The sequence below is a fragment of the Saccharopolyspora cebuensis genome (genome assembly GCF_039542665.1).
Classification (GTDB): domain Bacteria; phylum Actinomycetota; class Actinomycetes; order Mycobacteriales; family Pseudonocardiaceae; genus Saccharopolyspora; species Saccharopolyspora cebuensis.
On record NZ_BAABII010000002.1, the window covers coordinates 114,014 to 168,845 of the forward strand.

The 54,832-nt window shown below is 72.0% G+C and carries 57 protein-coding genes and 1 tRNA gene (2 of these 58 cut by a window edge); 33 read left to right on the forward strand and 25 right to left on the reverse strand.

The genetic code is table 11. The features are described 5' to 3' along the window. Positions 1 to 703 carry the 3' portion of a DMT family transporter gene (locus ABD976_RS01755; protein ID WP_345355971.1) on the forward strand. 227 nt of this gene lie to the left of the window's left edge, so only the last 703 of its 930 coding nucleotides appear in the window; its start codon lies beyond the left edge, outside the window; the stop codon is at positions 701 to 703. A 43-nt stretch (positions 704 to 746) separates the two neighbouring features. Here the strand turns inward: ABD976_RS01755 and ABD976_RS01760 are convergent, their stop codons facing one another. After that, a complete protein-coding gene (locus ABD976_RS01760; protein ID WP_345355973.1) occupies positions 747 to 2,231 on the reverse strand; it encodes a S10 family peptidase in 1,485 nt (494 codons plus the stop codon). Between the two features lie 101 nt (positions 2,232 to 2,332). On the opposite strand from ABD976_RS01760, the gene ABD976_RS01765 reads away from it, so the two are divergent. From ABD976_RS01765 to ABD976_RS01780, 4 genes are all read left to right on the forward strand, one after another. Next, positions 2,333 to 3,049 carry a uracil-DNA glycosylase gene (locus ABD976_RS01765; protein ID WP_345356477.1) on the forward strand — a complete coding sequence of 239 codons (717 nt, stop codon included), beginning with the start codon at positions 2,333 to 2,335 and terminating at the stop codon, positions 3,047 to 3,049. 126 nt (positions 3,050 to 3,175) lie between these two features. After that, positions 3,176 to 4,225 (forward strand): hypothetical protein, encoded by a 1,050-nt coding sequence (locus ABD976_RS01770; protein ID WP_345355975.1) that lies wholly within the window; start codon positions 3,176 to 3,178, stop codon positions 4,223 to 4,225. Beyond that, entirely contained in the window at positions 4,222 to 5,049 is an 828-nt protein-coding gene (locus ABD976_RS01775; protein WP_345355977.1) for a hypothetical protein, read from the forward strand. The genes ABD976_RS01770 and ABD976_RS01775 overlap by 4 nt, the downstream gene beginning before the upstream one ends. A gap of 147 nt (positions 5,050 to 5,196) precedes the next feature. Then, the gene (locus ABD976_RS01780) at positions 5,197 to 5,982 is read left to right on the forward strand and encodes an alpha/beta fold hydrolase (RefSeq protein WP_345355979.1); all 786 of its coding nucleotides are present in this window, start codon (positions 5,197 to 5,199) and stop codon (positions 5,980 to 5,982) included. A 19-nt stretch (positions 5,983 to 6,001) separates the two neighbouring features. Here ABD976_RS01780 and ABD976_RS01785 read toward each other — a convergent pair whose 3' ends face one another. Both ABD976_RS01785 and ABD976_RS01790 read right to left on the reverse strand, forming a co-directional pair. After that, positions 6,002 to 6,403 carry a type II toxin-antitoxin system VapC family toxin gene (locus ABD976_RS01785; RefSeq protein ID WP_345355981.1) on the reverse strand — a complete coding sequence of 134 codons (402 nt, stop codon included), beginning with the start codon at positions 6,401 to 6,403 and terminating at the stop codon, positions 6,002 to 6,004. Further along, complete coding sequence (locus tag ABD976_RS01790; protein ID WP_345355983.1) at positions 6,403 to 6,657, reverse strand: FitA-like ribbon-helix-helix domain-containing protein; 255 nt, start codon at positions 6,655 to 6,657, stop codon at positions 6,403 to 6,405. The genes ABD976_RS01785 and ABD976_RS01790 overlap by 1 nt, the downstream gene beginning before the upstream one ends. A gap of 169 nt (positions 6,658 to 6,826) precedes the next feature. On the opposite strand from ABD976_RS01790, the gene ABD976_RS01795 reads away from it, so the two are divergent. The 3 genes from ABD976_RS01795 to ABD976_RS01805 all read left to right on the forward strand — a co-directional run bounded on the left by ABD976_RS01795 (position 6,827) and on the right by ABD976_RS01805 (position 8,084). After that, positions 6,827 to 7,417: a dihydrofolate reductase family protein gene (locus ABD976_RS01795; protein ID WP_345355985.1), complete on the forward strand. Its 591-nt coding sequence runs from the start codon at positions 6,827 to 6,829 to the stop codon at positions 7,415 to 7,417. 74 nt (positions 7,418 to 7,491) lie between these two features. Beyond that, a complete protein-coding gene (locus tag ABD976_RS01800) occupies positions 7,492 to 7,773 on the forward strand; it encodes a type II toxin-antitoxin system RelE/ParE family toxin (RefSeq protein ID WP_345355987.1) in 282 nt (93 codons plus the stop codon). An 11-nt stretch (positions 7,774 to 7,784) separates the two neighbouring features. Then, a complete protein-coding gene (locus ABD976_RS01805; RefSeq protein ID WP_345355989.1) occupies positions 7,785 to 8,084 on the forward strand; it encodes a HigA family addiction module antitoxin in 300 nt (99 codons plus the stop codon). Positions 8,085 to 8,137: 53 nt separating this feature from the next. On the opposite strand, the gene ABD976_RS01810 is transcribed toward ABD976_RS01805, so the two are convergent. Beyond that, positions 8,138 to 8,383, reverse strand: a complete 246-nt coding sequence (locus ABD976_RS01810; protein WP_345355991.1) for a FitA-like ribbon-helix-helix domain-containing protein — start codon at positions 8,381 to 8,383, stop codon at positions 8,138 to 8,140. Positions 8,384 to 8,504: 121 nt separating this feature from the next. Between ABD976_RS01810 and ABD976_RS01815 the strand changes: the two genes are divergently transcribed. From ABD976_RS01815 to ABD976_RS01825, 3 genes are all read left to right on the forward strand, one after another. Continuing rightward, positions 8,505 to 9,269: a GNAT family N-acetyltransferase gene (locus ABD976_RS01815; RefSeq protein ID WP_345355993.1), complete on the forward strand. Its 765-nt coding sequence runs from the start codon at positions 8,505 to 8,507 to the stop codon at positions 9,267 to 9,269. 108 nt (positions 9,270 to 9,377) lie between these two features. Then, positions 9,378 to 9,662, forward strand: coding sequence for a FitA-like ribbon-helix-helix domain-containing protein (locus ABD976_RS01820; protein WP_345355996.1), 285 nt, complete (start codon positions 9,378 to 9,380; stop codon positions 9,660 to 9,662). Next, on the forward strand, positions 9,659 to 10,063 hold the full coding sequence (locus ABD976_RS01825; protein WP_345355999.1) for a type II toxin-antitoxin system VapC family toxin: 405 nt from the start codon (positions 9,659 to 9,661) through the stop codon (positions 10,061 to 10,063). Before ABD976_RS01820 ends, ABD976_RS01825 begins: the two co-directional genes overlap by 4 nt. Before the next feature lie 41 nt (positions 10,064 to 10,104). Here ABD976_RS01825 and ABD976_RS01830 read toward each other — a convergent pair whose 3' ends face one another. Beyond that, positions 10,105 to 10,986 (reverse strand): ArsR/SmtB family transcription factor, encoded by an 882-nt coding sequence (locus ABD976_RS01830; protein ID WP_486374959.1) that lies wholly within the window; start codon positions 10,984 to 10,986, stop codon positions 10,105 to 10,107. Between the two features lie 110 nt (positions 10,987 to 11,096). Here ABD976_RS01830 and ABD976_RS01835 point away from each other — a divergent pair, with 110 nt between their 5' ends. The 6 genes from ABD976_RS01835 (at position 11,097) to ABD976_RS01860 (ending at position 15,759) form a co-directional block, all read left to right on the forward strand. Further along, entirely contained in the window at positions 11,097 to 11,513 is a 417-nt protein-coding gene (locus ABD976_RS01835) for a prevent-host-death protein (RefSeq protein WP_345356005.1), read from the forward strand. Further along, positions 11,510 to 11,935: a cytotoxic translational repressor of toxin-antitoxin stability system gene (locus ABD976_RS01840; protein WP_345356008.1), complete on the forward strand. Its 426-nt coding sequence runs from the start codon at positions 11,510 to 11,512 to the stop codon at positions 11,933 to 11,935. The genes ABD976_RS01835 and ABD976_RS01840 overlap by 4 nt, the downstream gene beginning before the upstream one ends. Before the next feature lie 65 nt (positions 11,936 to 12,000). Continuing rightward, a complete protein-coding gene (locus tag ABD976_RS01845; protein ID WP_345356011.1) occupies positions 12,001 to 12,591 on the forward strand; it encodes a DUF4937 domain-containing protein in 591 nt (196 codons plus the stop codon). Positions 12,592 to 12,869: 278 nt separating this feature from the next. Further along, positions 12,870 to 14,192: an NAD(P)/FAD-dependent oxidoreductase gene (locus ABD976_RS01850; protein ID WP_345356014.1), complete on the forward strand. Its 1,323-nt coding sequence runs from the start codon at positions 12,870 to 12,872 to the stop codon at positions 14,190 to 14,192. Positions 14,193 to 14,500: 308 nt separating this feature from the next. Beyond that, on the forward strand, positions 14,501 to 15,580 hold the full coding sequence (locus ABD976_RS01855) for an ATP-grasp domain-containing protein (protein ID WP_345356017.1): 1,080 nt from the start codon (positions 14,501 to 14,503) through the stop codon (positions 15,578 to 15,580). A gap of 102 nt (positions 15,581 to 15,682) precedes the next feature. Then, positions 15,683 to 15,759 (forward strand) — tRNA-Leu (locus tag ABD976_RS01860). 190 nt (positions 15,760 to 15,949) lie between these two features. On the opposite strand, the gene ABD976_RS01865 is transcribed toward ABD976_RS01860, so the two are convergent. From ABD976_RS01865 to ABD976_RS01880, 4 genes are all read right to left on the reverse strand, one after another. After that, positions 15,950 to 16,438 (reverse strand): hypothetical protein, encoded by a 489-nt coding sequence (locus ABD976_RS01865; RefSeq protein WP_345356020.1) that lies wholly within the window; start codon positions 16,436 to 16,438, stop codon positions 15,950 to 15,952. Between the two features lie 292 nt (positions 16,439 to 16,730). After that, a complete protein-coding gene (locus ABD976_RS01870) occupies positions 16,731 to 17,948 on the reverse strand; it encodes an MFS transporter (protein ID WP_345356023.1) in 1,218 nt (405 codons plus the stop codon). Between the two features lie 315 nt (positions 17,949 to 18,263). Further along, complete coding sequence (locus ABD976_RS01875) at positions 18,264 to 19,358, reverse strand: metallophosphoesterase family protein (protein ID WP_345356026.1); 1,095 nt, start codon at positions 19,356 to 19,358, stop codon at positions 18,264 to 18,266. Positions 19,359 to 19,525: 167 nt separating this feature from the next. After that, positions 19,526 to 20,365, reverse strand: a complete 840-nt coding sequence (locus tag ABD976_RS01880) for a metal-dependent hydrolase (RefSeq protein ID WP_345356029.1) — start codon at positions 20,363 to 20,365, stop codon at positions 19,526 to 19,528. A 155-nt stretch (positions 20,366 to 20,520) separates the two neighbouring features. On the opposite strand from ABD976_RS01880, the gene ABD976_RS01885 reads away from it, so the two are divergent. The 3 genes from ABD976_RS01885 to yidC all read left to right on the forward strand — a co-directional run bounded on the left by ABD976_RS01885 (position 20,521) and on the right by yidC (position 23,761). Continuing rightward, a complete protein-coding gene (locus tag ABD976_RS01885) occupies positions 20,521 to 21,303 on the forward strand; it encodes an SAM-dependent methyltransferase (protein WP_345356032.1) in 783 nt (260 codons plus the stop codon). 476 nt (positions 21,304 to 21,779) lie between these two features. Continuing rightward, positions 21,780 to 22,523, forward strand: coding sequence for a hypothetical protein (locus ABD976_RS01890; protein WP_345356035.1), 744 nt, complete (start codon positions 21,780 to 21,782; stop codon positions 22,521 to 22,523). 188 nt (positions 22,524 to 22,711) lie between these two features. Continuing rightward, a complete protein-coding gene (gene yidC, locus ABD976_RS01895) occupies positions 22,712 to 23,761 on the forward strand; it encodes a membrane protein insertase YidC (protein WP_345356038.1) in 1,050 nt (349 codons plus the stop codon). 51 nt (positions 23,762 to 23,812) lie between these two features. On the opposite strand, the gene ABD976_RS01900 is transcribed toward yidC, so the two are convergent. Next, positions 23,813 to 24,463: a class F sortase gene (locus ABD976_RS01900; protein WP_345356041.1), complete on the reverse strand. Its 651-nt coding sequence runs from the start codon at positions 24,461 to 24,463 to the stop codon at positions 23,813 to 23,815. After that, complete coding sequence (locus tag ABD976_RS01905) at positions 24,460 to 25,848, reverse strand: MSCRAMM family protein (protein ID WP_345356044.1); 1,389 nt, start codon at positions 25,846 to 25,848, stop codon at positions 24,460 to 24,462. Before ABD976_RS01905 ends, ABD976_RS01900 begins: the two co-directional genes overlap by 4 nt. Before the next feature lie 435 nt (positions 25,849 to 26,283). Here ABD976_RS01905 and ABD976_RS01910 point away from each other — a divergent pair, with 435 nt between their 5' ends. Then, the gene (locus ABD976_RS01910) at positions 26,284 to 27,087 is read left to right on the forward strand and encodes a Bax inhibitor-1/YccA family protein (protein ID WP_345356047.1); all 804 of its coding nucleotides are present in this window, start codon (positions 26,284 to 26,286) and stop codon (positions 27,085 to 27,087) included. A 582-nt stretch (positions 27,088 to 27,669) separates the two neighbouring features. Here ABD976_RS01910 and ABD976_RS01915 read toward each other — a convergent pair. Both ABD976_RS01915 and ABD976_RS01920 read right to left on the reverse strand, forming a co-directional pair. Further along, entirely contained in the window at positions 27,670 to 28,890 is a 1,221-nt protein-coding gene (locus tag ABD976_RS01915; protein WP_345356050.1) for an acetyl-CoA C-acetyltransferase, read from the reverse strand. 115 nt (positions 28,891 to 29,005) lie between these two features. Further along, complete coding sequence (locus tag ABD976_RS01920) at positions 29,006 to 29,932, reverse strand: SGNH/GDSL hydrolase family protein (protein WP_345356053.1); 927 nt, start codon at positions 29,930 to 29,932, stop codon at positions 29,006 to 29,008. 252 nt (positions 29,933 to 30,184) lie between these two features. On the opposite strand from ABD976_RS01920, the gene ABD976_RS01925 reads away from it, so the two are divergent. The 3 genes from ABD976_RS01925 to ABD976_RS01935 all read left to right on the forward strand — a co-directional run bounded on the left by ABD976_RS01925 (position 30,185) and on the right by ABD976_RS01935 (position 34,168). Further along, the gene (locus tag ABD976_RS01925) at positions 30,185 to 31,552 is read left to right on the forward strand and encodes a cystathionine beta-synthase (protein ID WP_345356056.1); all 1,368 of its coding nucleotides are present in this window, start codon (positions 30,185 to 30,187) and stop codon (positions 31,550 to 31,552) included. A 101-nt stretch (positions 31,553 to 31,653) separates the two neighbouring features. Next, positions 31,654 to 32,931, forward strand: a complete 1,278-nt coding sequence (locus ABD976_RS01930) for a hypothetical protein (protein WP_345356059.1) — start codon at positions 31,654 to 31,656, stop codon at positions 32,929 to 32,931. Positions 32,932 to 33,028: 97 nt separating this feature from the next. Then, on the forward strand, positions 33,029 to 34,168 hold the full coding sequence (locus tag ABD976_RS01935) for a cystathionine gamma-synthase (RefSeq protein WP_345356062.1): 1,140 nt from the start codon (positions 33,029 to 33,031) through the stop codon (positions 34,166 to 34,168). 79 nt (positions 34,169 to 34,247) lie between these two features. Here the strand turns inward: ABD976_RS01935 and ABD976_RS01940 are convergent, their stop codons facing one another. Further along, positions 34,248 to 34,499: a hypothetical protein gene (locus ABD976_RS01940; RefSeq protein ID WP_345356065.1), complete on the reverse strand. Its 252-nt coding sequence runs from the start codon at positions 34,497 to 34,499 to the stop codon at positions 34,248 to 34,250. A 114-nt stretch (positions 34,500 to 34,613) separates the two neighbouring features. Here ABD976_RS01940 and ilvA point away from each other — a divergent pair, with 114 nt between their 5' ends. Beyond that, positions 34,614 to 35,825 (forward strand): threonine ammonia-lyase, encoded by a 1,212-nt coding sequence (ilvA, locus tag ABD976_RS01945; protein ID WP_345356068.1) that lies wholly within the window; start codon positions 34,614 to 34,616, stop codon positions 35,823 to 35,825. A gap of 222 nt (positions 35,826 to 36,047) precedes the next feature. On the opposite strand, the gene hppD is transcribed toward ilvA, so the two are convergent. Beyond that, positions 36,048 to 37,193, reverse strand: coding sequence for a 4-hydroxyphenylpyruvate dioxygenase (hppD, locus tag ABD976_RS01950; RefSeq protein ID WP_345356480.1), 1,146 nt, complete (start codon positions 37,191 to 37,193; stop codon positions 36,048 to 36,050). Between the two features lie 197 nt (positions 37,194 to 37,390). Here hppD and ABD976_RS01955 point away from each other — a divergent pair, with 197 nt between their 5' ends. After that, entirely contained in the window at positions 37,391 to 37,879 is a 489-nt protein-coding gene (locus tag ABD976_RS01955; protein WP_369774540.1) for an Lrp/AsnC family transcriptional regulator, read from the forward strand. A gap of 337 nt (positions 37,880 to 38,216) precedes the next feature. Here ABD976_RS01955 and greA read toward each other — a convergent pair whose 3' ends face one another. Both greA and ABD976_RS01965 read right to left on the reverse strand, forming a co-directional pair. Then, on the reverse strand, positions 38,217 to 38,705 hold the full coding sequence (greA, locus tag ABD976_RS01960; RefSeq protein ID WP_345356074.1) for a transcription elongation factor GreA: 489 nt from the start codon (positions 38,703 to 38,705) through the stop codon (positions 38,217 to 38,219). Positions 38,706 to 38,889: 184 nt separating this feature from the next. Next, on the reverse strand, positions 38,890 to 39,330 hold the full coding sequence (locus ABD976_RS01965; RefSeq protein WP_345356077.1) for a DUF4307 domain-containing protein: 441 nt from the start codon (positions 39,328 to 39,330) through the stop codon (positions 38,890 to 38,892). 238 nt (positions 39,331 to 39,568) lie between these two features. On the opposite strand from ABD976_RS01965, the gene mca reads away from it, so the two are divergent. Both mca and ABD976_RS01975 read left to right on the forward strand, forming a co-directional pair. Further along, positions 39,569 to 40,450: a mycothiol conjugate amidase Mca gene (gene mca / locus ABD976_RS01970; protein ID WP_345356080.1), complete on the forward strand. Its 882-nt coding sequence runs from the start codon at positions 39,569 to 39,571 to the stop codon at positions 40,448 to 40,450. Beyond that, positions 40,447 to 40,788 carry a hypothetical protein gene (locus ABD976_RS01975; RefSeq protein ID WP_345356083.1) on the forward strand — a complete coding sequence of 114 codons (342 nt, stop codon included), beginning with the start codon at positions 40,447 to 40,449 and terminating at the stop codon, positions 40,786 to 40,788. Before mca ends, ABD976_RS01975 begins: the two co-directional genes overlap by 4 nt. Positions 40,789 to 40,843: 55 nt before the next feature. Here ABD976_RS01975 and map read toward each other — a convergent pair whose 3' ends face one another. Continuing rightward, positions 40,844 to 41,662, reverse strand: a complete 819-nt coding sequence (gene map, locus ABD976_RS01980) for a type I methionyl aminopeptidase (protein ID WP_345356086.1) — start codon at positions 41,660 to 41,662, stop codon at positions 40,844 to 40,846. Between the two features lie 86 nt (positions 41,663 to 41,748). Here map and ABD976_RS01985 point away from each other — a divergent pair, with 86 nt between their 5' ends. Both ABD976_RS01985 and ABD976_RS01990 read left to right on the forward strand, forming a co-directional pair. Next, entirely contained in the window at positions 41,749 to 42,018 is a 270-nt protein-coding gene (locus tag ABD976_RS01985; protein ID WP_345356089.1) for a helix-turn-helix transcriptional regulator, read from the forward strand. 70 nt (positions 42,019 to 42,088) lie between these two features. Further along, positions 42,089 to 44,131 carry a thioredoxin domain-containing protein gene (locus ABD976_RS01990; protein WP_345356092.1) on the forward strand — a complete coding sequence of 681 codons (2,043 nt, stop codon included), beginning with the start codon at positions 42,089 to 42,091 and terminating at the stop codon, positions 44,129 to 44,131. A gap of 309 nt (positions 44,132 to 44,440) precedes the next feature. Here ABD976_RS01990 and trhA read toward each other — a convergent pair whose 3' ends face one another. After that, positions 44,441 to 45,118 (reverse strand): PAQR family membrane homeostasis protein TrhA, encoded by a 678-nt coding sequence (gene trhA, locus ABD976_RS01995; protein WP_369774539.1) that lies wholly within the window; start codon positions 45,116 to 45,118, stop codon positions 44,441 to 44,443. 109 nt (positions 45,119 to 45,227) lie between these two features. Here trhA and ABD976_RS02000 point away from each other — a divergent pair, with 109 nt between their 5' ends. Next, a complete protein-coding gene (locus ABD976_RS02000; protein ID WP_345356095.1) occupies positions 45,228 to 46,004 on the forward strand; it encodes an isoprenyl transferase in 777 nt (258 codons plus the stop codon). A 61-nt stretch (positions 46,005 to 46,065) separates the two neighbouring features. Here the strand turns inward: ABD976_RS02000 and ABD976_RS02005 are convergent, their stop codons facing one another. Together ABD976_RS02005 and ABD976_RS02010 are read right to left on the reverse strand one after the other, a co-directional pair. Beyond that, positions 46,066 to 46,314, reverse strand: coding sequence for a hypothetical protein (locus ABD976_RS02005; RefSeq protein ID WP_345356097.1), 249 nt, complete (start codon positions 46,312 to 46,314; stop codon positions 46,066 to 46,068). Between the two features lie 320 nt (positions 46,315 to 46,634). Beyond that, on the reverse strand, positions 46,635 to 46,883 hold the full coding sequence (locus ABD976_RS02010) for a hypothetical protein (RefSeq protein ID WP_345356100.1): 249 nt from the start codon (positions 46,881 to 46,883) through the stop codon (positions 46,635 to 46,637). A 773-nt stretch (positions 46,884 to 47,656) separates the two neighbouring features. Between ABD976_RS02010 and phoH2 the strand changes: the two genes are divergently transcribed. Then, positions 47,657 to 49,024 (forward strand): RNA 5'-3' helicase PhoH2, encoded by a 1,368-nt coding sequence (gene phoH2, locus ABD976_RS02015; RefSeq protein ID WP_345356102.1) that lies wholly within the window; start codon positions 47,657 to 47,659, stop codon positions 49,022 to 49,024. A 362-nt stretch (positions 49,025 to 49,386) separates the two neighbouring features. Here the strand turns inward: phoH2 and ABD976_RS02020 are convergent, their stop codons facing one another. The 3 genes from ABD976_RS02020 to ABD976_RS02030 all read right to left on the reverse strand — a co-directional run bounded on the left by ABD976_RS02020 (position 49,387) and on the right by ABD976_RS02030 (position 52,849). After that, positions 49,387 to 50,826, reverse strand: a complete 1,440-nt coding sequence (locus ABD976_RS02020; RefSeq protein ID WP_345356104.1) for a GuaB1 family IMP dehydrogenase-related protein — start codon at positions 50,824 to 50,826, stop codon at positions 49,387 to 49,389. 76 nt (positions 50,827 to 50,902) lie between these two features. Then, on the reverse strand, positions 50,903 to 51,322 hold the full coding sequence (locus ABD976_RS02025; RefSeq protein WP_345356106.1) for a DUF4288 domain-containing protein: 420 nt from the start codon (positions 51,320 to 51,322) through the stop codon (positions 50,903 to 50,905). 12 nt (positions 51,323 to 51,334) lie between these two features. Beyond that, on the reverse strand, positions 51,335 to 52,849 hold the full coding sequence (locus ABD976_RS02030; protein WP_345356109.1) for an ATP-dependent DNA ligase: 1,515 nt from the start codon (positions 52,847 to 52,849) through the stop codon (positions 51,335 to 51,337). A 61-nt stretch (positions 52,850 to 52,910) separates the two neighbouring features. Here ABD976_RS02030 and ABD976_RS02035 point away from each other — a divergent pair, with 61 nt between their 5' ends. Next, the gene (locus ABD976_RS02035) at positions 52,911 to 53,363 is read left to right on the forward strand and encodes a DUF4442 domain-containing protein (protein WP_345356112.1); all 453 of its coding nucleotides are present in this window, start codon (positions 52,911 to 52,913) and stop codon (positions 53,361 to 53,363) included. A 109-nt stretch (positions 53,364 to 53,472) separates the two neighbouring features. On the opposite strand, the gene ABD976_RS02040 is transcribed toward ABD976_RS02035, so the two are convergent. Beyond that, positions 53,473 to 54,832 carry the 3' portion of a class II fumarate hydratase gene (locus tag ABD976_RS02040; RefSeq protein ID WP_345356115.1) on the reverse strand. It continues 35 nt past the right edge of the window, so the window shows 1,360 of its 1,395 coding nt (coding positions 36-1,395); the start codon falls outside the window, past its right edge — the gene reads right to left on this strand; the stop codon is at positions 53,473 to 53,475.

Here is a 54,832-nt window from a genome sequence, read left to right on the forward strand (position 1 = left end):
GGTCGTCTCGGTGCTGCTGTGCGTCGTGCCCTTCACGCTGTTCGCCTGGGCGGAGCAGGACATCCCCTCGGGCCTGGCCAGCATGTACAACGCGGGCACACCGCTGTTCGCGATGGCCTTCGCCGCGCTGGTGGTGGCCGGCGAGCGGATCACCCGGGACCGGTTCACCGGCCTGTGCCTCGGTTTCGCGGGCGTGGTCGTGATCATCGGCCCGTGGCGCGGGCTGGGCGCGCAGCACGACCTGCTCGCCCAGGCGGCGTGCGTGGGGGCCACCGCGTGCTACGGCCTCGCGTTCGCCTACCTGCGCCGCTTCGTCACCGGCCGCGGGATCCCCGCGACCAGCGTCGCGTTCGTCCAGGTGCTCACCGGGGCGCTGATCATGGTGCTCGCGGCGCCGTGGGTGGCGGACCAGCCGGTCGACCGGCTCAGCGCTCCCGTGGTCCTGAGCATGGTCGCGCTGGGCGCGTTCGGCACCGGCATGGCCTACGTCTGGAACACCGCCGTCGTGACGGCGTGGGGCGCGGCCAACGGTGCGGCGGTCACCTACCTGACCCCGGTCGTCGGTGTGCTGCTGGGCGTGGTGCTCCTCGGTGAGCCGCTGGTCTGGAACCAGCCGGTCGGCGCGGCGCTGGTGGTCCTCGGGATCGTGGCGGCGCACGGCCGCCTGACCCCGCGCTCCGCCGCCGAGCCGGCGGCCCGCTAGGCGCGGACGGGCGGAACCCGCGCGGGGGTTCCGCCCGCCGCGGTCAGTACGTCGGCCGGGTGCCGGTGATGAACTCCGCGAGGTCGGCGGACTGGGCGAGCCGGGACGGCTCGTGGACGTACATCATGTGCCCGGCGTCGTAGTACCGGACGTCGATGTTGTCCCGGAGCTGCTCCGGGATCCGGAGCTGGGACAGCACGTGCTCGGCGGCGAAGTACGGCGTGGCGCCGTCGGTGTAGCCGCACCCGACGTGGATCCGCAGGTGCGGGTTGGTGCGCATCGCGGCGCTGAGCCTGCCCACCGCCGAGACCCGGGTGCCCTCGAACTCCTTGTACGACCACGGGTGCACCCGGCTGGTCAGCAGCTCGTAGGGCAGGTCGCTGGCGTAGTCCAGCTCCTCGCGCAGGTAGTGGTTGATCGCGCTGGAGTAGGCGCCCCGGATGCCGGAGATGCTGGGGTCGTCGGTGAACTTCTCGCCGACCGCGTCCGGCTCCCAGCCGAGGAACCGGCCGTCCATCCGGCCCACCGTGCGGCGCTGGTCGCGCAGCAGCTCGGTGAAGTACCGGAGGTGCTCGATGCGCAGGTCCGCCCGGTCCACGTAGTCCTCGGACAGGCCGGTCAGCGCGGCGGTGCGGCGCACCACCTCGGCGCGCTCCGCGGAGCTGAGCCGGGCGCCGCGCGCCAGCGCGCGCGGGTAGTCGTCGGAGGCGAACTCCTCGGCCTCGTCCAGCACCTCGCGCAGCGGCCGGTCGCCGTGCTTGCCGTGGTGGTGCGCGATGGCGGCGTAGGTCGGCAGGTACATCGCGTACGGGACGTCGTTGCCCTCGCTGAAGAACACCGTGCCCAGGTCCAGCACCGAGGAGATCAGCAGCAGCCCGTTGAGGTAGAGCCCGTACCGGCCCTGCAGGTGCTCGGCCAGCGCCGCCGCCCGCAGCGTGCCGTAGGACTCCCCGGCCAGGTACTTCGGCGACAGCCAGCGCCCGTTGCGGGTGGTCCACAACCGGATCACCTCGGCGACGGACTCGACGTCGCCCTGGAACCCGTGGAACTCACCGGGCGTGCCGCCCTCGACCGCGCGGGAGTAGCCGGTGGAGACCGGGTCGATGAACACCAGGTCGCTGTGCTCCAGCAGCGTCTCGGCGTTGTCCACCACGCCGTACGGCGGCGCGGCGAGGTCGCCCGCGTCGCCGGAGACCACCCGCCGCGGTCCCAGCACGCCCAGGTGCAGCCAGACGCTCGCCGACCCCGGCCCGCCGTTGAAGGCGAAGGTGACCGGTCGGCCGCCCGATTCGCCGTCGGCGACGTAGGAGGTCAGGAACACCTCGGCGGTGGGCTTGTGGCCCTCGAACTTGCCGTCGGTGTAGACCTCCTCGCGCAGCACGATCCGGCCGGTGGTCGCGGTGTAGGAGAGCTCGCCACCGCGGGCGGCGATCGTGTGGTGGGTGCTGACGAAGTCGTCCACCGGCTCGGCCGGTGCGGCGGACGACTCCTGCTGGGCCTCTTCGGTCTTGTCTGCACTGGCTGCCATGGCCACACAGTACTGCCGCCCCGGTGGATCTCTGCCAGGTTGGAGGGGTGAGCGATGAGGTTTCCCGATTGGTGCACGACCCGGTCAGCGATCCCGCGGCGATCGCCCCGGAGCAGTCCTCGATCGCCGACCTCGACGAGGTGGTGGTGCGCTGCACGGCCTGCCCCCGCCTGGTCCGGTGGCGGGAGGAGGTGGCCCGCACCAAGCGCGCCGCCTTCCGCGACCAGGAGTACTGGGGGAGACCGGTGCCCGGGTTCGGCCCGGTCGACGCCCGGATCGCGATCGTCGGGCTGGCCCCCGCCGCGCACGGCGCCAACCGCACCGGCCGGATGTTCACCGGTGACCGCTCCGGCGAGGTCCTCTACCGCGCGCTCCACGACGTCGGGCTGGCCACCAGCCCGGTCGCCGAGCACATCGGCGACGACCTGGAGCTGCGCGACGTGCGGATCACCGCCCCGGTCCGCTGCGCCCCGCCGCAGAACAAGCCCACGCCGGCCGAGCGCGACACCTGCCGCCACTGGCTCACCGCCGAGCTGGACCTCATGCGGCCCACCCTGCGGACGATCGTCGTGCTCGGCGCCTTCGGCTGGCAGGCGCTGCTGCCGGTGCTGGCGGCCTCGGTGTGGGACGTCCCCCGGCCCCGGCCGAAGTTCGGGCACGAGGCGCACGTCCCGCTGCCCGCCGAGGACGGCGGCGCGGACCTGCACCTGCTCGGCTGCTACCACGTCAGCCAGCAGAACACCTTCACCGGCAGGCTCACCCCGGCGATGCTGCGCGGCGTCCTGGAACGCGCGAAGGAGCTGGCGGACGTCGCTTGATCAGGTTCACCCCAGCACTCCTTCGGGCGCTGGAGCTTGCGACCGGATGTTCCGCAAAATAGTTTGTTCCGCGTGTCGCGGAACGCTAGATTCTCTGGAACGTCCGGGCGTGAGCTGCTCGAGGAGTTGGAGCAGGCGATCAGCCAGGCCCTTCCCCGGGCATGGGGCCTGACGATCGAGCCCGAGGCGAGGCGCGGCGATCTTCGGTTCGACGCCGTGTTCCGGATCGATGCTCCGGATGGCGGTCGCGCGACCGTGGTCGCCGAGGTCAAGTCCTCAGCCGAGCCGCGAGCCGTGCTGGCTTCGCTTGGGCGAATGCGGCACATCAGGTCCGCCGCCTCCGCGGATGCGATCGTTCTCGCCGCCCCGTTCGTTTCTCCGTTGACCCGTGACCATCTTGCCCAGGCAGGAATCGGGTGGTTCGACCGGACGGGCAACATGATGTTGGCCTTGGACCGGCCGAGCGTGCTCATCCGGCGCTACGGAGCTGACCGCAACCCGTTCTCGAACCCGGCGGACCGTCGGCTGAAGTCCCTGCGCGGTCCCGGAGCTGCTCGGGTCGTGCGCAGCCTGTTGGAGATCGAGCTGCCCGTCGGGGTGCGGGACTTGGCGATGCGAGCCGAGGTCGGTGCCGCGACCAGCGCCCGAGTCGTGGATCTCCTGGACAGGGAGGGACTGGTTGAACGCAGTACCGGAAAGTTGATCGCCGAGGTGAGAAGGCGGCCTCTCACGTACCGGTGGACAGCCGACTACGGGCTCACGAGCTCGAACGACGTTGAACCGATGATGGATCCACGGGGCTTGGATCATGCTCTCGACCGGCTGAGGTCCGGTGACGATCAGTACCTCGTGACCGGTTCCGCCGCCGCACGTGCCTGCCTACCTGCCGACGTCCTGCCGGTCGCCCCGTTGACCACCCTGGTCATCTATGCCGAACGGCCAAGGCGGATCGCGCGGGACATCGGTCTGAGAACGCCGAGTCGTGGGGCGAATGTCCTGCTCGTGCGGCCATTCGACGATGTGCTCACGAAGGGAGCGTTCGTCGAGGGCGGCATCAGGTATGCGGCCGCGCCGCAAGCGGTCGCAGATCTGTTGACCGGCCCGGGGCGGTCAACGGAGGAAGCCGAGCAGTTGATGGATCTCATGGCGGAGCAGGACCCGAGGTGGGCCGCGTGACCGATCTGACGATTCCGCACGAGTACGTCGTCGCACGATCGGTGTTGCTCGATGCTTTGACAGCCCTGCGGGCACATCTCGACGCGATGGTGCTCGTGGGTGCCCAAGCCGTGTACTCGCACACCGGTGACGCGGACATGGTGACCGCGCCGACGACGACCGATGCGGATGTCGCGCTCGCGCCGGATCGCCTTGCCGACGAACCGCTGCTCGAAGAAGCGTTGCGCCTCGCTGGTTTCGTGAGCGGGACCAACCCTGGAACGTGGCGCGGGCAGGGTGCCGTCGCCATCGACCTCATGGTGCCGGCGGCCGTCAGCGGTCCAAGGCGCAGCAGAGGTGCCCGCTTGCCGGTGCACGGAAAGTGGGTGGCCCGGAGAACGCTCGGCCTCGAACCAGCCCTCGTCGACAACGAAACGCGGGAGATTCAATCGTTCTCGCCCGGCGACAGCCGTCGTGCGCGGCTGCGTGTCGCTGGTCCTGCTGCTCTCCTCGTGGCGAAGACCATCAAGATCGAGGAACGACGTGCCGACCACGATTCGCGACGTCTTCAGCCGAAGGATGGTTTGGACGTGTTGCGCCTACTTCGCGTCATCGACATGGGAGAAGTCGCACGGCGTCTGCATCTGCTCGCGATGGACGATGTGGCGGGTGAAGTGACGCGTTCCGCGCTCGTAGCGCTCCGCGAACACGGTGCTCGAGCCGATGGCCCGATAGCGACTCTTGCTGCCAGCGCCGTGACTGGAACCGAAGATCCTGACGTCACGATCGAGTCGACGGTGCTGCTCGTCGAAGAACTCCTGCAAGCCTGCGACGATCAGCGCTGATGCGCGGCAGGCTTCACCCCGGCGATGCTGCGCGGCGTCCTGGAACGCGCGAAGGAGCTGGCGGACGGGTGACGAGCCGTCGTGGCGGAATACTCCCGCGCCGAGGCGGGTTGGCCTGGGGCAGAGCCGATCGCCGGAGGGAACCCCATGAACGAGCTGCGCTTCGACCGCCCCGACGGCATCGAGCTGGTCGCCAGGACACGCCCCGGGGAGGGCACGCCGCTGGTGTTGGTGCACGGCGCCCTCGCCGACGCCGACGCCTGGCAGCAGGTGGTCGACGCGATCGAGCTGCCCAATCCGGTGGTCGTGGTCAACCGCCGCGGTCGCGCGCCGAGCGGTCCCTTCGGCGACGGGTACTCGCTGCGCACCGAGATCGACGATCTCCACCACGTGCTCGACTCGCTCGGTGAACCCGTCGTGCTGTTCGGGCACAGCTACGGCGGTCTCATCGCGCAGGAAGCGGCCACGGAACGTACCGATGTGCGCGCCCTGGTGCTCTACGAACCCGTCGTCCGTCCGTTCGGCCCCGAATCCATGGCGCCGATGCGGGAAGCCGTGCGCCGCGGGGACCTCGACGCGGCGCTGGAGATCGTGAACGTGGACATCGCCCGGGTGCCCGCGGCCGAGGTCGCCGAGCTCCGCGCCTCGGAGCTGTGGGCCGTGCTCCGCCCGCTGGCCGCCGCCGCGGCCGAGGAGCTCGCGGTGATCAACGATCACGAGCCCGGCTTCGAGAGGTACGCCGCCCTCGACGTCGCGATCACGCTCATCCTCGGTGACCGCAATGAGGGCGTCCCCCCTTACGGCACGGTGTTCGACTCCGTGGCGGCGGCGATGCCCCGCGCGAAGGTCGTTCGCCTGGTCGACCAGGGTCACCTCGCGCACGTCGAGGGACCCGAGGGCCTCGCCGCGGAGATCAGCGCCGCGGTCCGGTGAACCCGTCGGCGATGCTGCGCTACGCGTCGAAGATCGGCCGGACCTCGCAGCGGACCCCGCGCACGCGTGCCAGCCTGCGATCCCCCGTCAACAGCGGGCATCCCAACATCTCCGCTGCCGCCACGTAGGCAGCGTCGTACGCCGACACGTTGCCCCGCAGCTCCCAGATCCGGGGAACGAGTCGCGCGGGGTCGATCTTGTCCACCGCCACGTCGACCAAGGCGGCTACGGCGTCTTCGGCTCGTTCGAGCGCGATCTTCCGGCCCAGCAGCCGACCGCGGACCACGGACATGACCTCGACGAAGATGTGGTCGGGCGCGGCCCATCGGTCATCGGCGGCAAGTCCGGCACGGGCCCGGTCTCCCGCTGGGCCGTCGTCGAGCAAGGCGTCGGCCAGCACCGAGGCGTCCACCACCAGCACTAGCGGTCCCCGAGTTCCTGATCGCGCCCTTCCCGGAGAGCCCTGAGCTCATCGGCCGTGCTGCCCGCCACGACCCTGCTCCCGTCGGAGCGCCCGGCGAACCGGGACAGGACGGCGTGGTTCTCCGACCGCCGGGCTTCGGCCTCGACCAGCGACAACAAGTACGCCTGGAGTGACTGCCCTCGTGCGCGCGCTCTGTCGACCAACGTGTCCCGCACTTCTTCGGGCACGTCGCGAATCTGCAAGGCGACCATGTGAATGCATTTTACATGCGTCGGATGGTGATCACCAGCGGACCGCTCCGCGCGCGTCAACCAGCACCAGGCGGCTCACCGGGATCGGCCGGGCGAGCTCAGGGCGATGAGTTCCCCGCTCCGCGGGGGTCCACAACTCGCCCCCTGAGGAGAAGGAGAAGAGAACGTCATGACCGCCACCTTCACCGCCGACCTGTTCTCCACCGTTGACGGCTTCGGCGCTCCGAAACCCGGCACCTGGGGCGGCTACTGGGACAAGCAATCCGCCGAGCTCCTCGACCACCGCCTCGCGCTGTGCGGCGAGGAGCAGCGGATGGTGTTCGGCGCCAACACCTACCGGTTGTTCGTGCGGTTCGTGCAGCTGCTGGGCGCGAGCCCGGAGGCCGACAAGGTGGGCGACCCCTGGGTCACCCGGATGTTGGGTCTGCCGACGACCGTGGTGTCGACCACGCTGCGAGAACCTCTGGACTGGCACGATGCGACGTTGGTGCGGGGCGACGCGGTGGACGTCGTCGCCCGGCTCAAGGAGGAGTCCGAGGTGCCGTTGCGCTCGCACGGCAGCGTGTCGATGAACCGGGCGCTGCTGGCCGCCGGCCTGGTCGACCGCGTCCAGCTGACGATCTTCCCCGTGATCACCGGTCGGACCGGAGCGCACCCGCTCTTCTCCGACGCGGCCGATTTCGATCTCGAGCTGCTCGAAAGCCGCACCTTCGATGGCGGGATCCAAGAGCTCACCTACCGGCCCACCCTGCACGGCTGAGCACGCGCAACCGCACGCGTCAACCAGCGCCGACGGCATAACGCTTGCCGTTATTAACGTGCTACGTTAAACTCATGCTGCGATCCTTCGCCGACAAGGAAGCCGAGCGCGTGTGGCACCGCCGTCGTTCGCGGGTCCTCGACCCGAACGTCCAGCGGGTCGCGCTGCGCAAGCTGGCCATCCTCGATGCGGCGGAGACCGTGGAGGACTTGCGGCTTCCTCCGGGCAATCGGCTGGAGAAGCTGGGTGGAGATCGGGCCGGTCAGTACAGCATCCGGATCAACCAGCAGTGGCGCCTCTGCTTCGAGTGGACGCCGGCCGGTCCGGAGAACGTCGAGATCGTGGACCACCACTGAAGGGAACGAGGATGTCTGACGAGTTCGTCATGCCTCCGGTTCACCCGGGGGAGGTCCTGGCCGAGGAATACCTCGAACCGCTCGGTGTCACCCAGCACCGGCTGGCCGTCGCGATCGGGGTCCCGCCTCGTCGCATCAACGAGATCGTGCACGGCAAGCGCGGGATCTCGGCTGACACCGCATTGCGGCTGGCGCGCTTCTTCGGCACGTCCGAACGGTTCTGGCTCAACCTGCAGTCCCGATACGACCTGGAGCGGGAGAAGGACCGCCTGGCGGCCACGCTGGCTCGCATCCAGCCGCTCTCGGCCTGACGTCGCCCACGCCACCACCCCGGGGTCCGGCGATCGACGTTGAACGGGACCGATCACGTGTCGAATTCCGCTGCACGGGGACGATCGCCGCGGGCGGGGAGTCCGAGCTCGGGTTCGCCGAGGCCCGCGGACCGGGCGCGGAGGCGACTGCCCAGGCCGCCGCTGGGCGGCTGCGGCGCTACCGCGGCTCGCAGGATCTCCCGGACCTCGGCCTCCATGGAGCGCCCGTGCTGCGCCGCCTGGATGCGGAGCCGCGCGTGCGTCTCGTCGTCCAGCCCGCGAATCGTCAAGCTCGACATGACCCCCGCGCAGGTGCGTGGCAGCGATGCTGGCACGTGAGCGGCACCGTGCCACCTCCACCGGCCAGCCGACCCGGCGATGCTGCGCGGCGGGTCGGCGCGATGTGGTAACCCTCTGCCGGTGATCTCCGCGCGCGAACTCGACGACTGCATGAACCGGAGCTGGCGGGCCCGGTCCGAGGTGGCCGTCGACGGGTGGCTCGTCCGGCGGTCCAGCGGGGTGACCCAGCGGGCGAACTCCGTCCTCCCGGTCTCCGCTCCGGCCGACCTGGCGGCCGCGATCACCAGGGTGGAGGAGCTGTACCAGGACGAGGGCCTGCCGCCCTGCTTCCAGATCAGTCCGGCCGCGCGGCCCGCGGAACTCGATCAGGTCCTGGCCGACCGGGGTTACGAACTGCGCGGCGACACGGAGGTCCGGGTCGCCGCGGTCGAGGACGTGCTGCGCCGGTTGCCGCCTGCCCGCGGGCCTGTCGACGTCCACGACGCGCCAGGTCCCGACTGGATGGGCTTGTGGTGGGCGGTGGACGGTCGCGGTGGTGCCGATGCCCGGGCAGTCGCCCGGGACATCCTCGGCGGTGGGCCCGCGTTGTACGCGTTGCGGCGCGACGCGGCCGGGCCCGCTGCCGTGGGTCGCGTCTCGCTGGTGGGCCGGTGGGCGGGCGTCTACTGCATGGCGGTCCGCGCCGATGCCCGTCGTCGTGGCCACGCGACGGAGGTGCTCCGCGCGTTGCTCGTGGGCGCCGCCGATCGGGGAGCGCGGCACACCTGGTTGCAGGTCGTCGCCGACAACGCCGCCGCTCGGGCCCTCTACGAGCGCGTCGGTTTCGCGGACTTCTCCCGCTACCACTACCGGGTCCACCCCGCGCCCAGGACGAGCCGGGGCTGAGGTGCGCAGGCCGGTCGCTCGGACGGCGGACCGCTCGCGCCGACCGCCTTCCGCGAGGCGAGGGAACGCGACTTGACCGTGCATTCAGTTTGACTGCAAAATGCAGTCATGGCGGTGTTGACGATTCGGGACGTGCCGGATGACGTCAAGGACGCGCTCGCGCGGGACGCGCGCGAGCGCGGGCAGTCCCTGCAGGCCTTCCTGCTGGGCGTCTTGCGGCGGCAGGCGGCGTTCAGCCGCAACCGGCAGCTCCTCTCCGAGATCGAAAGCGATCTCGCGGAGGGTGGTGGCGCCGACGCCGATGCACCGGACGCCGCGGCGCTCCTGGAGCAAGCGCGGCCCGATGATCCGGGTGGTGGCGCCGGACGGTTCGGAGCGGGTGGCGTGGCGTGATCGTCGTCGACGCTTCGGTGCTGGCGAACGTGTCGCTCTACGCGGACGAGCGCGGGCGCCGGGCGAGGGCGGTGCTGGGCAGGGATGTCGAGTGGGCCGCCCCGGAGCACTGGAAGGCGGAGGTGTTCTCGGTCGTCCGCGGGCTCGCGCTCGGCAGCAAGATCAAGCAGGAGCAAGCCGTCCGAGCGGTCGAACGCCTCCCGCTGCTCGGCGTCGAGCACGTCCCGCTCGACGAGCTGCTAGCCCGGATGTGGCAGCTCCGCGCCGGGATCAGCGGGTACGACGCCGCCTACGTGGCGCTCGCGGAGGCGCGCGGCATCCCGCTCGTGACCTCCGACGCGCGGCTCGCGCGGGCGGCGACGAACCATTGCCGGGTGGAGCTCGTTTCTCCCGGGGCCTGACGGTCGGACGGTCCCGCGACCCCGCCCGACCGTCGCGCGGGTCAGCTCCGCCACGGCTCCTCCGGGAGCAGCGGCAGCGTGTCGCCGGTCTCCAGCAGGGTCTTCAGGTCGGAGAGCAGGTGCGGCCAGCCGGTGCTGACCATCTGCCGCATGGTGCTGCCCTCGGGGAAGTCGTCGTGGGTCACGGTGAGCTTGACCATCTCGCCCAGCGGTTCGATCTCGAAGGTGACCTTGGACCGGCTCTCGGCGGCGAGCGTGGCGAGGAGCTCCTCGTCGATCCCGACGGAGGCGGCCCACTCCGGCGTCGGCGTGTGCCAGGTGTAGGAGAGCAGGCGGTGCGGCTCGGCCGCCAGCACGACCTGCTCCGGGTCGACGGTGCGGCTTCCGCCTTCCTCCCAGGTCATCGGCGACCCCGGGCGCCAGTCGGTCTCGAAGGTGACGCCCCAGTACCGGCGGGTGAACGCCGGGTCGGTGAGGGCCTGCCACAGCTGCTCCGGGGTGGTCTTGATGAAGGTGGTGTACACGTAAGCGGGGGCGCCCATCGGTGCCGACTCCAATGCTCGTCTGAGGTCGGCGAGCGCCTCCGCCCGCCGCCGGTCGTACTGCTGCATCCAGCGATCGGCGATCGCGTGGATCGGCACGGCGTTGAGGTAGTGCAGCTTCTCCCGGCCACGGCGGACCGTGGTGACCAGGTTGGCCTCCTCCAGCACCGCGAGGTGCTTGCTGACCGACTGCCGGGCCATGTCCAGGCCCGCGCACAGTTCGCGCAAGCTCTGCCCGTTGCGGGAGTTGAGACTGTCGAGCAGCCGACGCCGGTTCGGGTCGGCCAACGCCCTGAAGACCTCCTCCATGGTCCCTACGCTGACGATCGGGTTATGCAGCCGTGCGGCTGCATGAAACGATAGGCAGCCGCGAGGGTGCATGTCAATCGCCGCGCCCACCGCCTTCCCGCGGTGCCCCGTCGAGTACGTGACGTACTTGACGTACTTCCTCGACCTGCGCACACTGGAGGCGACGATCGAGGGGGTCCGCGATGTCCGCCGTTCACTTCGACAGCTACACCGACGCACGGGCGCACCTGAAGGACCTGCTGGACGCCGCCGAGCGGGGACAGGTCGCGACGGTCCGCCGCGACTCGGCACGGACGGCCGTGGTCGATGTGGAGCGGTTGCGGTACTTCCTCGGATCGCTGGTGCCGTCGCGCGCGCAGGCGGTTCCGGAGGAGGGCGGCTGGTCCGTGTTCATCCCCGGTCTGCCGGTGGCGGCCGACGGAGCGACCTTCTCCGAGGCGATCACCGAGATGGTGCAAGCCCTGCGCGAGTACGCCGAGGACTGGCAGGAGCGCCTGCTGGACGCGCCGAACCACCGCGAGCACTGGGGGCTGGTCCAGTTGATCGGCCTCAGCGATGACGATCAGCTCGCGGACTGGCTCGTCGGGTCGGTGCGATGACGTGGCCGCAGCCGACGCGCCGGGACCACGAGACCTTCTGCCGGGTCGAGCAGTGGCGTCGGGTGCGCGACGCGCGCGGGCGAACGGGGACGCACCACGTCACCTACGAGCTCGCCCTCCCGGACGGGCGGACCTTGCGCGCCCGCATCTCGCACCCGGTGGATCGGAGCGGGTACGGCCCGAGCATGTGGCGCCACGTCCTGCGCGATCAGCTCCACGTCGAGGAGGGTGAGTTCTGGGCCTGCGTGCGGGACGGTGTCGTGCCGGACCGCGGGGTGCCCGCACCGCCGAGGACCGCGGTGCCCGCCGACCTCGTGCACCTGCTGATCTCCCGGGTCGGTCTCGACGAGGCCGAGGTGGCCGGCATGACCAAGGACGAAGCGGCCGCTCGGATGCAGCGCTACTGGACCGGAGGCGGCTGAGAGCGCGTTCCGCGCAGCGGAAGCCGAAATCCGGGTCGCGGGTCCGGGCTCGCTACCGTGATCCGGTGCTGGTGGAGTGGGAGCGCTGCGCGGTCGCCGATCGGGCGGGGTTCGACCACGGCCAGCGGTCCTGGGGCGGGCTGCGGGACCTGCCGGGCTTCCTCGGCCGGTTCGGCGGGTGGAGCGGTCGCGGTACCGCGCACGTCTTCTCCTTCTGGGCCGACCGGCTCGCGCACGACCGGTTCTCGGCGGGCTTCCGCGAGGTGTTCGCCGCCGGGCAGGAACGCGGCCGGCTCCTGCTGTTCGAGCGGCGCGCCGACATCGGGAGCCCGCTGCCGGACACCTCCGGTGCCGGTGCGGCGCACCTGCGGCACCGCCGGGTGGTGCCGGAGCGGGCCGAACGCGCCGCGGCGGTGCTGGATGCGGTGTGGGTGCCGGGCACCGCGGTGGCGCCGGGACTGCTCGGTGGTGTCGTCGCGCGGCGCCCTGCCGAGTTCCTGGTGCTGACCCGGTGGAGCTCCGCGCTCGCGCACGCCCGCTACCGCGCGGAACGCTTCCCGGTGTTGCTCGGGCAGGCGGGCGACGACCCGGCCGAGGAGGAGGCCGACCTGGTCGACGTCGAACCGGGCTGGGAGGTCGCGCCACCCCGGTCGTGATCGGCGGAGGTCGAGGTCACAACGAAGATCGCAACTGGGACGGGCGCGACTTGACGCTATTCGATAGTGTGGCGGCACCAGCCACCCGTGACACCGTCGGCGACATCATCGGCGACGCCGTCCAGCCGTCATTCGCCACGGGCCGCCGTGCGCGACGCGTACGCAGTGCGTTCGACCGCGCACACCGCGTCGACCGTGATCGACGCCACCCGCGACTGGCGTCACATTAAGGGGGGTCGCCGCAGCGCGCGCTCGGTCGGTGGTGCGACCATGAAGTCATGGCTGGTAAATCCGATCCCACGCGGATTCTCATCCTCGGCGGCGGTTACGTCGGCATGTACACGGCACTGCAGCTCCAGAAGAAGCTGGGTCGCCGTGAAGCCTCCGTCACGGTCGTCGATCCTCAGCCGCACATGACCTACCAGCCCTTCCTCCCGGAAGCGGCAGCGGGTTCGATCGAACCGCGCCACGTGGTAGCGCCACTGCGACGAGTGTTGAAGCGGTGCCATGTGATCACCGCTGCCGTCACGGAGATCAATCATAGCGACAAGACCGTCACGGTCGAGCACCCGCAGACCGGGGCCGAGACGCTGGAGTACGACGCGCTGGTCGTCGCCCTCGGCTCGGTGTCGCGGCTGCTGCCGATCCCCGGCCTGGCTGACCAGGGCATCGGGCTCAAGACCGTCGGCGAGGCCATCTACCTGCGCAACCACGTGCTGGCCAAGATGGACGCCGCGGCCAACACCAACGACGAGGAGCTGCGCAAGCGGCTGCTGACGTTCACCTTCGTCGGCGGCGGCTTCGCCGGTGTCGAGGCGTTGGCCGAGCTGGAGGACATGGCCCGCTACTCCACGCGCTACTACGACAACATCAGCCCGGACGACATGTCCTGGGTGCTCGTCGAAGCGGCCGGCCGGGTGATGCCCGAGGTCAGCGAGAAGATGGGCGTCTACGTCGTCAAGGCGCTGGAAGAGCGCGGCATCAAGGTGTACCTCAACACCTTCCTGAAGTCGGTGGAGAACGGGCACGCCGTGCTCTCCGACGGCACCGAGTTCGACTCCGACACCCTGGTGTGGAACGCGGGCGTCAAGGCCAACCCGGTGCTCAAGAGCAGCGACCTGCCGCTCGACGAGCGCGGCCGGGTCCGGTCCACCGCGCACCTCCAGGTGGAAGGGCTGCCGCAGGTGTGGGCGGCCGGTGACTGCGCCGCGGTCCCGGACCTGTCCAAGGCCGAGGACGACCCCACCGCCACCTGCGCCCCGTCGGCGCAGCACGCGGTGCGCCAGGCCGACCAGCTCGCCAAGAACCTGCTCGCCACGCTCCGCGGCAAGCAGACCAAGGAGTACCGGCACGCCTACGCCGGCTCGGTCGCCGGGATGGGCCTGTACAAGGGCGTCGCCGACGTCTACGGGTTCAAGGCGAAGGGTTTCGTCGCCTGGTTCATGCACCGCGGCTACCACGTGAGCCGGATGCCCACCTTCAACCGCAAGATGCGCATCGTCATCGACTGGACGCTGGCGTTCCTGTTCAAGCGGGAGGCGGTGTCGATGGGGCAGATCCACAACCCGCGCGACGCCTTCGAACGGGCCGCCGCGAGCTGACCCGCGCTGCGCAACGAAGCCGCGTGCCCGGTGGGCACGCGGCCTTCTTGTCCGAACGGTTTCCGCGATGCTCCATGCAGGCGACATCGCGGGCCGCTATTCTTGACATTCCGTAGTGGGTGAACGAAGACTGTTCTTGGTGATCACTCGGAAGGTGTAGTCGTGCGTGGGGGAGTGGTGGAACCCTTGACGTTGAAGGAGCTGGTCGCACTGCTCCGCAGCGGAGAGGTCGTGGACGGACCGCTCGCCGACTTCGCCGCCGACTACGGGGAAGCCGCCCGCCACGTGCACAAGAAGGACGACTGAGGATGGCCGCGGCCGGCAGCGCGGGATCCGCGGTGGGACCGGTGCCGCTGCTGCTGCAGGGCCAGGACTACGCCTACCGGTCCGCCACCACCGGCCTGGACTTCCAGGAGCGGATGTTCGCCGCCGACCTCGTCGCCGACGCGCCCGGTGATCCGGTGCCCTGCGTCCTGGTGCTGGCCCGCGCGGCCGACATGGAGATGAACGCGCTGTCCCTGGCGCTGGCCGAGCACGACGTGCGGATGGTGCGCATCGACGCGGACCGCTGCTTGGACCTCGCGCTCACCGTCTACCACGACGCCCCGCTGCTGGAGCTCGGTCGCTGGTTGCTGCGCCCGGTCCTGGTGTGGGAGCGGCACTTCGACCTCACCGCGCTGCCGGTCGACCCGACCACCGCGCACGGCTCCTACGTCCGCGAGCAGTGGGCGGCGGTGTCCGGCTGGCTGACCTCGCGCGCGGACTGGGAGCACATCAACCCGGCGCGCGGGCTGGACCGGATGACGCAGCTCCGGGACGCCCGGGCGTTCGGCCTGCCGGTGCCCCGCAGCGTGGTCACCACGATGCCCGGCCGGTCCCGCCCCGGCGGCGGCCGGTGCGTGGTCAAGACCGCGGGACGGCACCTGCTGGAGCCGCGCCCGGGTGCGCTGCGCGGGCTGTTCCCGCGCCCGCTGGACGTCCGGCGCAGCGGTGCGGGCCGCGAGCCCGCCCCGGTGCTGGTGCAGGAGCACCTCGACGCCGATCACGAGCTGCGGGTGTTCGCCGTCGACGACCGGCTCATCGCCTACCGGGTGCGCAAGCTCGACCCGGCGCAGCTCTGGGTCGACCCCGAGGCGGTGACCGTGGAGCCGGTCGAGGTCCCCGACGCGCTCGCCGCGAAGCTCCGGGCGCTGCGCAGGCACTGGCGGCTGCACGTCGCCGCCTTCGACTTACTCCGCGTCGCGGATGACTGGTACTTCCTCGAAGTCAACGTCAACTGCGACTGGCGGTGGTTCGAGGAGCGCGCAGGCGGCACCGAGGTGAGCGACGCGGTGCACCGCTCGGTGCGGGAGCGCTTCGCCGCGGCGACCGCCACGACCGGGTGGTGACCGACCGCGGCGTTGCTCTGTTCGGGGGTTTCCCGATCCGGGGAACCGAGCGCAGAGTCAGTGCGTCGAACCTGCGGTGACCACCCACCGCGACGATCATCAGCCCCCGTAGCCCAATTGGCAGAGGCAGACGACTTAAACTCGTCAGAGTGTCGGTTCGAGTCCGACCGGGGGCACCAGCGGACCCCAGGCGATCGCCCGGGACGGCGGCGTGGCCCTCGGAACCGGATCGCGGCCCGTCGCCGGGCGATCCGATCGACCCCCTGGACCTGGCATGTCGAGCGGACGCGGGTGGCTGGCGGCTCGCGGGCCATCGACCGCCGTGCCCGAGGCCCCCGCAGGACCTGACCCGCGGGGACCTCGCCGCGGTCAGTAGGGCAGGTTCAGCAACTGGTGGGTGAGCTCGGCGACCACGGGGTTCGCGGTGCCCGAAGCCGCGCCGGTGACCAGCGCCTGGCAAACCCGGGACACCGCGGTGCGGAGCCGCCTGCGCTGCCCGGGTTCGCGCCGGGTCGTCTCCAGCGCGGCTCGGGCCTCCTCGCGGACCGCCCGGTCGGCATCGGCCTCCAAGCCGGCTTCGGGGAGCCGGGCCAAGACCTGGTGCAGCGCGGCGGCGACCTGCCCGGCCAGCGGATCCTCCGGCGCGTGCCCGCCACCGACGGTGACGGGGCCGTAGACGGGTCCGGTGAACACCGCGGAGCCAGGGGCCGGCGGCATGCGGTGCACGTGCGGATCCTTCGGGGCGGCGGCGCGGCGGACGCGGTACTCCTGGGGCTCGCTCATCCCGAGCCTGGTCGCGAGGTCGAGCAGCTGGTCGGCGATCCGGGACCGTTCCGGGTCACCGGGGAACTGGCACACGTTGGGCGTCTCCTTCGGCTGTGCGGAAAAGCAACTCCCCCCGTTGAAGTTCACCCAATCGCAGGTAGGCCCGGCACGGCCACCGATTCCGGCGACCGGCGCTTTCCGGGCGCCCGGCGGTCCGGTCGGCGCACCGCCACCGATCACCGCCGCACGCGCTGGCAGCTCCGCAGGAGCCGTTGAACCCCGATCGCCCGGACCCGGGCAACCCGACACCGCTCCAGAGCGCCGAACGACGTCGCCGCGGCGACACGCCCGTTCCGGGCGGACTCCATGCGGTCGCCTTCGACGGCTACGCGCGGTTGAGGCGGAGGAGGCGTGGGGTCGCTGCGAGGGCGATCGCCGCCGTCAGCACCGAGGCGCCGAGGATGACGGTGCGCAGCGAGCTCGTCTCCGCGATCGGCCCGGCGATGCCGGCGCCCAGCGGCATCAGGCCCCAGGCGAGGACCCGGTGCGCGCTGGTCACCCGGCCCATCATCGGTCGTGGGGTGAGGCGTTGCCGGTTGGCCGCGGACAGCACGTTCCACGCGCCGGCTCCCAGTCCCATGACGAAGTACGCGCCCCACGCCGCCGCCGGGGCGTCGAAGGCACCGAGCAACGCCATCCCGATCGCCAGGACGAGCAGCGCTCCCACCATCACGGCGCCGTTGCCCAGCCGCTGCGACAACGCCGACGCGGCGGGTACGGCCGACAGGGTGCCGATCGCCGTGCACACCAGCAGCGTCGGTACCGACGCCGCGGGCAGGCCCAACGACTCGATCGCGTACAGGAACGCCACCGCGTTGACACCGCTGGTCAGGAGTGCGGTCAGCCCCACGACCCCGACGACCGCGCGCAGCGGCGGATTGCGCACCAGGAAGCGGACTCCGTCGAGCACCTCGGCGCGCAGCGAACCCGTTCCGCGCTGGGGCGCCCGCTCGGTCCGGCGCGGCACCGCGGCCACCAGGGAGGCGGCGATCCCGAGCGCCAGCGCGGTGGCGGCGAAGCACAGGGCCGGGTGCCAGGCGAACAGCGCCGCCGCGCCGAGCGGACCTGCGATCTCCACACCGGCGGTTTCCGTGCTGACGAATCGGCCGTTGGCCCGCTCCAGGTCCGTCGGCCCGGCCGACGAGACGAGCAGCGTCTGCCCGGCCGAGTCGGCGAAGGTCTCCGCGGTGCTGAGCAGGAACGCGCATCCCAGGAGCACGGGCACCCCGGCATCGCCGGTGTGGACGAGACCGGCGAGGAGCAGGGTCACCGCGCAGCGGAAGACGTGCGCGGAGATCAAGGTGTTCCGCGATCGCCACCGGTCGACCATCGCTCCCGCGGGCAAGGCGATCAGCAACCACGGCAGCACGGTCGCCACCGCGACCGCCGACACGGCCAGCGGATCCCGCGTGCTCACCGCGGTGAACAGCGGCAGCGCGGCGGCCCGAACCCCGTCACCGACCGACGAGACGGTCCAAGCCCCGAGCAGGAAGCGGAACGCCGGAGTGCGGATCCCCACCTCGGGACCGCCGAGCCCCACCATCAGCGCAGCCTCCCGCGCACTCGCACGACCACCGGCGCGCCGTCGCGGGGCGCCGACCACCGGAGGTGGCCCGCGTCAGGACGGAGCGTTGCCGGAACCGCACCGTGCCACCCGGGCGCGTCCGGCACCAGGCCGGAGATCGTTCGATCGGTACTAGCGGGAACGGTGTGGTTTTGCCGATTTTCCCGGGTGCGCGGTCGTCGAGTTGGGCCCGGCGCGCTGCTCTCGACGCCGCGGCGGGTGCCCGGCCTCGGCAGGTGTTGCGCCCGCAGCGCGAACTGCGGGTCAGCGCAGCGGGTTCCGGCGGACCGGCGGTCAGCGTCCGGGTGGGAGGGGTTGGGGGTCCGTGCTCTGGTCGGTGTTCGAGAGGTCGATCCCGTAGTCGCGGGCGAACACGTTGTGGGTCTCGACGAGGACGCCCTCCGCGTTCTCGTCGAGGTGGAAGACCCGGGCGCCGCGGAGCCGGTGGTTGTCCTCGCCGCCCAGCCCGTACGCGCCGAATCCGGTGCCCGGCCCGTATCCGAGGAGCACGCCGTAGTAGTCGCCCTGGTAGGTGTTGATGTGGTCGTGCCCGACGAAGACGCCCCGGACATCACCTCGGTGCTGGATCGCCGAGAACATCCCGGAGTTGAACGGACCGGGGCACTCGTCCTCGTTGCGCTCGCCGGTGATGCCGTGCTTGCGCACCGCGCGTTCGTGGTCGGCTCCAGTGCGGCTGTCCACGCTGGCGAACCACATGAACCGGTGCTCCCAGAGGCAGATGTGCAGGAACATCAGGCCCGGCACCGGGAATCCGGCGCGCTGCTCCAGGGCCGCGGAGGTGTCCAGGTACCAGCCGACCTGATCGCCGCGCAGCCAGTCCCAGTCGGGGTAGCCCTCGAAGTCCTGCCCGGCGATCCGCTCGGGCGCGTACCGGCCGCTGTCGAGCAGCCACACGGCGAAGGCCGGTGCGTTCCCGCGCGATCCGTTGATCAGCAGGTTCATGTTGCCGGTGCCGGTGATGCCCTCGGGGCCGGGCTCGTTGACGTTGTGCCGGTAGCCCCGGAAGAACTCCAGCATGTCCTTCTCGTCGAACCCGGTCGCCGCGGTGGAATCCTCGTCGTGGTTGCCGAACGTCGCCGCCCACGCGACGCCGCGCCGCTCCATCGGCTGCACGACGTTGTTGAGCGCTTGCTTGGTCTCCAGCTCGGTGCGCGGTCCACCGTTGATGAGGTCGCCGACCAGCACCACGAGATCGGGCCGTTCGGCGTCCAGCACCCGGTCCATGAGCTCGATGGTCCGCCGGTCGATGCGGTGGTCGTCCTGGGTGTCGTTGAACTGCACGATCTTGAACCGGCCGTTCGGGTTGAAGCGCAGGGGCGCGTTCGCGGTGCCCGCCCCGGCCGCGTGGCCGGATGAGCCGAACGCCATCGCCAGCGCGCCGGCCCCACCTGCCCTGAAGACGTTCCGCCGAGCCACACCTGGCCGATTCGACACGTTGCCCACACCCTTCGCACGGAGACGACAGGATCATGGGCCGCCGCGGTGGCCCGCACGTGAACCCCGCCCGAACCGGAGCGGAAGGGTGGCTGCCGCCGTCAGGTCGTGGCGGGGACGAACAGGCCGACGACGTCGGGGAGGATCAGCAGGACGAGGGCGACCAGGCAGGCGACCTCGATGGTCCGCTCGATGCGCTTGCCGGAGCGGGAACCGACGCGCCAGCGCAGGGATTCGGGGAGCACGTGGGAGCGGCGCCAGCGGGAGCCGCGGCACTGGGCGCTGGGGCGGCACTTCGGGCAGCGGCGGCGCAGCGGCCAGCTCCACGGGATGCCGCTGCGGGTGGCCGAATCGCCGATCGAGTGCACGATCATCCCGATGGCGACGCTGGCGCCCGCGTACCAGCCGAGTTCGTCCATCGCGCCGGAGACGAACAGCGCCGCCGTGATGAGCACCGCGGTCAGCATCGCCCCGGCGTCGCGGTGGGTCTTCAGCCTGCGGCGCACCCAGCGCGGGCCGGAGCGGGACAGCGCGCTGATCCCCGGCGCCAGCACCAGGACCAGCACCAGCGTCGTCACCCAGGGGGTGAGGAGGGCGCCCAAGCCGACCAGGAGGCCGAGCCCCACCGCGAAGACCGGGGTGTGCACCAGACCGCGGTGCTCGCCGTCGCCCGCCGGGTCGTGCGGCAGCCGGGTGGCGCCGTAGGCGGTGCGCGCGAGCCGCTGGAACGCCTCGCCGACGAACGCGGTCAGCGGGCCGCCGGAGCGGTACGCGGTGGCACCGTCGGCGTCGAGGTCGGGCAGCAGCGCCGCGCCCGCGCCCAGCAGCGCCCCGACCGCGGTCCCGGCCGCACCCAGCTCCGCTCCGGTCGCCGCACCGATCGCCGAGGACGACAGCGCCCCCGCCACCGCACCCGTGCACGCGTGTCCACCGGCCTCCACGCAGATCCCCCTCTCGCGTTGTGCGCGCCAGCCGACCGCATCCGCGCGCGCGGCGGAACCGCCGGACGGCTGATCCCATGATCACAGCGCAGTTCCGCCCCGGATCACCGGGCCACCGCTAGGATCGGGCGGACCGGGCGAGGCGAGGAGGTGCGGTGAGCGATTCGACGGAGGGCATCGATCTGTCCCGGCCGAACGCCGCCCGGGTCTACGACTACTACCTCGGGGGTCACCACAACTTCGCCGCCGACCGGCGGATGGCCGAGGACGCGATCGAGCTGTGGCCGGACCTGCCGCTGATCATGCAGGCCAACCGCGCCTTCCTGCGGCGCGCGGTGCGCTACTGCGCGGACCTCGGGGTGCGGCAGTTCCTCGACCTGGGTTCGGGCATCCCGACGGTCGGCAACGTGCACGAGGTGGCGCAGGAGCGGGCGCCGGGCGCGCGCGTGGTGTACGTGGACCAGGAGCCGGTCGCCGCCGCCTACTCCCGGAGCATGCTGCGGGACGACCCGGACGCCGCGATGGTGCAGTCCGATCTCCGCGACCCCGACGCCGTCCTCGGCGCCCCGGAGGTCCGCGACCTCCTCGACCTGGACCGGCCGGTGGCGCTGATGGTCGTCGCGGTGCTGCACTTCGTCGACGACCCCGCCGAGGTGCTGGCCCGCTACCGCGACGCCCTGGCGCCCGGCAGCCCGCTGGTGCTCTCGCACGCCAGCCAGGAGGGGCGGCCGGACCTGGCCGAGTCGCACTCCGGGTTGTACCGGCAGCGCACCAGCACTCCGATGACGATGCGCTCGCACGCCGAGGTGACCGCGCTGTTCGAGGGCTTCGACCTCGTCGAACCCGGGGTCGTGTTCCTGCCGGAGTGGCGGCCGGAGGACCCGGAGCGCGACCCGAGCCGGTTTACCGGGCTGGCGGGGGTCGGCATCAAGCCGTGACCCCGGGCGCCTGCGGTGGCGGACCTGGCGGGCGCCGCTGTGGGGCGTCTCATGGTGTGGTCCGCGGGGGTGGGTCTTCCACCGCCAGCTGATCACCGACACAATGCGCGCCCATGGCCAACGAGCGCCCAGATCGGCAGCCGAACCCGCCGCGGCGCGGACCACAGCCCCCCGGCGGACCACCGCCCGGGCCTGATCAGCAGGGTCGTCCGCCGCAGCCGCCGGGCCCGGAGCAGCCGACCCAGCGCGCCCCGCAGGGGCCGCCCCCTCGTCCGCCGGGGCAGCAGCCGCCACCGCCACCGGGCCAGCAGCCCCCTCCCGGGCCTCCCGGTCAGCCCCCGCCGCCCGGACAGCCCGTGCCTCCTGGTCAACCCGTGCCGCCGCCCGGCCAGCAGCGGCCCCCCATGCCTCCCGGGCCGCCCGTGCCTCCGGGGCAGCCCGTGCCGCCGGGGCAGCCCGTGCCTCCCGGTCAGCCCGTGCCGCCGCCCGGGCAGCAGGCACCGCCACCGCCCGGTCAGGCACCGCCGCCCGGCCAGATGCCGCCGGGGCAGGTGCCACCGGGACAGCCGGTGCCGCCGCCCGGCCACCAGGGACCACCGCCGCCCCCGGAGGCGCCCACCCAGAGCGTCCAGCCGAACCCGCCGCCACCGCCGCAGCCGAAGCCGACGCTGATGCAACCGGTGCGGGACCCCTACGCGGGGGAGTCCTACGACTGGTACGACGACTCGGAACCCGAGCCGGAGCCGCCCCGCCGGGAGCCGCCCCGGGCCCGCCGCGAACCGCCGCCGGACCGCTACGACGACTACGACCGCTACGACGACTACGACGATTACGACGACGAGCCGCCGCGCCGCCGGGAGCGCCCGCGCGAACGCCGCCGCGAGCCGGAGCCCTACCGGGAACCCGAGCCGTACCGGGAGCCGCCGCGCCAGCGCGACCGGGTCGGGCCGAGCGCGGACGCGATCGGGCGGATCATCCAGCTCGTCACCGCGCTGATCGCCCTGGTGTTCGTGCTGCACATCGTGTTCGTCGTCACGGGGGCGAGCCAGGACAACGGTTTCGTCTCGTTCTCCTACGGGGTCGCCCGGGTGTTCGTGTTCGGGCTCGGCGACGTGTTCACCCCGGAGGACGCGACCATCGGCGTGGTGCTCAACTACGGCTTCGCCGCCCTCATCTACCTGGTGCTCGGCCGGATCGTGGCCCGCGCGCTGAAGCGGTAGCCGTCGCGGACCGGCGCCCGCCCGAGAGGTCCGCGTGGCGCCGGTCACGCCCGAGTGACGGGGGGTCGACACCGGCCGCTCGGTCGCATGGCACCCTGGTAGGGCTGACCTGCGGACACAGCGCGGGTACGGCTGCGCAGGTGCGCCCCGGTGGCGATGACGACCGGGCGATGACCAGGAGTGATTGAGTGTTCGACTTCATCCTCTACCCGGTGTCGGCCATCTTGTGGTTCTGGCACAAGATCTTCGGCTTCGTGCTGGGACCGGACAACGGGTTCGCCTGGGCGCTCTCGGTGTTCTTCCTCGTGTTCTCGCTGCGGCTGGTGCTGCTCAAGCCGGCGATCAGCCAGATCCGGTCCGGCCGGCAGATGCAGAAGTTCGCCCCGCACATGCAGAAGATGCGGGAGAAGTACAAGAACGACAAGCAGCGCATGGCGCAGGAGATGCAGAAGCTGCAGTCCGAGCACGGGGTGAACCCGCTCGGCGGCTGCCTGCCCGCGCTGCTGCAGATCCCGGTGTTCCTGAGCCTGTTCACCGTGCTGCGCAACTTCACCCCGGGGGCGCAGAGCAACTACATCTTCGACGCCCAGGGCGTCGAGTCGTTCATCCAGGCCGACATCTTCGGCGCGAAGCTGTCGAACTGGGTCACCCAGCCCGCCCAGGAACTCGCCGCGTTCGGCACCGACCGGACCTCGATGATGATCGTCGCCATCCCGCTGATGCTGGTCGCGTCCGTCGCGACCTACTTCACGATGCGGATGTCGATGAAGCGGCAGACCGAGGCGGCCATGGCCAACCCGCAGACGGCCATGATGGGCAAGTTCATGATGTACGTCGCGCCGATCGGTGCGATCGTCTCCGGCCCGTTCCTGCCCATCGCGGTGCTGCTGTACTGGCTGGCGAACAACTTCTGGACCCTCGGCCAGCAGCACCTGCTGACCAACAAGATCGACCGCGAGCAGGAGCGCCAGCGGCAGAAGGAGATCGAGGCCAAGAAGGCGGCGCCGCGGCCCAAGCCCGGTCAGAAGCCGAACCGCCCGCAGGAGGGCGCGGTGCAGACCGAGGAGGAGACCGAGGAGGCCCCCGCGCAGCGCTCCGGTGCTCCGCAGCAGCAGAACCGGCCGAAGTCCCAGCGCTCCGGTGGCGGGGGCGGTCGCCCCGGCGGCAAGAAGGGGCAGCAGAAGAACCGGCCGGGCAAGCAGGCGGCCTCGGCCAAGAAGGGCAAGAAGAAGCGCTGAACGAGAAGGAGGGCCGGTGGTCGGGTGACCACCGGCCCTCCTTCCGTTCGATCACACGGGCGTGGCGATGACGATCCGGTTCTCGTCGTAGCCCATGTCGCCGCCGACGTAGCGGCCGCCGCAGGTCACCAGCACGAGCCGGTGCGCACCGCCCTGGCTGAACAGCTCCTCGGCGCGGCCGGGGAGCTCGTCCTTGTGCAGGGTCAGCACCTCGGTGACCTGGTAGTCGTGCTGCACGCCCGCGTCGTCGACCACCGTGACCCGGTCACCGGTCCGGGAGTCCCAGAGCTCGGAGAACGGGCCCTCGGCGCCTTCCCAGTTGACGTGCCCGGCCAGCACCGTCGCCCCACCGGGGGCGTCGAGGCCGGCGCCCCACCAGGTCGCCTCGTCCACCCCGTCGGGGACGGGCAGGGTGCCCGAGCGGTCCAGTTCGTCCCGCACGAGCTCCGCCGTCCCGCCCCGGGGCAGCCGGATGGTGCCCGGCGGCTGACCGGCGGGCACGTGGATCGGCTGCACCGGCAGCGCCGCCGGATCGTCCTCGACGGCCTCGGTGCGGGCCTGGTGCCGGTCCGGGGCGCCCGCCGCGGCGCTCGGGGTGCTCGGCGCCGCGGGCCCGACCAGGGCCACCGCGATGGCGATCACCGCCGCCACCGCGACGACCCCGGCCGAGACCAGCACGAGCAGCCGACGCCGCGAGGTCACCGCTGGCGCTCCGGCCGGCGCAGCGCGTAGCCGCCGACGGCCACCGCGCCCGCCAGCGCCATGCCGCCCAGGCCGAGCAGGCCCAGGTTCACGCCCGGCTCGTCACCGGCCGGGATGCGGATCGGCACGGTCGGCGTGTTCGGCACGTTGGACACCACCAGCTCCAGCGTCTGCCCCGGTTCGAGGACCCCGGTCACCGACGGCGGGTTGGCCGGGTCGAACGCCTCCTCGTAGCCGGGAGCCGGGCTGACCTCGGTGATCATGACCTCCTGCGGGGTCTTGAGGTCCGGGATGACGGCGGTGCCGTCGGCGCCGGTGGTGAGCACCGCCGGCTCGCCGTCCGGGCCGACCAGCGGGGTGCCGTCCTGGCGCAGCGCGGGGGAGCCGTCCGGCAGCGACAGCCGCAGCGCGACGCCGCTGATCCGGGCCTGGCTCTGCTCGTCGACCTTGGTGATCCGCACCTGCCCGGGCGCGGTCACCGCGGTCGTGGTCGCCTCGACGGTGAGCTGCTGCTCGCCGCCGGTGGAGACGACCCGCTGCGTGGTGTCGGGCGCGTCGACCGCCTGCCGCACGTACGGGCGGTCGGCCGGGGCCGCCAGCTCGCCGGTGATCGTGGGGTTCGGCCCGGTGGGCGTCACCTCCAGCACCAGCGGGCTGCCGTCGGCCGGGGTGGTGGCCACGCCGTCGGTGAGCCCCGCGACCTCGGCGTCGGTGGCGGTGATCCGCACCGGGACGTCGCCGACGCCCTGGTCCTCGGCCCGGGTGACGGCCAGCGTCCACTCCGCGGTCTCGCCGATGGTCTGCTCGCCCTCCGGGGCGGTCAGCTCGGCCTCCCACGGGCCCCGGTTGGCCTCCGCCTCGGCCCGCAGCCGCTCGACCGCTTCCTTGGCTTCGGCGGGCAGCTTGTCGAAGTGGAAGTCGATGTCGTAGGCGATCTCGGTGAACGAGTTGCCCGGGTTCAAGTCGTCTTGTCCTGGGCGCGGCGCCGCCGTCCAGGAGTGCAGGAGGTGCGCCAGCGCGGCGGCCTCGTGATCGGACTGCGTGTCGCCGTAGCGCAGCAGCAGGTACGAGATGTTCGCCGCGATCTCCGGGGCGAGCGGCTCGCCCCACTTGGTGCCCAGCGGATCGCCGGGCTGGTACTCCTGTCCGCTGTCCGGTGCGGTCAGCGCGAACTGGACGCACCAGACGTGCTGGCCCTGGAGCATGTAGGAGCCGAGCCAGTCCCGGTCCCGATTCACGCCGCCGTAGGGCTGGCCGGGGGTGACCTCGTGACCGACGCCTTCCTGTACGGACGCGAGCGCCGCTCCGGGAACGGCGAACGCTCCCGCCCCGGCGAGCAGGGCGGTGCCGAGCGCCGCCGCGACCCATTTTCTGACCATGCGCATGCAAGCTCCGCTTCGAAGTGGAGGGGAAAGAGACGTCACCGGCTCGCTCGCGCGCGTGCGCGCCCCGACCGGGAGCAAAACGGACGTCGAGGGTGATCCTTCCGATCACCCTCGGTGTCCACAAGGCTCCAAAGGGTTGAAGGGGGCGGCTACTCCTCGGTGTGATCCCGGCACTTCCGGTGAGGGATGAGTCACCCGGACGGGCGCAGCGCGACCGGAACGGCGGCGCGCGGTCCTCACCGGTCGCAACGGGCGCCGCGGGTTGGCGACGCGACGTGATCGTTACCCGCATCGGCGGATCGTCGCGGTGACGTCGTCGGTGGGTGCTGGGTCCGGCGACCGGATGCCGGTAAAGTCGCTTTTACCGAGCGGGAACTCATCGGCTGCCCCGGTCGTTGTTCCCCATGACGGCGCAAGCACGCCCAGGAGGATGAGTTGCGCACAACGAGCAACCCCGCGTTCAAGAACCTGCCCACCTCGGGCGGGCACGCGAACTTCAACTACGCCCAGGGGCAGGCCGGCGGCTTCGGCTCTCCCCTCGGGCAGTCCTCGGCCGCGCCCACCAAGACGGCGCGTCCGATGACCATCGACGACGTGGTCACCAAGACCGCGATCACCCTCGGCCTCGCGGTCATCACCGGTGCGGTGACCTACCTCGCCGGACCGCCCGCGATGGCGCTCGCCCTGCCCGCGCTGCTGGTCGGGTTCGTGCTCTCGCTGGTCATCATCTTCAAGAAGAAGCCGAGCCCGGCGCTGGTCGTCGCGTACTCGATCGTCGAGGGCGTGTTCCTCGGCGCGATCAGCTACGCCTTCGCCATGGCCACCGGAATGGGCGTCGGGCTGGTGCTCAACGCCATCCTGGGCACGGTCGGCGTGTTCGCCGCGATGCTGGTCGTCTACAAGACCGGTGCGGTGCGGGTCACCCCCAAGCTGACCAAGTGGATCATCGGCGCCGTCGCGGGCGTGGCGATCCTGATGCTGGTCAACCTGGTGGCGAGCTTCTTCGTCGCCGGTGGCCTGGGGCTGCGCGAGGCGGGCCCGCTGGGCATCGCCTTCAGCCTGCTGTGCATCGGCGTGGCGGCGTTCAGCTTCCTGCTCGACTTCGACGCCGCCGACCGCGCGATCCGGTCCGGGGTGGACTCGAAGTTCTCCTGGTACATCGCCTTCGGCCTGATGACCACGCTGGTGTGGCTGTACCTGGAGTTCCTGCGGCTGTTCGCGATGTTCAACCAGGACTAGTCCCACCACGCTCCAGGGCGCGACCGCCGGGAAGCGGTGCCGACCACCACGGTCGGCACCGCTTCTTCACGTCCAGGCCCACCGAGGCCCACCGCACCCGTCCGTGACATGAGTGAGGGGCACCCTTGCCCAAGTAACTCGGACGAGGGTGCCCCTCACCTCGTCAACGCCACCTGAACCGACCGACGAGAACCTCCCGCAGCCACCCAGACCCAGCGGGCGGCCACCCCGAAGCCCAAGCAAGCGGGCACAGCCACTTCCGCCCCGACCGCGCCACCCCAACCACAGTCAGGCAAACGGCAAAAGCCGCTTCCGCACCGACCGGCGCCACCGCAACCACCGTCAGGTAAACGGCGTCAGCCGTTTTCGCACTGACCGCGCCAACGCAACCACCGTCAGGCAAACGGCGTCAGCCGTTTTCGCCTTGCCCCACGCACGGCACCGGCACCGCCGCGGGTTCTCAGCGGCCTTCTCGCGAGGACGCCCTGATGCCGTGTATTGGCATACATCAAGAAGGGCGCCCGGAGCGAGAAGGCCGCTGAGGTTCCGCCACCGGCACCGCCACGCAAAACGACCAATACCTCAACTAAGCCGTTCGAGGACCATGGCCATTCCTTGCCCCCCGCCGACGCACATGGTCTCCAGGCCGAACTGCTTGTCGTGCCAGCGCAGCGAGTTGAGCAGGGTGGTGGTGATCCGGGCGCCGGTCATGCCGAAGGGGTGGCCCACGGCGATCGCGCCGCCGTTGACGTTGACCTTCTCCAGCGGGATGTCGAGCTCCCGGTAGGAGGGGATGACCTGCGCGGCGAACGCTTCGTTGATCTCGACGAGGTCGATGTCGGAGGCCGACATGCCCGCGCGCCGCAGCGCCTGCTTGGATGCCTCGACCGGACCGAGGCCCATGATCTCCGGGGACAGGCCGGTGACGCCGGTGGAGACGATCCGGGCCAGCGGGGTGAGCCCGAGCTGCTTGGCCTTGGTGTCGCTCATGATGACCAGCGCGGCGGCGCCGTCGTTGAGCGGGCAGCAGTTGCCCGCGGTGATCCGGCCGTCCGGGCGGAACACCGGCTTGAGCCCGGACACGCCTTCCTTGGTGACTCCCGCGCGCGGGCCGTCGTCGGTGTCGACGACGGTGCCGGCCGAGGTGGTCACCGGGGTGATCTCGCGGGCGAAGAAGCCGTCCGCGATGGCCTTCTCGGCGAGGTTCTGGGAGCGGACGCCGAAGTCGTCCATCTCGTCGCGGCTGATGCCCTGCTGCCGCGCCAGGTTCTCCGCGGTCTGGCCCATCGGGATGTAGACGTCGGGGAGCAGGCCCTGCTCGCGCGGGTCGGTCCAGGTGTCCGCGCCTTCCTGCGCGACCTGCTCGGTGCGGGCCTGGGCGTCGGCGAACAGCGGGTTGCGGGTGCCCTCGATGCTGTCGGAGTTGCCCTTGGCGAACCGGCTCACCATCTCCACGCCGGCGCTGATGAACACGTCGCCCTCGCCGGCCTTGATGGCGTGCAGCGCCATCCGGGTGGTCTGCAGGCTCGACGAGCAGTAGCGGGTGACCGTGGTGCCGGGCAGGTGGTCGTGGCCGAGCAGCACCGACACCACGCGGGCCATGTTGAAGCCCTGCTCGCCGCCGGGCAGCCCGCAGCCCAGCATCAGGTCGTCGATGTCGGCCGCGTCGAGCTCGGGGACCTTGTCCAGGGCGGCGCGGATGATGGTAGCGGTGAGGTCGTCCGGCCGGAAGTCCACCAGCGATCCCTTGCCCGCCCTGCCGATCGGGGAGCGCGCGGTGGAGACGATGACTGCTTCGGGCATGGGAACTCCTTCGTTCGCCGGGGTGGCGCCGGGCGCCGTGGCCTCGCCGGTCATCTTGACCGGGTGGGGTGAGGGCCGACAAGGGGAAGACCGACCGACTGGTATGTAGCGTGGCTCACCCGTCGGAGCGGCGGTGCAGCCCGCGGTTGATCCGGGCGACGATCCGGCTGGTCGGGCGCCGGGCCTCGGCGGCGGCCGAGCGCACCGGGGCGGCGGGCAGCGGACCGCCGTGCCACTCGCCGAGCGCCGAGCACAGCACGGGCAGCAGGATCCGCGACGCCGCCTCGTACCCGGCCGCCGACGGGTGGAAGTTGTCCGGGCTGAAGAACTCGCTCGGCCGGGCGAGGAATTCGGGGGAGAGCAGGTCGGCCAGCGGCACCGCGTGCCCGCCCGCCGCCTCCACCGCCTCGCGCTGGGCCCGGCCCAGCGCGAGGCTCCACCGGCTCGCCAGCGACCGCAGCGGCTGCGGGATCGGCCGGATCGCGCCCAGGTCCGGGCAGGTGCCCGCGACCACCGGCACACCGCGGTCGAGCAGCGTCCGCACCGCGTCGCCGAGCAGCGCGGCGCTGGCCGCCACCGGCAGGCGGGAGGTCACGTCGTTGGCGCCGATGATGACGAGCACCAGCGTCGGCGGGTGCGGCGCCGTCGCCTCGACCTGCGCCGCCAGCGCCTGCGTGGTCGCGCCGACGACCGCGCGGGTGGTCAGCGCGACCGGCCGGTCCAGCTCCGCGGCCAGCCCGCGGGCCAGCCGGACCCCCGGCAGGTCGTCCGGGAAGTCCACGCCGAGGCCGGCCGCGGAGGAATCGCCGAGCACCACGAACTCCAGCGGCTCCACCGCCTCGGGCAGTTCCGAGCGCGGGACCGGGCCGGTGCCGTCCGGCAGGTGCACGCCGTCGCCGCGCAGCGGTGCGGCGACGGGCGGCCCGATCACCTGGCGGGCCCGGCGGGACTGCCCGTTGAGCAGGCCGTACGCGGCTCCGGAAAGCCCGCCCGCGGTTCCCGCCGCCAGCAGTGCCAGCCGCAACGCCCTCGCCGCGATCATCGGTCGTCCTTCCCCCAGGTCGTCGGAACGGGGGCGGCCGGGCCGGTCCCCCTTCCTGATCTACCACCTGCGCCCGGTGCCGGGGCGGCCTTTCCCGGCGCCGATCCGCAACCCGGTGGTGCGTCGTTGCCCGGCCACCGGCGGTGACCGGCGGTCGGCGCATTAGGCTCGACGGAGCAAGGAGCGCTGCCGGGACGAGCGGCGGGCTCCTGGGGCGGCGAACAGCGATGATGAGGGAAACGAGGACCGACCGTGGACTACGCCGAGCACGTCATCGACCTTGTCGGCAACACCCCCCTGGTGCGGCTGAACGCGGTCGCCAGCGGCCCGACGCCGGTGCTGGCCAAGGTCGAGTACTTCAACCCCGGCGGCAGCGTGAAGGACCGCATCGCGCTGCGCATGGTCGAGGCCGCCGAGGAATCCGGTGAGCTGCGACCGGGCGGCACCATCGTGGAGCCGACCTCCGGCAACACCGGGGTCGGCCTGGCGATGGTCGCCCAGCGCAAGGGCTACCGCTGCGTGTTCGTCTGCCCGGACAAGGTCAGCGAGGACAAGCGCAACGTGCTCAAGGCCTACGGCGCGGAGGTCGTGGTCTGCCCGACGGCCGTCCCGCCGGAGCACTCCGACTCCTACTACTCGGTGTCGGACCGGCTGGTCACCGAGATCGAGGACGCCTGGAAGCCCAACCAGTACGCCAACGAGCACAACCCCGAGTCGCACTACCTCAGCACCGGGCCGGAGCTGTGGGAGCAGACCGGGGGCCGGATCACCCACTTCGTCGCGGGCATCGGCACCGGCGGCACCATCTCGGGCACCGGGCGGTACCTCAAGGAGGTCTCCGGCGGCAAGGTGCGGATCATCGGCGCCGACCCGGTCGGCTCGGTGTACTCCGGCGGCCACGGGCGCCCGTACCTGGTCGAGGGCGTCGGCGAGGACTTCTGGCCGACCACCTACGACCGGGAGATCTGCGACGAGATCATCCCGATCTCCGACGCCGACTCGTTCACCACCACCCGCGACCTGGCCCACCGGGAAGCGCTGCTGGTCGGCGGTTCCTGCGGGATGGCCGTGGCCGCCGCGCTGCGGGTCGCCGAGCGGACCGGACCGGACGACGTCGTGGTGGTGCTGCTGCCGGACGGCGGGCGCGGCTACCTCACCAAGGTCTTCAACGACTCCTGGATGGCCTCCTACGGCTTCCTCTCGCCCGACCACGGCGGGGGTTCGGTCGGCGACGTGCTGCGCCGCAAGGACGGCACGCTGCCCGAGCTGGTGCACGTCCACCCGACGGAGACGGTCGCCGACGCGGTGACCTACCTGCGCGAGTTCGGCGTGTCCCAGATGCCGGTGGTCAACGCCGAGCCGCCGGTGATGGCCGCCGAGGTGGCGGGCGCGGTCAACGAGCGCGACCTGCTCGACGCCCTGTTCGCGGGCCGCGCCAACCTGGCCGACCAGGTCTCCGACCACATGTCCCCGCCGCTGCCGACGATCGGCGCGGGCGAGGAGATCAGCTCGGCGATGGCGGCGCTGGCCGGAGCCGACGGTGCGATGGTGCTCGTCGACGGGATGCCCGCCGGCGTCGTCACGCGTCAGGACGTGCTCGGATTCATCGCCGGTCGATGACGAGTTGTTACGCAACGGCACTACGCTGATCGCCCATCCGATAGCGTGTGCTCGACGAATGCCCAAAATCATGCTTCACGCCCGAGGGGGTCAGGAACCCGATGAGCTCTCCGCAGCCGCCTGATGGCGGTCAGCAGGGACAGCCGCACGGAGCCGGCGAGCAGCCGGGCGGCGCCCCGAACAGCCAGCAGAACGAGCAGCAGCCGGGCGGAGCCGACGCGACGCAGGTCGTCCGACCTGCCCAGCCCCCGCAGCAGCAGCCGGGTTCGGACTCGACGCAGGTCGTGCCGTCGCCGGGCCAGCAGAACCCGCAGCCGATGTACGAGCAGCCCGGCCTGGCCGGGCAGCAGGGCGGCGAAGCGGCCACCGCGATGGTCCCGCCGTCGATGCAGCCGCCGCAGCCGATGTACCAGCAGCCGGGCGCACCGGGCGCCTACCCGGGCCAGCAGCCCGGCACGCCCAGCGGCGGCTTCCCGGCCCCGCAGGCGCAGGGCGGCTTCGGCGCCCCGCCGCCGCAGGCGGGCTTCGGCCAGCCCGGCTACCCGCCGCCCGGCCCCGGCCAGCAGGGCCCGGGGAGCAAGGGCCTGGCGATGACCGCCGGGTACGTCGCCGCGATCCTCGGTGGCCTGTGGGCCATCGGGTTGCTGATCGGCACGTTCTCCCTCAACAGCGCGTACGCGGCGATCGACCAGGCGCAGGCGGCCCAGGAGCAGCTCAACCAGCAGCTCGGCCAGGACTTCTCGCAGTACATGCCCGAGGTCGAGATTCCCGACCTGCCGCCCTACGGCCTGATGCTGGTCTTCTACCTGCTCGGCATGGTGGCGGCCGGCGTGATGTGCACGGGCGGCATCATGATCCTGGTGCGCAAGAAGCTCGGGCCGTTGCTCGGGGTCGGCGGTGCCGGTCTGATGGCCCTCGTCATGATCGGGATGATGATCACCTGGTCCGGCGCGACCGGTGTTTCCGGTGTGCTGACCGCCGCCGCGATCGGTGTGCTGGCGTTCCTGCCCGGCACCCGGCAGTGGGTCGAGGCGGGCCCGGGCGCTCCGGCCCCGGTCGCCGGTGGCTACCCCGGTCAGCCGCCGTACGGCCAGCCCGGCGGCTTCCCCGGCCAGCCGCAGCAGCCCGGCCAGCCGCCGCAGCCCGGTCAGCCCCAGCAGCCCGGTCAGCCGCAGCAGTTCGGCCAGCAGCCGCCCTACGGGCAGCCGTCGCCCTCGGGCGGGTTCCCCGCTCCGGGGCAGCAGCCCTACGGGCAGCCCTCGCCGTCGGGCGGGTTCCCGGCCCCGGGGCAGCAGCCCGGCCAGCCGCCGCAGTACGGCCAGCAGCCCTACGGCCAGCCCGGCCAGCAGCCGCCGCAGCAGCAGCCGCCGCAGTGGTGAGCTAGCGTCCACGGCCCCCGACCGGATCCGGTCGGGGGCCGTGTCGCATCCGGTCCCCTGCCGGGCGTCGGGGCGCGCAGGCCGTACGCTGCTCCACATGAGCGATGGCTTTGCTACCCGTGCGATCCACGCGGGCCAAGAGGCGGATCCGGCCACCGGTTCGGTCATCGTGCCGATCCACGCCACCTCGACCTACGCCCAGGACGGCGTCGGCGGGATGCGGGCGGGCTACGAGTACTCGCGCACCGGCAACCCGACGCGCACCGCGCTGGAGGAGTGCCTGGCGGAACTGGAGCGCGGTCGGTACGGGCGGGCGTTCGCCTCCGGCATGGCCGCCACCGACGCGGTGCTGCGCGCCGTGCTGCGCCCCGGCGACCACGTGATCATCCCGGACGACGCCTACGGCGGGACCTTCCGGCTGATCGACAAGGTGCTCACCGGGTGGGGCGTCGAGTTCTCCCCGGTCCGGCTGTCCGATGTGGACGCCGTGCGCGCCGAGATCCGCCCCGAGACCAAGATGATCTGGGTCGAGTCGCCGACCAACCCGCTGCTCAACATCGCCGACATCGCGGTGCTGGCCCAGGTGGCGCGGCAGGCCGGCGCGCTGCTGGCGGTGGACAACACCTTCGCCTCGCCGTACTTGCAGCAGCCGCTGGAGCTCGGCGCCGACGTGGTGGTCCACTCGACGACCAAATACCTCGGCGGCCACTCCGACGTGGTCGGCGGCGCGGTCGTCACCTCCGACGAGGCGCTGCACGAGCGGATCGCATTCCTGCAGAACACCGCCGGTGCGGTGCCGGGGCCGTTCGACGCCTGGCTGACCCTGCGCGGGCTCAAGACGCTGGCGGTCCGGATGGAGCGGCACAGCGCCAACGCCGAACGGGTCGTCGCGGCGCTGCAGAGCCACCGGAAGGTCTCGAAGGTGCTCTACCCGGGCATCGCCGAGCACCCGAACCACGACGTCGCGGTCAAGCAGATGCGCCACTTCGGCGGGATGGTGTCGTTCCTGCACGCCGACGGCGAGCAGGCCGCGCTGGAGGTCTGCTCCCGCACCCGGCTGTTCACCCTCGCCGAATCGCTCGGCGGCGTCGAGTCGCTGATCGAGCACCCGGGCCGGATGACCCACGCGAGCACCGCCGGATCGCTGCTGCAGGTGCCGGGCGAGCTGGTGCGCCTCTCGGTGGGCATCGAGGACGCCGACGACCTGGTGGAGGACCTGCTGGCCGCCCTGGGCTGAGCCCGTTCCCGGCGCGGGTGGCGGCACCTCGCGCTCGCCCGTGCGGGGTTTTCCGGGGCGCCGCTGGAGGAGCAGGTGCTCAGCGGGCCTGGGCGGGCTCGGTGCCGCCGAGCGGCATCGGCTGCTCGGGGTCCCGGGTGGTCACCGGCAGGTCGTCGGGGTGCAGGCAGCCGCCGATGAGCTCCACGACCCCGTCGCGCGCCTCGTAGACGCCGGGGTCGTCGCACCCCGAGCGCAGCACGGCGACGACGGCGGCCCCGGACAGGGCGGCGGCCGCGACGATGCCGGTGACGAGCGGGACCGCCCCGCTCGCTGGGCTCAGCCGCCTCATGCTTCCTCCGCAACCGTGGCGGGTCCGAGCGGTTGTGCGCCCGGTGTCGGTTTTCGCCAGCGTACCCGGGCCGCCGCGCGCGTCGCTCGGCGTTCGCGGTGGCACGATGGACGAATGCGGTTGATCGAGGGGAACGACGTCCGCGCCGCCCAGGCGAAGCTGACCGGGATCACGCGGGTCACCCCGCTGGAGCATTCCCGCGTGCTGGGCGAGCTCTGCGCCGCCGAAGTCCACCTGAAGTGCGAGAACCTCCAGCGCACCGGGTCGTTCAAGCTGCGCGGCGCCTACCTCCGGCTGCTCGGGCTGTCCGAGGAGCAGCGCGCCGCCGGGGTCGTCGCGGCCAGCGCGGGCAACCACGCCCAAGGCGTCGCCCTCGCGGCCCAGCTGCTCGGCATCCACGCCACCGTCTACATGCCAGAGCGGGTCGCGCTGCCGAAGCTGGCGGCCACCGCCGGTTACGGCGCCGAGGTGGTGCTGCGCGGCGCCGTGCTGGAGGAATCGCTCGCGGCGGCGCGGGAGCACGCCGAGCGCACCGGGGCCGAGTTCATCCACCCCTTCGACCACCCGGACATCGTGGCGGGGCAGGGCACCGTCGGCACCGAGATCATGGCGCAGCTCCCGCAGGCCCGGACGGTGCTGGTGCCCACCGGCGGCGGTGGGCTGGTCGCGGGCGTGGCCGCGGCGATCAAGGAGGAGCACCCGGACGTCGCGGTGGTGGCGGTGCAGGCCGAGCAGGCCGCCGCCTGGCCGGACTCGCTGACCGCGGGACGCCCGGTGCGGCTGCGCGAGGCGCAGACCATGGCCGACGGGATCGCCGTGGCCGAGCCCGGCGCGCTGCCCTACGCGCACGTCGAGAAGCAGGTCGACGAGGTCATCACGGTCAGCGAGGAGCAGTTGTCCCGGGCGATGCTGCTCTGCCTGGAACGGGCGAAGCTCGTCGTCGAGCCGGCGGGCGTGGCGGCCGTCGCCGCGCTGCTGGCGCACCCGGACCGGTTCCGGGGCCCGATCGTGTCGGTGCTCTCCGGCGGCAACATCGACCCGCTGCTGCTGCTCCAGCTCGTGCAGCACGGGATGAGCTCGGCGGGGCGGTACCTGTCGCTGCGGCTGCGGCTGCCGGACCGGCCGGGCTCGCTGGGCGGCCTGGTGTCGCTGCTCGGCGAGCTGGAGGCCAACGTCATCGACATCGCGCACTCCCGGGTCACCGGCGCGCTGTCGGTCGGCGAGGTGGACGTGGAGATCAGCTTGGAGACGCGCGGACCGGAGCACCGCGAGCGGGTGACCACCAGGCTGGAGGCGGCCGGATACGCCCTCTACGAACGCCGCTGACCCCCAGTCGACCACCACCCGGTGACGCCCGAACCAGGTGAGGGGCACCTCCATCCGGCATAGTCGGCCGAAAGTGCCCCTCACTCACCACCCTTCCGGGTGAAACGGGTGCCGTCGACCGGTACCACCCCGGACAGGTGTCACCCGTTGTCGACGTAGGTGAGGGGCACCCTTGTCCCAGATACTTGGGCAAGGGTGCCCCTCACTCAGTTCACGAACGGGTCAGAGGTTGCCGCGGAGGTCCTGTTCGCGCTCGATGGCCTCGAACAGCGCCTTGAAGTTGCCCTTGCCGAAGCCCAGCGAGCCGTGCCGCTCGATCAGCTCGTAGAACACCGTGGGCCGGTCGCCGATCGGCTTGGTGAAGATCTGCAGCAGGTAGCCGTCCTCGTCGCGGTCGACCAGGATGCCGTGCTCCTTGAGCGTCTCGATCGGCACCCGCACCTCGCCGATCCGGGCGCGCAGCTCCGGGTCCTCGTAGTAGGTGTCGGGCGTGGCCAGGAACTCCACGCCGTTGGCGCGCATCGCGGTCACGGTGGCGATGATGTCGCCGGTGGCCAGCGCGATGTGCTGGCAGCCCGCGCCGCCGTAGAAGTCCAGGTACTCGTCGATCTGCGACCGCTTCTTGCCCTCGGCCGGCTCGTTGAGCGGGAACTTCACCCGGTGGTTGCCGTTGGCGACGACCTTGCTCATCAGCGCGGAGTACTCGGTGGCGATGTCGTCGCCGACGAACTCCGCCATGTTCACGAAGCCCATCACCCGGTTGTAGAAGGCGACCCACTCGTCCATCCGGCCGAGCTCGACGTTGCCGACGCAGTGGTCGACCGCCTGGAACAGCCGCTTCGGCGCGTCGGCGGGCTTGCGGTAGCCGCCCTGGGCGGCGACGAACCCGGGCAGGTAGGGGCCGCTGTAGCGGGAGCGATCGATCAGGGTGTGCCGGGTCTCGCCGTAGGTGCCGATGGCGGCCGTGCGCACCGTGCCGTGCTCGTCGGAGACCTCGTGCGGCTCCGCCAGCACCGTCGCGCCCTGGGCGCGCGCGTGCTCGACGCACCGGTCCACGTCGGCGACCTCCAGGGCGATGTCCACCACGCCGTCGCCGTGCCTGCGGTGGTGGTCGGCCAGCTCGCTGGCGGGGTCGACCGCGCCGCGCAGCACGAACCGGGCCGAGCCGGACTTGAGCACGTACGCCTTGTGGTCGCGGTTGCCCTGCTCCGGACCGTGGTAGGCGATCAGCTCCATGCCGAAGGCCACCTGGTAGAACAGCGCGCTCTGGGTGGCGTTGCCGACGACGAACACCACGGCGTCCAGCGCCTTGACCGGGAACGGGTCGCGCGTGTCGTCGTGCTCGACCAGGCCGACCAGGCGCTGCATCTGTTCGAAGGTCACGTCGTCGAGCTGGCCCTGCTGGTTGACGGTGCCGGTCACGATGTCCTCCCGAGTGTCGCCGCTTGCGGTGGCGACAGGGTCGCGCGGTAGGGCACCTTGAGCAACAGACGTTGCTTCGGCTGCGCAGATTGTTCAGCATGGGGGCGGTTGGGCCGACCTGAGCAGGTCAGGATGAACAGGAGGTGGCGCCCGTGGCCGCGAACGGGCTCGACGCGCTGGACGCCCGGCTGCTGCTGTTGCTCGCCGACGAACCCAGGCTCGGCGTGCTGGAGTGCTCGCGGCGCCTCGGTGTGGCGCGCGGCACGGTGCAGGCCCGGTTGGACCGGATGAGCGAGCGCGGCGTGCTGCGCGGCTTCCCGCCGGAGCTGGACCTGGTCGCGATGGGCTTCGGGCTCACCGCGTTCGCGACGCTGGAGATCGCCCAGGGCAAGCGGGCCGCGGTGGCCGAACGGCTGGCGGTGATCGACGAGGTCTGCGAGGTGCACGCCACCACCGGGCAGGGCGACCTGTTCGTCCGGATGGTGGCCCGCTCCAACGCCGACCTGCAACGGGTGATCGACGAGGTGGTCGCGGTCCCCGAGGTGCGCCGCACCTCGACGTCCATCGCGCTGTCCACCCCGGTCCCACCCCGGGTCCGACCACTCCTGGTCCGCCTCGCCGAACAGGGCTGAGGCACAACGGTGCGGGCACCCGAAACCCGAGCACCCGCACCAAGAACCAACGGCACCAAGAACAACGGCACCAAGACGTGGCCACGGCGCTAGCCACCTAACCGGAGGCCGAAGGCAAAGCACCCACGCACACGCCAAACGCAACCACCGTCAGGCAAGCGGCGAAAGCCGCTTCCGCCTTGCCCCACCCTCGCAGCTGGCACCGCCGCGGGTTCTCAGCGGCCTTCTCGCGAGGACGCCCTGATGCCGTGTATGGGCATACATCAAGAAGGGCGCCCGGAGCGAGAAGGCCGCTGAGGTTCCGCCACCGGCACCCCTACGCAAGCGGCAGCGAGAATCACAGAGAAAAAGGCTCGGCCTTGACGAGGGTGACCTTCATGGTCCCCCCGTTCGGCAGCTCGTACTCCCTGGTCTCGCCTTCCTTGGCGTCGAGCAGGGCCTTGCCCAGCGGGGACTCCGGCGAGTAGACCTCGATGTCGCCGTGCGCGCCTTCCTCGCGGTTGGCGAGCAGGAACTTCTCGGTGTCGTCCTCGTCGTCGTAGCGGACGGTCAGCACCGAACCGGGCATGGCGACGCCGGACTCGGTGGGCACGTCGCCGACCTGCGCGGTCCGCAGCAGCTCCTGGAGCTGGCGGATGCGGCCCTCGACCTGGGCCTGCTCCTCGCGCGCGGCGTGGTACCCGCCGTTCTCCCGCAGATCGCCTTCCTCGCGGGCGTCGTTGATCTTCGCGGCGATCACCGGGCGGTTGGCCACGAGCTCGTCCAGCTCAGTCTTGAGCCGCTCGAAAGCATCCTGGGTCAGCCAGGTCACCTGGGTCTCGCTCACGGTCACCACTCCTCGTCGACGGAGGCTCCGCGCCTACCGCGGGCCAACAGCGTTCCTCGCGCGCAGCGACGGCTGGGAACGGAAAAACACGGCCCGCCCCGGGGCCGTGCTGGCATCGACGATAACACGAATCACCACGTCCGGGCCCGGAATTTCCTCGATGCCCGGCGTGGTAAGGCAGTCTTCACCCAATCGGCCGCGAGGGAGTGGACAAATATTCAGGAACCTTGTATGTGCAGCCGTACACCTCCCCGGTGCCTGGAGGGGCCGAGGTGCGGAGCACCACGTCGTGGCGGACGGTCCCGTCGGCCGGTGGGATGAAGACCTCGCCGCGGCCGACTTCGGCGCCGGACTTCTCGCGGGCCCGGACGACGCACGCCGCCGGCCGCTGCGGCTCGTCGCGGCGCACTTCCAGGGTGATCCGCACGTGCCGGTCGTCGACGATGTCGTAGGCCACGTGCTCGCCCTCGACCGGTGCGCTGCCGAGGTTCTGGTAGCCGATCACCGAGGCACCGACGAGGACGACCGCGGCGAGCGCGCCGAACAGCCACCGCAGTCCCGGCCGCGGCGTTCGCGCTCGAGCGCGCGAGCCGTACCGGCCCTCGGGTAATGGCTGGTGCGTCACCGGCTCGACAGCCTTCCGACGATGTCCCGTGCTGGTGTGAACTCCGGCACGCCCTCGCCTCGACCGGTCCGCCGACGCGGGGGCTGGCGCCGAGGACGTCGGACCCGGAGCCACAATGGGGCGTGGGGAACAATCGGACCCGACATCCACGTTGAGTATCCCCGGGGTGTCTTGCGGCCCGCACGCGGGGGCCGATCCGAGTCGAGAAGATGCTGCAAGCGGGAAGGACGACCGCGCGATGGCGGACAAGCTGCGTCTGATGACGGTGCACGCGCATCCGGATGACGAGTCCAGCAAGGGGGCCGCGACCACCGCCCGGTACGTGGCCGAGGGCCACGACGTGATGGTGGTCACCTGCACGGGCGGTGAAGCGGGCAGCATCCTCAACCCGGCGATGGACCGGCCGGACGTGCTGGCCGACATGCCGGAGATCCGGCGGGCCGAAATGGCCGAGGCGGCCCGGATCCTCGGCGTCCAGCACCGGTGGCTGGGCTTCGTCGACTCCGGCCTGCCGGAGGGGGATCCGCTGCCCCCGCTGCCGGAGGGCTGCTTCGCGACCGTGCCGGTGGAGCTGCCCACCCGCGAACTGGTCGCGGTGATGCGCGAGTTCAAGCCGCACGTGGTGATCACCTACGACGAGAACGGCGGGTACCCGCACCCGGACCACATCCGGTGCCACGAGGTCTCGATGGCGGCGTTCGACGCCGCGGGCGATCCGGAGCTCTACCAGGACGCGGGCGAGCCGTGGCAGCCGCTGAAGCTGTACTACTCGCACGGGTTCTCGCGGCAGCGGTTCAAGCTGTTCCACGACGCGCTGGTGGAGCGCGGGATGGAGTCCCCGTTCGCCGAGTGGCTGGGCCGGTGGGACGAGTCGCGGCCCGACCCGGACGACCGGGTCACCACGCGGGTGCCGTGCGGCGAGTACTTCGACCAGCGCGACGACGCGCTGCGGGCGCACGCCACCCAGATCGACCCGAACAGCCGCTGGTTCGCGGTGCCGCTGGACATCCAGCGCGATCTCTGGCCGACCGAGGACTACGAGCTGGTCCGCTCGCTGGTCGACACCACGATGCCCGAGGACGACCTGTTCTCCGGGGTGGATGAGAAGGTGTGCGCATGAGCACCGGTGAGGTCACGTACTTCGTCGCCCAGTACCTCGGGCCGGACCAGGACACCGGCGGGCAGGGGCAGGACTTCGGCAAGTCCTCGCCGGTCGGTCTGCTGCTGCTGGTGGTCTTCGGGATCGCCGTGGTGCTCCTGGTCCGGTCGATGACCAAGCACCTCAAAAAGCTGCCGGTCGCCTTCGACCAGGACAAGGCCGCGGCAGCGGCCCCGGCCCGGGTCAAGCGCGCGGAGGCCGCGCGGGCCGCCCGCGAGGAGGCGGAAGCCGAGGAGCTCGCGAAGGCCGAGAGCGGTCCGCCCGGCGACTCCGCGGGCGACGGTCCGGCCAAGTCCTAGCTCACCGCTTCGAGCGCCGCGGCGGCGGGCTGGTCGTCCGCCGCCGCGGCGCGCGCTAGGCGTCCTGCGCGGCGAGCCGACCGGCGCCCCTCGTCGCGGGGTCCTCCGGCTCGCGCCGGGTGAGCACCAGGGGACCGTCCTCGGTGATGGCGACGGTGTGCTCGGAGTGGGCGGTGCGCGAGCCGTCGGCCGACCGGATGGTCCAGCCGTCGGCGTCGTAGGTGATCCGGTCGGTCGTGCGGGCGAACCAGGGTTCGAGCGCGAGGGTCAGGCCCGGTCGGAGCGCCGGCCCGCGGCCCGGTCGGCCCTTGTTGGCGACGTGGAGCTCCTCGTGCATGGTGCGGCCGATGCCGTGACCGCCGAACTCGGTGTTGACCGGGTAGCCGTAGTCGCAGGCCACCGCCCAGATCGCCGCCGAGATGTCACCCAGGCGGTTGCCCGGGCGGGCCGCCTCGATCGCCGCCTCCAGCGCTTCCTCGGTGGCGCGGACGATCCGCAGGTCCTCCTCGGCGGCGGTGCCGACGACGACCGTGCGCGCCGAGTCGGCCACCCAGCCGTCGATGCTCACCGCGATGTCCGCGCTGAGCACGTCGCCGTCGCGCAGCGCGTAGTCGTGCGGCAGGCCGTGCAGGACGGCGTCGTTGACCGAGAGGCAGATGACGTTGCGGAACGGTCCCTTGCCGAAGGACGGGGAGTAGTCCCAGTAGCAGGACTCGGCCCCGCGCCGTTCGATCATGCCGCGCACGTGGTGCTCCAGCTCCAGGAGGTTGACCCCCACGTCGGCGAGCCTGCCGACCTCGGTGAGCACCTCGGCGACGAACCGCCCGGCCACGTGCATGCGCTGGATTTCCGCCGGCGTCTTCAGCTCGATCACGAATACCTCGCGTCCTGAGTGGTGGTATTACTATACCGGCACTCTAGCACTTGCCGGTATAGTAATACCAGCTCTACGCTGAGGGCATGGTCCGCCAACCGCTCACCCCGGAGCAGATCGAAGCAGGCAGGCGTCTCGGCGCCCTGCTGCGCCGCGCGCGAGCGGGACGCGACCTGGCGGAGGTCGCGCACGCGGCCGGCGTCTCGCCGGAAACCCTGCGCAAGATCGAGACCGGGCGGCTGCCCGCTCCCGGTTTCGGCACGATCGTCCGCCTCGGCGAGGCGCTCGACCTGCCGGTGCAGGACCTGGCAGCCGCCTGGCGCGGCAGCGACCTCCCGCTCGAAGCGGTCTCGTAGCCGCCCCGGAGGACCCGGTCGGCGGCCGTAGCGGTCGAGGCGGCGCCGCCGCGGTGCCAGACTGGGGGGCATGGCGAACCGGCTGGCTGACGCGACGAGCCCGTACCTCCTCCAGCACGCCGACAACCCGGTCGACTGGTGGCCGTGGTGCCCGGAGGCGTTCGAGGAGGCGCGACGGCGCGATGTCCCCGTCCTGCTGTCGGTCGGCTACGCGGCGTGCCACTGGTGCCACGTGATGGCCCACGAGTCGTTCGAGGACCCGGAGACGGCCCGGATGATGAACGAGGGCTTCGTCAACATCAAGGTCGACCGGGAGGAACGCCCGGACATCGACGCCGTCTACCTGGAGGCCACCCAGGCCATGACCGGGCAGGCGGGATGGCCGATGACCTGCATCCTCACCCCGGACGGCGCGCCGTTCCACTGCGGCACCTACTTCCCGGTCCGGCCGATGCAGGGGATGCCGTCGTTCCAGCAGCTCCTCGCGGCCGCGCGGGACGCCTGGGCCGAGCGCGGCGACGAGGTCCGCGACGCCGCCGCGAAGGTGGTGGGCCACCTCGCCGAGCAGCGCCCGCAGCTGCCCGAATCCACCCTGGACCACCCGGTGCTGGCCGATGCGGTGTCCCGGTTGCACGGCGAGTTCGACGCCGCGCACGGCGGGTTCGGCGACGCCCCGAAGTTCCCGCCGTCGATGGTGCTGGAGTTCCTGCTGCGCCACCACGAGCGCACCGCCGCGCCGGGCAGCGGCCGCACCGCGCTGGAACTGGCCGAGGGGTGCTGCGTCGCGATGGCCCGGGGCGGCATCTACGACCAGCTCGCCGGCGGGTTCGCGCGGTACAGCGTCGACGCGGCGTGGGTGGTGCCGCACTTCGAGAAGATGCTCTACGACAACGCGCTGCTGCTGCGCGCCTACGCCCACCTGGGCCGGGTGAGCGCCGAACCGGCCCTGGCCCAGCGGGTCACCCGCGAGACCGCCGGGTTCCTGCTCACCGACCTGCGGACCCCGGAAGGCGGGTTCGCCGCTTCGCTGGACGCCGACACCGAAGGCGTCGAGGGCCTGACCTACGTCTGGACCCCCGGCCAGCTCCGCGAGGTGCTCGGCGCCGAAGACGCCGACTGGGCCGCCCAGGTGTTCGGCGTCACCGAGGCCGGCACCTTCGAGCAGGGCAGTTCGACGCTGCGGCTGGTCCGCGACCCGGACGATCCGGCGCGCTTCCAGCGGATCCGGGAGGCGCTGCTCGACGCGCGGGTGCGCCGCCCGCAGCCCGGCGTGGACGACAAGGTCGTCACCGCGTGGAACGGGCTGGCGATCGTCGCGCTGGTCGAGGCCGCCGCCGCGCTCGACGAGCCGGAGTGGCTCGCCGCCGCCGAGCGCACCGCCGAGCTGCTGCTCGACCTGCACCTGGTGGACGGCCGGTTGCGCCGCACCTCCCGGCTCGGGGTGGTCGGCACCGCGGCCGGCGTGCTCGACGACTACGGCTGCCTCGCGGAGGGGCTGCTCGCCCTGCACCAGGCGACCGGCGCCCCGCGCTGGCTCGACGCCGCCTGCGGGTCGCTGGACACCGCGCTGGAGCTGTTCGCCGACGCCGAGGCACCCGGCGGCTTCCACGACACCGCCTCCGACGCCGAGGCGCTGGTGCGCAGGCCCTCCGACCCGACCGACAACGCCAGCCCGTCCGGCGCCTCGGCGGTCACCTCGGCGCTGATCACGGCCGCCGCGCTGGCCGGGCCGCACGCCGCGCACCGCTACCGCGAGGCCGCCGAGCAGGCGTTGTCCCGGGCCGGGTTGATCGCCCAGCGCGCGCCGCGCTTCGCCGGGCACTGGATGGCCGCCGCCGAAGCCCGCGAGCACGGTCCGCTGCAGATCGCCATCGCCGGCCCCGCGGGCGACTCGCACCGCGCCGACCTGCTGGCCGCCGCGCACCGGGACGCCCCGGGCGGTGCCGTGGTGCTGGCCGCCGACCCGGAGGCGCCGGGCGTCCCGCTGCTGGCCGACCGGCCGCTGGTCGACGGCAGCGCCGCCGCCTACGTCTGCCGGGGCTACGTGTGCGACCGGCCGGTCACCGACGTCGAGGAGCTGGTCAGCGCCCTCCGCCGCCCGGCGGAGACCTGAGCCCGCCCCGCCATCCGTTCGGTACCCGAGAACCTGTTTCAGAATGGCCTGCGTGGCGGTGCGGGTGGCGGAACCTCAGCGGTCCCCTCGCTCCGGGAGCCGCTCCTGATGTACCAACGACGTACACGGCGTCACGGCTGTCCTCGCGAGAAGACCGCTGAGCGGTCACGTCCGAGCACGGGCGGCGGTGCCGGTTGACGGCCGCACCGCATGCGGCTCCGCCGCATTCTGAAAAGGCCCCTGGGTGAGGGGCACCTTCATCCGGCCATGTCGGATGCGGGTGCCCGCGCTCGGCCCGGTCCGCGGCGCTCAGGCGTAGAGCGCGAGCCAGATGGCGATGTGGTGGCACAACGCGGCGAGCGAGACCGTCGAGTGGAAGAACTCGTGGTAGCCGAAGGTCTTCGGCCAGGGGTCCGGCCAGCGGGTGGCGTAGAACACCGCGCCCGCGGTGTAGAGCACGCCGCCGACCAGCAGCAGCACCAGGACCGCGACCCCGGCGTTGTGCAGGAGGTCGGGCAGCACGAACACGGCGACCCAGCCGAGCGCGATGTAGACGGGCACGCCCACCCAGCGGGGCGCGTTGGGCCAGGCCAGCTTGAGCACCACACCGCCGAGGGCGCCGCCCCAGACCACCGCCAGGACCAGCGCACCGGTCGTCGGCTGCATCGAGAGCATGGCCAGCGGGGTGTAGGTGCCCGCGATGAACAGGAAGATCATCGAGTGGTCGAGCCGGCGCATCCAGGTCCGGGCGCCGAGGGTGTTCCACGTCTTGCGGTGGTACAGGGCGCTCACGCCGAACAGGCCGAGCACGGTGGCCACGTAGATCGAGGTGCCGAGCGCCGCTTCGCCCGACACGGTCGCGGCGGCCAGCGCGATCAGCGTGGCGCCCGCGATCACGGAGACGACGAGGGACCACAGGTGGATCCACCCGCGCATCCTCGGCTTGACGAAGGCGGTGGCGCGGCGGGCCGACAGGGCGCTAGTCACACCCCCGAGGTTACGGGACCGTAGGTCGGGGCGCGGGTGACCTTCGTCGTAACCGGTTGGGCCAGGGAGGAATTCGCCGCCCGAGCAGGTCGGCGTACTCTCGTCGAGCGTGACGCTCAAGGTTCGGCTCCGGGAGTTCATCCTCGACATCTACGAGCGGCGGCTGCGCCGCAAGCTCGACGGCTTGCAGCACCCGCGCCACGTCGGGGTCATCCTCGACGGCAACCGCAGATGGGCGAAGGAAGCCGGTCTGGAGGCGGCCTACGGGCACCGCGCGGGCGCCCGCAAGATCGCCGAGATGCTCGGCTGGTGCGAGCAGGCCAACGTGGAAGTGGTCACGCTGTGGCTGCTGTCCACCGACAACCTCAGCCGCAGCAGCGACGAGCTCAAGGCGCTGCTGGAGATCATCAGCGGGGTGGTCGACGAGCTGACCGGTCCGGCCAAGCCGTGGCGGGTGCGCATCGTGGGTGCGCTGGACCTGCTGCCCACCGAGACCGCCGCCCGGTTGTCGGCCGCCGCGCTGCGCACCGAGGGCCGCGGCGGGATGCAGGTCAACGTGGCGGTCGGGTACGGCGGTCGGCGGGAGATCGCCGACGCGGTCCGCAAGCTGCTCCAGCGGCACGCCGAGGCGGGCACGACCATCGAGGAGCTCGCCGAGGTGCTCACCGTCGACCACATCGCCGAACACCTCTACACCTCGGGCCAGCCGGACCCCGACCTGGTGATCCGCACCTCCGGGGAGCAGCGGCTGTCCGGTTTCATGCTGTGGCAGTCGGCGCACTCGGAGTTCTGGTTCTGCGAGGCGTACTGGCCCGCGTTCCGGCAGGTCGACTTCCTGCGCGCGCTCCGCGACTACGCGGTGCGGCACCGGCGCTTCGGCGGGTAGCGCGGACGGCAGCGCGGGGGCCGGACCACGATCGGCCCGGCCCCCGCGCTGGATCAGCGGATCACTTGTCCACGTGCGGGTGGTCCACGATCGGCGAGTTGTTGCAGTCGCTGGTCTGCGGCGAGGCGACCGGCACGATGACGCCCAGGATCGCGACGTTGTTGCCGCACAGGTTGATCGGCACCGCGTTGATGTTGAGGTCGTTCAGGATGTTGACGCCGTCGTTGCCCGCGCTGTCGGCGTGGGCCATCGGGGCGAGCGCGAGCATGCCGGCGGCGGCGCCACCGACGATCGCGGCCTTCTTCAGCATTCGGTTCCTCCTTCGATTGCCGCGGCGTCCTCGTCCGGCGCGTCGAGGGAAGGCTCGCGGTGGCGGGCATTCGACCGCGAAAGGGTCGATGCGCCACCGCCGCCACGCCGGTTCGCCGCAGCGATTACCACTGTCGTATGATCGACGATCACATCATTGCCGGTCGCGGGATCGAAAAGGCGACCGGGAAAAATTCAGCGCTCCCGCTGTGCGCGACTGTGCGCGCGACTGTGCGCGTGACGGGGCGCCGGACCGAACCGGCGCCCCGCTGCGCGGTACCACCTCGATGAGGCGGTGGTCCGCAGTGCGACCGAACCAGGTCAGTCGACGTGCGGGTGGTCCACGATCGCCGAGTTGTTGCAGTCGGAGGCCTGCGGCGAGGCGATCGGCACGATGACGCCGATGAGCGCCGCGACGTTGTTGCCGCACGCGTTGATCGGCAGCAAGTTCACGTTGTTGTCGTTCAGCGCGTTGATGCCGTCGTTGCCCGCGCTGTCGGCGTGGGCCATCGGGGCCAGGGCGAGCAGGCCGGCGGTGGCGCCGGTGAGGATGGCGGCCTTCTTCAGCACGTGAGTAACTCCTTGTTCTTGGGACGGAGATTGAGTGCGATCGCCGCTCGGTGAGAACACCAAGGGTTCGCTGAGGGAAGCACCCGGGCGAAAACATAGCGAAGAAGACCAACGAGAAGACAGCTCAGTAACACCATTGTGTGTAATATTCGATGAGGCCGGTCGGATTTCGTTGCGACGGCAAAAAGAGCGGGTCGCGGCGCTGTTTCCGGAATTGCCGTTCGGCGGTCCGCCGAACCCGGCCAACGGATGAACTTCCGGCCGGACGCGATTTTCTCCACCGTGATCGTCGGACCATTCTTTCGTGCGGGAGGATCACTCGTTCAGCCGACCGATTGATCACCGCTCGTGCTTGACGGCGGCGCGCCCGCTCCCGCCCGGGCGGACCCCGCTGACCTGCTCGGCTGCTCCTCCCGATGGCCGCCCGGACCGGTCCGCACCACCGCGGCAAGTCCCTGATCAGGGCGGGAGCGCCACGAGGTGACGCGCGAGCGACGATCCGCTGAATCACCTGTGTGGTCGCCTGCCTCCCGCCGATCACGCAGGTAGCGTGCGCGGTGACGGGTCGTCCAGTTCCGTAAGCGGCCCGTCCGGGGAGGCCCTGACCGTGGCTGTTGGCCGGAGCGGACGCCAGAACGTCCACCGTGGTCGCGGGGGGCCGGTGCGCGGCCCTCACGTCGCCCCCGGCGGACTCCGGTCCGGCCCGGGCGCGGCGGGGCAGGCCCGGCCCGCCGACGAGCGGGTGTGCTCGCCACGCCCGCGAGGGAGTAGCCGTGACCGCACGACGTTCCCAGCCGCACGCGGACCCCGTTCAGCCGGAGACCGCTGCCGTCGCTGGTGCTGAGACCGAGGTCCGCACGTACGTCCTCGACACCTCGGTGCTGCTGTCCGATCCGTGGGCGATGACCCGTTTCGCCGAGCACCGCGTGGTGCTCCCCGTGGTGGTGGTCGGTGAACTCGAGGCCAAGCGCCACCACCCCGAACTCGGGTGGTTCGCCCGCGAGGCCCTCCGCGCGCTCGACGACCTCAGACTCCGCCACGGGCGGCTGGACACCCCGGTCCCGGTGGCGGCCGAGGGCGGCAGCCTGCAGGTCGAGCTCAACCACTCCGACCAGCAGGTCCTCCCGCCGGGCTTCCGCGCCGACTCCAACGACGCCCGCATCCTGGCCTGCGCGCTGAACCTGTCCGCCGACGGCCACCGGGTCACCCTGGTCACCAAGGACATGCCGCTGCGGGTCAAGGCGGCCGCGGTGGCGCTGGACGCGGAGGAGTACCGGGCGCAGGACGTGGTGTCCTCCGGGTGGACCGGGATGGCCGACGTCGACGTGCCCCCGGGCTCGGTCGACGTGCTGTTCAAGGACGGGGTCGCCGATCTCGACGAGGCCCGCGAACTGCCCGCCAACACCGGCGTCCGGCTGCTGGCCGGAACGCAGAGCGCGCTCGGCCGGGTCACCGCGGACAAGCAGGTGCGGCTGGTGCGCGGCGACCGGGAGGCGTTCGGCCTGCACGGGCGCTCGGCGGAGCAGCGGATCGCGCTGGACCTGCTGCTGGACCCCGAGGTCGGGATCATCTCGCTCGGCGGCCGGGCGGGCACCGGCAAGTCGGCGCTCGCGCTGTGCGCGGGACTGGAGGCGGTGCTCGAACGCCAGCAGCACCGCAAGGTCGTGGTGTTCCGGCCGGTCTACGCGGTCGGCGGTCAGGAGCTCGGCTACCTCCCCGGCACCGAGAACGAGAAGATGCAGCCCTGGGCGCAGGCGGTCTTCGACACCCTCGGCGCCATGTGCAGCGAGAACGTCCTCGACGAGGTGATGGACCGGGGGATGCTCGAGGTGCTCCCGCTGACCCACATCCGGGGCCGTTCGCTGCACGACTCCTACGTGATCGTCGACGAGGCGCAGTCGCTGGAGCGCAACGTCCTGCTCACCGTGCTGTCCCGGCTCGGCGCGAACTCCCGCGTGGTGCTCACCCACGACGTCGCCCAGCGCGACAACCTCCGGGTGGGCAGGCACGACGGGGTCGCGGCGGTGATCGAGAAGCTCAAGGGGCACCCGCTGTTCGCCCACGTCACGCTCACCCGCTCGGAGCGCTCGCCGATCGCGGCGCTGGTGACGGAACTGCTCGAAGGCGACTTCATCGCTTAGGGATGTGCGGTGGTCCCGTGGCGGGGCGGTGCCGGTGGCGGAACCCCACCGGGCTTCTCGCTGCGGGATCTCCGACATCAGGCCGGTTCACCACGTCGGAGCTGTCCTCGCGAGAAGCCCGCTGAGAACCCGCGGCGGTGCCAGTGGCGAGGGTGGGGTAGTGCGGAAGCGGCTCCCGCCGCTTGCCTGACCGGCGCGGGCCGCTTGCGCAGGCGTGACCACCCAGTTGTCGTCCGGGTTGGGCCATTCGGGTGGTGCTTTTCGAGGTGAGGGGCACCCTTGTCCGAGTAACTGGGACAAGGGTGCCCCTCACCTGGGTCACTTCCGGGTGAGGGGCGGGTGGCTCACCAGCCGGTCGGGCCTCACCAGCCGGTCGGGAGCGGGCGGCCCTCGGCGAAGCCCGCCGCGGACTGGATGCCGACCGTCGCGCGTTCGTGGAACTCCTCCAGGGTGCGGGCGCCCGCGTAGGTGCAGGCCGAGCGCAGGCCGGAGGTGATCTGGTCCAGCAGGTCCTCGACGCCGGGGAAGCGCGGGTCCAACTGCATCCGCGAGCTGGAGATGCCCTCCTCGAACAGCGCCTTGCGGGCCCGGTCGAACGCGCCGTCGGTGCGGGTCCGGGCCGACACGGCGCGCTTGGAGGCCATCCCGAAGGACTCCTTGTAGGCCCGGCCGTGCTCGTCGCGCTGCAGGTCGCCGGGGGACTCGTAGGTCCCGGCGAACCAGGAGCCGACCATCACCGACGAGGCGCCGGCGGCCAGGGCCAGCGCCACGTCGCGCGGGTGGCGCACACCACCGTCGGCCCACACGTGCTTGCCGAGCCGGCGCGCCTCGGCGGCGCACTCGGCGACGGCGGAGAACTGGGGCCGCCCGACGCCGGTCATCATCCGCGTCGTGCACATCGCGCCCGGACCGACGCCGACCTTGATCACGTCGGCCCCGGCCTCGACCAGGTCGCGGACGCCCTCGGCGGTGACCACGTTGCCCGCCACCACCGGCACCGACGGCGAGACCGACCGCACCGCGCCCAGCGCCGCCACCATCTTGTCCTGGTGGCCGTGCGCGGTGTCCACCACGAGGGCGTCCACCCCGGATGCCAGCAGCGCCGAGGCCTTGGCCGCCACGTCGCCGTTGACGCCGACGGCGGCGGCGACCCGCAGCGCGCCCCGGTCGTCCAGGGCGGGGGAGTAGATCTCGGCGCGCAGCGCGGCCCGGGCGGTCATGATCCCGGCCAGCGCCCCGTCGGAGTCGACCGCCAGCGCCACCGGCCGGGCTTGCTTGTCGAGCTGCTCGAACACCTGGCGCGGTTCGGTCTCCAGCGGCAGCACCACCGGATGCCGGTCGGCGACCTCGCCGACCCGGGCGAACCGGTCCACCCCGGTGCAGGCGTGCTCGTCGACGACGCCCACCGGCCGGGACGCGTCGTCGACCACCACCACGGCGCCGTGGGCGCGCTTGGGGAGCAGGTTGAGCACGTCGGCGACCGCGGCGTCGGCGTGCACCACCAGCGGGGTGTCCCACACGGGGTGGCGCTGCTTGACCCAGGAGACGATCTCGCCGACCGCCTGCGGGTCGACGTCCTGCGGGAGGACCACCAGGCCGCCCCGGCGGGCGACGGTCTCGGCCATCCGCCGCCCGGCCACCGCCGTCATGTTCGCGACCACGATCGGCAGGGTCGTGCCGCTGCCGTCGCTGGTGGCGAGGTCGACGTCGAAGCGCGACTCGACGCCGGAGCGCCGGGGGGCGAGGAAGACGTCGTCGTAGGTCAGATCTGTGGTGGGCTGCTGCCCGTTCAAGAACCGCACGTCATCCCACCCTACGGGTTCCGGCGAGGCGCTCCCAGCTCCGCGCGGGCGCCAGCCCTTCGGGTGAGGCGGGGCGTCAGATGTCGTCGGAGAGCAGCGGCTCGAAGCTCCGGTACGCGTCGTAGTTGCGGAAGAACCGGCTGTAGAGCTCGCTGCCGTCGTCGAAGGTGGCGTCCTCCAGCGGCTTGACCTCCACGACCTGCTTGAGCCGCCAGGTGATCAGCTCCTGGTGCTCGTTGTGGTAACTGGTCTCCTGCTGCTTGCCCGCCTCGGTGGCCTTCTCCCGCGCCTCCTCCTCGGACTCCGCCTTGAGCAGCACGAAGGACTCCTCGTAGAGCGGGCGGTAGTCGGCGGCCTCGGCGGCGGATTCCAGCAGCAGCACGGCGACGTAGTGCTCTCGCTCGACCGGGTGCGCCCCGGCCTGGAAGTCCCTCGGGTCGATGCCGCCCGAACCGATGTTGACCGAGGGGACCTCGTCGAACTCGTTGCTGCTCATGGCCCCAGGGTCTCACCCGCCGGGGAGCAGGGCGCGCACCGCCTCGACGAGGTCGGCGTCGGCCGGGTCCTTGTCCGGGCGGTACCGCAGCACCCGGGCGAAGCGCAGCGCGACGCCGCCCGGGTAGCGCGTGCTGGTCTGCACGCCGTCCAGCTCGATCTCCACGACGGGGCCGGCGTCCAGCCGCACGCCCCACGGTTCCCGGGCGGTGGCGCGGCGCTGGAACTCCTCGGTCTGCCAGCTCAGGAGCTCGTCGGTGAGGCCCTTGAACGTCTTGCCCACCATGACTGGCGGGCCGCCGTCGGGGTCGCGGGCGCCCAGGTGCAGGTTGGACAGCCAGCCGCGCCGCCGCCCGCTGCCCCACTCGGCGGCCAGCACGACCAGGTCCAGGGTGTGCTCGGGCTTGACCTTGCGCCAGGACCGGCCGCGCCGCCCGGCGGCGTAGACCGAGTCCAGGGACTTGACCACGAGCCCTTCGTTCCCGGCGGCCAGCGCGTCGTCGAACAGGGCGGCGGCGCGCTCCGGGGTCGGCTCCGGCTCGGCGGGGACGCGGTGCCCGGCGGCGACCCGGTCGAGCGCGGCCAGCCGGTCCCGCAGCGGCCGGTCCAGCAGGTCCTCGCCGTCGAGGTGCAGGCAGTCGAAGAAGTACGGGTGCAGCAGGACGTCGCGGGCCTCGCGGGCGCCGAAGCGGCCCATCGTCTCCTGGAACGGGCGCGGGCGGCCCCGGTCGTCGAGCGCCAGCGCCTCGCCGTCGAGCACCACCCGGCGGCAGTCCATCGCGCGCACCAGTTCGACGAGCTCCGGGGTTCCCGCGGTGATGTCGCGCAGCGCGCGGGTGTAGACGCGGACCTCGTCGCCGTCGCGGTGCACCTGGATCCGGGCGCCGTCGAGCTTGTGCTCCACGGTGGCGGCGCCGAGCTCGGCGAGCGCCTGGTCCAGCGTTCCGGCGGGGGAGGCCAGCATCGGGCGGATCGGGCGGCCGAGTTCGAGGTGGAAGCCCGACAGCGCGGTCTCGCCGCCGTGCAGCGCGGCGCGGGCGGTGTCCGGGAGCCGTCCGGAGAGCATGAAGGCGCGGCGCACGGACTCGGTGCGGACCTCGGCGGCGCGGGCGATGGCCTCGACCATGACGCCCTCCAGCGCGCCCTGGCGCAGCTCGCCGCCCAGCAGCCGGACCAGGAAGTCCTGCTCGGCGGGGGTGGCGCGGGCCAGCAGCGCGGTGAGCGCGGCCTGCCGCCTGCGCCCGGCCCCGCTGCCCGCGATGCGGCGGACCTCGTCGACGGCCTCGGTGACCTCGGTGATGCCGAGCGCGGGCCGCTCGGCGGGTGCGACGTCCAGGGCGGCGAGCGTCGACCAGCCGACTCCGGCCCGGCCGCCGGGCAGCTCCCCGGAGAGCATCGCGGTGGCGGGGGCGACCTCGGCCTCGTCGAGCCGGGCGAGCAGGGCGGCCAGCGCCGCGGTCTTGGCGGTGCGGGAACGCGTCCCGGTGACCTCGGCGGAGACCTCGACGACGGCGGCGAGCGGCACCATGCCCCCATGGTGGGCGATCCCACCCCCGGACCGCCGGTTACCGACGAGTAACCTGTGTCGCATGGACGCGGAATTCGGCTGGGTGGCCGACGGGATGAAGCAGTTGGTGCCGTGGGTGGCCACGGCGGGGATCGAGTTCGCCTCGGTCGAGGCGGACCGGGTGGTGTGCTCGCTGCCCGACGTGCCCGAGCAGCGCAACCACGTCGGCGGACCGCACGCCGCGGTGATGTTCGGCCTGGCCGAGACGGCCTCCGGCGCGGTCGGGCTGGCCTCCTTCTCGGCGGTGCTGGACCGGGCCACGCCGCTGGTGGTGGACGCCGAGGTGCACTACCGGGCGCTGGCGCTCGGCGCGCTGACCGCCGAGGCGGTGCTCGGGCGCGACGCCGCGGCGGTGCTCGCCGAGCTCGACGCGGGCGAGCGCCCCGAGTTCCCGGTGCGCTGCACGATCCGCGACGAGCAGGACCAGGTCACCGGCGAGCTGACGGTGCGCTGGACGCTCCGCCCGAAGCGCTGACACCCCGTGGGGTGACGAGTGAGGGGCACCTTCATCCGACATAGCCAGATGAAGGTGCCCCTCACTCACGATCAAGACCAGCGGGACGGGTGACGGCCAGGCGTGGCGGTCACTTCGCCCGGGCCATCCCGAGCAGGTCGAGGGCCTCGTCGAGCTGTTCGAGGGTGAGCTTGCCGTGCTCGACGTGGCCGCGCTCCAGCACCACCTCGCGGATGGTCCGGCGCTCCTTGAGCGCCTGCTTGGCGATCGCGGCGGCTTCCTCGTAGCCGATGTAGCGGTTCAGCGGGGTCACGATCGACGGCGAGCCCTCGGCGTACTCCCGCGCCCGGTCGACGTTCACCTGCACGCCCGCGAAGACCTTGTCGGCCAGCTGGCGGGACACCGCGGCCAGCAGCCGGGTCGACTCCAGCACGTTGCGGGCGATCACCGGCAGCATCACGTTGAGCTGGAAGTTGCCCTGCGACCCGGCGAAGGCCACCGCCGCGTCGTTGCCGATCACCTGGGCGACGACCTGCAGCGTCGCCTCCGGGATCACCGGGTTGACCTTGCCCGGCATGATCGACGAACCCGGCTGGAGGTCCGGCAGCGCCAGCTCGGCCAGCCCGGTGCGCGGACCGGAGCCCAGCCAGCGCACGTCGTTGGCGATCTTGCTCAGGCTGACCGCCACGGTGCGCAGGTTGCCGGAGGTCTCCACCACCGAGTCCTGCGCCGCCTGCGCCTCGAAGTGGTCGCGGGCCTCGCTCAGCGGCAGCCCGGTGACCTTCGCCAGCTCCTCGGCGACCGCCGCGCCGAAGCCCTCGGGGGCGTTGAGGCCGGAGCCGACCGCGGTGCCGCCGATCGGCAGCTCGCCGAGCCGGCCCAGGCCGCCGCGCAGCCGCTCGACGCCGAAGCGGATCTGCGACGCCCACGCCCCGGCCTCCTGGGCCAGCGTGATCGGCACCGCGTCCATCAGGTGCGTGCGGCCGGACTTGACCACCTCGGTCCACTCGGCGGCGCGGCCCTCGACGGTGTCCGCGAGGTGCTCCAGCGCCGGGACCAGGTCCTCCAGCACGGCCTCGGTGGCCGCGACGTGGATCGTGGTCGGGAAGGTGTCGTTGGACGACTGGGAGGCGTTGACGTCGTCGTTGGGATGGACGTCGCGGCCGAGGCCGCGCGTGGCCAGGGTGGCGATGACCTCGTTGGCGTTCATGTTCGACGAGGTGCCCGAACCGGTCTGGAAGACGTCGATCGGGAAGTGCTCGTCGTGCTCGCCCCGGGCGACCTGGTCGGCGGCTTCGGCGATGGCCTCGGCGACGTCGGCGTCCAGGATGCCCAGCCGACCGTTGACCCGAGCCGTCGCGGCCTTGAGCAGGCCCAGCGCGCGGATCTGCGCCCGCTCCAGCCCGCGCCCGGAGATCGGGAAGTTCTCCACCGCCCGTTGGGTCTGCGCGCGGTAGAGGGCGTGGGCGGGCACCTTGACCTCGCCCATC

Excerpts from the sequence above, each read along its gene's own strand:
- ABD976_RS01920 (WP_345356053.1), bottom strand. The coding sequence starts at position 29,932 with ATGATCGCGGCGAGGGCGTTGCGGCTGGCACTGCTGGCGGCGGGAACC.
- hppD (WP_345356480.1), bottom strand. The coding sequence starts at position 37,193 with ATGCAGCGCCTGGTCGGCCTGGTCGAGCACGACGACACGCGCGACCCG.
- ABD976_RS01805 (WP_345355989.1), top strand. The coding sequence starts at position 7,785 with ATGTCTGACGAGTTCGTCATGCCTCCGGTTCACCCGGGGGAGGTCCTG.
- ABD976_RS02030 (WP_345356109.1), bottom strand. The coding sequence starts at position 52,849 with ATGGTGCCGCTCGCCGCCGTCGTCGAGGTCTCCGCCGAGGTCACCGGG.
- ABD976_RS01940 (WP_345356065.1), bottom strand. The coding sequence starts at position 34,499 with ATGAGGCGGCTGAGCCCAGCGAGCGGGGCGGTCCCGCTCGTCACCGGC.
- ABD976_RS01800 (WP_345355987.1), top strand. The coding sequence starts at position 7,492 with ATGCTGCGATCCTTCGCCGACAAGGAAGCCGAGCGCGTGTGGCACCGC.
- ABD976_RS01930 (WP_345356059.1), top strand. The coding sequence starts at position 31,654 with ATGAGCTCTCCGCAGCCGCCTGATGGCGGTCAGCAGGGACAGCCGCAC.
- mca (WP_345356080.1), top strand. The coding sequence starts at position 39,569 with ATGGCGGACAAGCTGCGTCTGATGACGGTGCACGCGCATCCGGATGAC.
- ABD976_RS01830 (WP_486374959.1), bottom strand. The coding sequence starts at position 10,986 with ATGCACCCTCGCGGCTGCCTATCGTTTCATGCAGCCGCACGGCTGCAT.
- ABD976_RS01915 (WP_345356050.1), bottom strand. The coding sequence starts at position 28,890 with ATGCCCGAAGCAGTCATCGTCTCCACCGCGCGCTCCCCGATCGGCAGG.
- ABD976_RS01985 (WP_345356089.1), top strand. The coding sequence starts at position 41,749 with ATGGTCCGCCAACCGCTCACCCCGGAGCAGATCGAAGCAGGCAGGCGT.
- ABD976_RS01810 (WP_345355991.1), bottom strand. The coding sequence starts at position 8,383 with ATGTCGAGCTTGACGATTCGCGGGCTGGACGACGAGACGCACGCGCGG.
- ABD976_RS01790 (WP_345355983.1), bottom strand. The coding sequence starts at position 6,657 with ATGGTCGCCTTGCAGATTCGCGACGTGCCCGAAGAAGTGCGGGACACG.
- ABD976_RS01835 (WP_345356005.1), top strand. The coding sequence starts at position 11,097 with ATGTCCGCCGTTCACTTCGACAGCTACACCGACGCACGGGCGCACCTG.
- ABD976_RS01850 (WP_345356014.1), top strand. The coding sequence starts at position 12,870 with ATGGCTGGTAAATCCGATCCCACGCGGATTCTCATCCTCGGCGGCGGT.
- ABD976_RS01840 (WP_345356008.1), top strand. The coding sequence starts at position 11,510 with ATGACGTGGCCGCAGCCGACGCGCCGGGACCACGAGACCTTCTGCCGG.
- ABD976_RS01795 (WP_345355985.1), top strand. The coding sequence starts at position 6,827 with ATGACCGCCACCTTCACCGCCGACCTGTTCTCCACCGTTGACGGCTTC.
- ABD976_RS02025 (WP_345356106.1), bottom strand. The coding sequence starts at position 51,322 with ATGAGCAGCAACGAGTTCGACGAGGTCCCCTCGGTCAACATCGGTTCG.
- ilvA (WP_345356068.1), top strand. The coding sequence starts at position 34,614 with ATGCGGTTGATCGAGGGGAACGACGTCCGCGCCGCCCAGGCGAAGCTG.
- ABD976_RS02035 (WP_345356112.1), top strand. The coding sequence starts at position 52,911 with ATGGACGCGGAATTCGGCTGGGTGGCCGACGGGATGAAGCAGTTGGTG.
- ABD976_RS01780 (WP_345355979.1), top strand. The coding sequence starts at position 5,197 with ATGAACGAGCTGCGCTTCGACCGCCCCGACGGCATCGAGCTGGTCGCC.
- ABD976_RS01975 (WP_345356083.1), top strand. The coding sequence starts at position 40,447 with ATGAGCACCGGTGAGGTCACGTACTTCGTCGCCCAGTACCTCGGGCCG.
- ABD976_RS01935 (WP_345356062.1), top strand. The coding sequence starts at position 33,029 with ATGAGCGATGGCTTTGCTACCCGTGCGATCCACGCGGGCCAAGAGGCG.
- ABD976_RS01820 (WP_345355996.1), top strand. The coding sequence starts at position 9,378 with ATGGCGGTGTTGACGATTCGGGACGTGCCGGATGACGTCAAGGACGCG.
- ABD976_RS01990 (WP_345356092.1), top strand. The coding sequence starts at position 42,089 with ATGGCGAACCGGCTGGCTGACGCGACGAGCCCGTACCTCCTCCAGCAC.
- ABD976_RS01905 (WP_345356044.1), bottom strand. The coding sequence starts at position 25,848 with ATGCGCATGGTCAGAAAATGGGTCGCGGCGGCGCTCGGCACCGCCCTG.
- ABD976_RS02005 (WP_345356097.1), bottom strand. The coding sequence starts at position 46,314 with ATGCTGAAGAAGGCCGCGATCGTCGGTGGCGCCGCCGCCGGCATGCTC.
- ABD976_RS01870 (WP_345356023.1), bottom strand. The coding sequence starts at position 17,948 with ATGGTGGGGCTCGGCGGTCCCGAGGTGGGGATCCGCACTCCGGCGTTC.
- ABD976_RS01760 (WP_345355973.1), bottom strand. The coding sequence starts at position 2,231 with ATGGCAGCCAGTGCAGACAAGACCGAAGAGGCCCAGCAGGAGTCGTCC.
- ABD976_RS01875 (WP_345356026.1), bottom strand. The coding sequence starts at position 19,358 with ATGGCGTTCGGCTCATCCGGCCACGCGGCCGGGGCGGGCACCGCGAAC.
- ABD976_RS01855 (WP_345356017.1), top strand. The coding sequence starts at position 14,501 with ATGGCCGCGGCCGGCAGCGCGGGATCCGCGGTGGGACCGGTGCCGCTG.